This is a genomic window from Microbacterium sp. NPDC089695 (assembly GCF_044749085.1).
Lineage (GTDB): Bacteria > Actinomycetota > Actinomycetes > Actinomycetales > Microbacteriaceae > Microbacterium.
Window position 1 is genome coordinate 57,672 of the sequence record NZ_JBIVHG010000002.1, and the last position, 55,549, is coordinate 113,220.

Genomic DNA, 55,549 nt, shown 5'->3' on the forward strand with positions numbered 1-55,549 from the left:
ACCCGGTGCGCATCCGCGCCGAGCATCTTCCGGATCTCGACGCCGCTGCTGATGTCATAGGAGCCGAAGCGCGACACCCCCGCCCGCACCGCGGACTCCACAGCCCAGGCGAGTCCGTGCCCGTAGGCCTGATCCTTCACGACGAGCATGAGCTCGGACGGCGCGATGCGCTCGCGAACGGCGGCGATGTTCGCGAGGAAGCGGTCGGTGCGGATGCGCAGTACAGGACGGCTCATGCCTCCCACCCCCGCTCCGCGTGCGCGGCGGCGACCGCCAGCAGCTCGGCGTCGCCGAGGCCCGTCACCTCGCTCCACCGGGCGAGCGCGTGAGCCGCGGGGCCGCGCCCGCCGAAGTACGTCACCTCGGCGCCGACGGCGACTCGCCCGGCATCCTGCAGATCGACGACGCACACGTCCATCGCGACACGGCCGACGATCGGCCTCATCCGGCCGCCGATCTCGACGTCGGCGCGATTGCCGAGCGACCGTGCGACGCCCTGCGCGTATCCCCCGGTCACGAGCGCCATCGTCGTGGGGGCCGAGGCGCGGAACGTGTAGCCGTACGAGACCGCGTCACCCGCCTTCAACGGCTTGGTCGAGAGCACCCGACCCGTGAGACGGAGCACCGGCGCGATGCCGCCCGCGATGCCGGGGAGTCCGTAGAGGACTCGCGGGTCGATGTCGGGTTCCCCCGAGGTCACGCCCGAGATCCCGTTCCGTGCGAGCAGGTCGGCCTCGTCGGCGGAATCCACGCGCACGGCCTCGGCACCGGCGGCGACCACGGCCTCGGCGACAGGCAGCAGGCCGTGCCCCCAGGCATCACGACGGAGGTCAGCGAGACGCCCGCCTCCCGCGACCGCGGCGGCGGCGCACGCGGCGAGAGCGGAGCGCGAGATCAGCGCGCGCGGGAGGGAACTGGAAGTCGACTCACACACCCCTCCAGCCTAGCTCCGCCCTCCCAGGATGCCCGGGGGCGCCCCCGTAGACTGGACGAGACCCCGAATTTGGAGATCCATGTCACGCTTTTCCCTCGCGCCCCGCGTCCGCTATCTGATGGACCGAGCTCGGCGCATCGACGTCGGCTCCGTCATCGAACGCGCGAAAGAGGCCTCGGCCCAGCACGGCAAGCCCGTGCCGCTCGTCGTGATCGACATGCTGTGGTCGGCCGGTCGGCACAACGTCGGCTTCCAGGACTACATCGACTACGACTTCGCGATCCTGTCGAAGGCCGAGCGCGACACGTACATGACGCATCCCGTGTCGAACCAGATCTCGCAGCAGTACGACCACCCCGACTACCGCCACCTGTTCCACGACAAGGCCGAGTTCAACGTGAAGTTCGACGCTCTGCTGAAGCGCGAGTGGATGCTGATCACGGCCGACAACGCCGACGAGCTCCGCGCCTTCACCGAGCGCCAGGGAACGATCGTCGTCAAGGAGACCCACGGCCAGGCCGGCACTGGGGTGCACCGCTACCACGCGAAGGACGTCACCGACTGGGCCGCCTTCCACGCCGAGCTGCTGTCGAAGAAGCAGGTCCTCGTCGAGGAGGTCATCCGTCAGCACGCCGACCTCGCCGCCGTCTGCCCCGGCACCGTCAACACGACGCGCGTCACCGCGTTCTTCGACGGCGAGAAGACGCACATCCTCGCCATCGCCCAGAAGTTCGGCCGCGGCGCGGTGAGCGATCAGATGAGCTTCGGCGGCTTCTACACCATGCTCGACGACGACGGCCACGCCATCGGCCCCGGCTACGACTCGCACGGGCACGTGCACGTCACGCACCCCGACTCCGGCTTCACGATCGCCGACTTCCAACTGCCGCTCATGGACCAGGTCCGCGAGTTCGTCGACCAGGCGGCCCGAGTCGTCCCGCAGGTCCAGTACGTCGGCTGGGATGTCGTCGTCACGCCCGACGGCCCCGTGCTCGTCGAGGGCAACTGGGGCGCGGGCGTCTACGAGAACAAGCCGAGCGTCACCGGCATCCGCACGGGCCACAAGCCGCGCTACCAGGCCGCGATCGGCTTCTGACCCGGCGACGACGAAGGCCCGGATGCTGCGGCATCCGGGCCTTCTCGTATGTCGTGTCTGGGTCAGACCGCGCGGACGATCCCCATCGGCGTCGACTGACCGCCCTGACCGAGCGGGTTGTCGCCGAGGATCTGCACGAGCCGGCGCTCACCGGCCTTGTCGAGCGTCGATCCGAGGATGTTGCCGCCGATGTCGTTGATGTCGACCACGGCGACGTCGACATCGGAGCCCACGAGCGTCTGCACGCGGTGCGCGACCTCACGCGGATTCTTCGGGCCGAGGACGACGGCCTCGTTGTACGGCGGGATCGTGTTCTTGGTCGGACCGTCGATCGCCCGCGCCTTGTCGCCCGCGATGCGGTAGAAGTCGCCGCGGCGTCCGAACGCCTTCGTGATCACCGAGACACCGGCAGCGAACAGGATCCGCAGCGTGCCGCACTCGCGCAGCGCCATCTCCATGGTCTCCGGCATGCCGAGACCGATGCCGTACGAGGTGCGCACGACGTAGCGGGAGAGGAAGCGCGCGAGCGGACGCGGCGTGATCTCGTCGAGACGGTACGAGCGCCCCTGCGTGATCGCGACGATCTTCTCGGTCACGAACAGCAGGTCGCCCGGCTGCACGGCATCCTTCGCATACTCCGTGATGACGGAGTCGAGGTCGTCGTTCGGCATCACGACGCGCGTCTTGAGCGGGATGCGCGCGTAGCTCGTCCCATCGACCTTCGCCTCGAGCGCCTTGCCGTCGTTCGCCTGCATCACTCGAGGTAGTCCCGCAGCGACTGCGAGCGGCTCGGGTGGCGCAGCTTCGCCATGGTCTTCGACTCGATCTGACGGATCCGCTCACGGGTCACGCCGAACGTGTCGCCGATCTGGTCGAGCGTCTTGGGCTGGCCGTCGCCGAGGCCGAAGCGCATCCGGATCACGCCGGCCTCGCGCTCCGACAGCGAGTCGAGCAGCTGCTCGAGCTGGCGCTGCAGCATCGTGAAGCCGACCGCGTCCGCCGGGACGACGGCCTCGGTGTCCTCGATCAGGTCGCCGAACTCGCTGTCGCCGTCCTCGCCGAGCGGGGTGTGCAGCGAAATGGGCTCGCGACCGTACTTCTGCACCTCCACGACCTTCTCGGGGGTCATGTCGAGCTCGCGGCTCAGTTCTTCGGGCGTGGGCTCACGGCCCAGGTCCTGCAGCATCTGCCGCTGGACACGCGCGAGCTTGTTGATGACCTCGACCATGTGCACCGGGATGCGGATGGTGCGGGCCTGGTCGGCCATGGCTCGGGTGATCGCCTGACGGATCCACCAGGTGGCATAGGTCGAGAACTTGAAGCCCTTGGTGTAGTCGAACTTCTCGACCGCACGGATGAGACCGAGGTTGCCCTCCTGGATCAGGTCGAGGAACTGCATGCCTCGACCCGTGTAGCGCTTGGCGAGCGAGACGACGAGTCGCAGGTTGGCGCCGAGCAGGTGGCTCTTCGCGCGCTGTCCATCGCGGGCGACCCACTGCAGGTCGAGACCGAGCTGGCCGGCCTTCTCGGCGGCCGACATCGACGACAGCTTCTCCTCGGCGAACAGACCCGCCTCGATCCGCATGGCGAGCTCGACCTCTTCGGCCGCGTTCAGCAGCGCGACCTTTCCGATCTGCTTGAGGTAGTCCTTGACCGGGTCGGCCGTCGCACCCGTGATCTGGGTGGAGTAGACCGGCACATCCTCGTCGTCGTTCGACGAGATGACGATCGCGCCCGTGGGCAGCGGCTCGGTGAACGCCGGCTTCTTGTCGTCCTCGTCCTCGTCCGCCTCCTCGGCGGCAGCAGCGGGAGCGTCGTCTTCTTCGACGATGTCGTCCGACTTCTTCTTCTTGGCAGGGGCACGCTTGGCCGCGGCACGCTGCGCGGCGGTCTTGGGCGCGGGCTTCTCGACCTTCTCCTCCGCCGCGGTGTCGACCTCGGCAGTCTCGTCGGTCTTCTTCGTCCGGGTTTTCTTCGTCGTGGCAGGAGTCACGTTTCGCCTTTCACGGGGCCGCGGGCGGCCTCGGGACATTTCGGACACTAGTAAGACCCTTGTCAAGCCCGATCTCCGAAAAGATCGATTGACAACGGGTCAGAGTCCTAGTATCGCACACGGAAAGGGGTGCGGATGCATTCCGCACAACTTCGGGCCGGGCTCGGGGCGCTGACGTCGATCAGCCGCGGCCCGGCTTGTCCTCGTCGCCGGTCGGGCGCGATGCCAGGTAGCGCTCGAGCTCGGCGGCGAGCTCGTCGGCGCTCGGCAGATCGCGCTCGTTGAAACCGCCCTCGTCGTAGGAATCGTCTTCGGGGTCTCGGCCGGCCATGTAGGCGTCGTAACGGCGCTCGAGCCCGTGCACCATCTGCTGGAGCTCGTCGTTGCCGAGCACCTGCTCGTCGACGCGCGCGAGGTAGTCCTCACGACGCTCCTGCACCTCGTCGAGCATGAGCACCAGGCCGGTCGCGGCCATGAGTCTCTCGGCGGCGGCGATCACCGCATCCGGGTTCTCGGTCTCGGCGAGGTAGTGCGGAACGAGGAGCACGAAGCCGACGACGCGGTCGCCGCGCTCGGCGAAGCGGAACTCGAGGAGATGCCCTGCGGTCGCGGGGACCTGCGTGCGGGGGCGCCACACGGAGTGCGCGACGGTGAGCTCACGACGGTTGCCGCTCACCGTGGTGCCGATCGGACGCGTGTGCGGCACGGGCATGGCGATCGAGTGCACCCAGCTGAGCCCGGAGACCTCGAACTCGGTGGCGAGCTCGAGCACGGTGCGAGCGAACTCGTTCCACGCGAAGTCCGGCTCGTAGCCCGCGAGCAGCAAGAACTTCTGCCCCAGCGCATCGGTCGCGAGAGAGAGCTCGAGGCGTGCAGGCCGGAACTCCGTGAGGTGGTCCTGATCGAACGCGATCACGGGACGCCGGGCGCGGTAGTCGAGCAGCACGTCGTTGTCGAAGATCGCGATCGGCTGCGGCGATGTCGTCTCGCGCAGGTGTTCGATGAGCCCCGAGACCGCGTTTCCCGCGTCGGTGAACCCCGTCAGCAGCAGGACGAGGGGCAGCCCGCGCGGCACCGCTGGCGCGTTCGCGACACGTTCGTGGATGTCTCCGGAGAAGGGCATGCCTCCATGCTACGAGCCGGGAGGGACAGCAGGGCGGCACGGGTCATGCTCACAGCGAACACGCCGAGCGACGACCAGGGGCGCGCGATCCCTAGGATGGAGGCATGACGCTTCCCGCGCTCTCGCGCACCACCGATCAGTTCCCCGGAAGCGCTGCAGACGCCGCAGTGCTCGTCATCCCCGAGATCAGCGACTCGACCGAACCGCTCTCCGGCTACCCCGGACTCGCGGAGTCGCTCGCCGGCGTCGGGTACTCCGGTTCGGCCTCGGCCTTCACCCGCGTGCACGCACCGGACATCACCTCTCTGCCTTTCGCCGTCGTCGGTGTGGGCCGTACACCCGACGCCGCCGCCGTGCGCAACGCCGTCGGCACGGCCCTGCGCGCTCTCACGGGCTTCGAGACGGTGTCCGTCGCCCTCGCGCCGGGCCTCGAGGACTTCGCGGCTGCCGCGGCCGAAGGCGCGGTGCTCGGCGGCTACCGTTTCGAGGGCTACCGCTCCGACAAGGGCAAGCCCCGCGCGACCACCGTGATCCTGCACGCCGATCTCGACGAGGGGGCCGTCGCGCGGGCGAGGGCGATCGGCGACGCCGTCGCGCTCATCAAAGACCTCGTGTCCACACCGGCCGAATGGCAGAGCCCTGCACAGCTCGCCCAGAGCGCGGTCGACAGCGTGGCCGCTCTCGACGTCGCGGTCGAGGTGCTCGACGAGGACGCACTCGCCGACCAGGGCTTCGGCGGCATCCTCGGTGTCGCCCAGGGCTCGGACCGCCCACCCCGCCTCGTGCGGCTCGACTACGCGCCCGCCGAAGCGACCCGTCACATCGCGCTCGTCGGCAAGGGCATCACGTTCGACACGGGCGGGCTGTCGCTCAAGCCCGCGGCTTCGATGGTCGGCATGAAGTTCGACATGGCGGGTGCCGCGACGAGTCTCGCCGCCCTCCGGGCGATCGCGACGCTCGGTCTGCCCGTCCGCGTCACCGCGTGGCTCTGCATCACCGACAACATGCCCTCCGGCCGCGCGCTGCGCCCGGGTGACGTGCTCCGCATCCTCGACGGCACGACCGTCGAGGTGCCGAACACCGATGCGGAAGGGCGTCTCGTCATGGCCGACGGCCTGGTCGCCGCGAGCCGCGAGAACCCGGATGTGATCATCGACGTCGCGACCCTGACGGGCGCCATCGTCATGGCGCTCGGGCACCGTCACACCGGTGTCTTCGGAGACGACGACACGGTGGCGGAGCTCCTCGCGGCCGCGAAGTCCGTCGACGAGCTCGCCTGGCACATGCCGCTCCCCGACTACATGGAGGACTCGCTCGACTCCCCCATCGCCGACATGCAGAACGCGAACATGGGCGACCGCATGGGCGGCGCCTCCTACGCGGGCCTGTTCCTGCGCCGCTTCATCGGCCGCGTCTCCGACGAGGACGACGCGCCGCGCATCCCCTGGGTGCACCTCGACATCGCCGGATCCGGCGAGCACAACGGAGCCCCCTACGGCTTCACGGACAAGGGTCCAACGGGAGCGATGGTCCGATCGATCATCGCCTTCGCCGACGCATCCCACACGGAGGCATGACCAGATGACAACCCACACCTTCGACATCGTCGTCCTGGGCGGAGGCAGCGGCGGGTACGCCGCGGCACTGCGGGCCAGCGAGCTCGGCAAGAGCGTCGCCCTCATCGAGAAGGACAAGGTCGGCGGCACCTGTCTGCACCGCGGCTGCATCCCGACCAAGGCGCTGCTGCACGCGGCGGAGGTCGCGGAGCACGTCCGTGGCGCCGCGCACGTCGGTGTCACGGCGACGCTCGAGAACATCGATCCAGCCGGCGTCCGCGCGTACCGCGAGGGCATCGTGGCGAAGAAGTTCAAGGGTCTGGAAGGCCTGGTGAAGGCCCGCGGCATCACGACCGTCGCGGGCGCGGGGCGGCTCAACGCCGACCGGTCTGTGAGCGTCGGCGACGACGTCTACGTCGGAACGGACGTCGTGCTCGCGACCGGCTCGTACAGCCGCACGCTGCCGGGACTCGACATCGGCGGACGCATCCTCACCAGCGAGCAGGCGTTGTCGTTGGACGTCATCCCGGAGCGCGTGCTCATCCTCGGCGGCGGCGTCATCGGCGTCGAGTTCGCGAGCGTCTGGCGCTCGTTCGGGGCCGAGGTCACGATCATCGAGGCGCTTCCCCACCTCGTGCCGAACGAGGACATCGCGTTGAGCAAGGGACTCGAGCGGGCGTTCCGACGCCGCGGCATCCAGTACTCGCTCGGCGTGCGCTTCCAGACCGCCACGCAGGACGAGTCCTCTGTGACGGTCACGCTCGAGGACGGCAAGGAGTTCACAGGCGACTACCTGCTCGTCGCGGTGGGCCGCGGCCCGGTGACCGCCGACCTCGGCTTCGAGGAGGCGGGCGTCGCCCTCGACCGCGGCTTCGTGACGGTCGACCAGGATCTCCGCACGGGCGCGCCCGGTGTCTGGGCCGTCGGCGACATCGTCCCCGGTCTGCAGCTCGCGCACCGCGGGTTCCAGCAGGGCATCGCGGTCGCCGAGCGCATCGCCGGCCTCACGCCCGCGAACATCCCGGACTCGCAGATCCCGAAGGTGACGTACTCCAGCCCGGAGGTGGCGTCGGTCGGCATCACGGAGGAGGCAGCGGTCGCCGAGCACGGCGCCGACGCCGTGGTCGCGTACGAGTACAACCTCGCCGGCAACGGCAAGAGCGAGATCATCGGCACCGGCGGACTCGTCAAGGTCGTGCGCCTCAAGGACGGCCCCGTGGTCGGCGTGCACCTCCTCGGGGATCGCGTGGGCGAGCTCATCACCGAGGGGCAGCTCGCGGTCGCGTGGGAGGCTCACCCGGAGGACATCGCTCCGCTGATCCACGCCCATCCGACGCAGAGCGAGGCTCTCGGCGAAGCGTTCCTCGCGCTCTCCGGCAAGCCGCTGCACGCGCTCTGAATCCGTAGTACCCCCGGCCGGGGCGGGGCGGGACACCAACCCCCGCGCAGGTCACTAAGCTAGACAAGCGTCATACAACTTCCTGAAGGAGACTCCGTCATGAGCACATCCGTGGTCCTCCCCGCTCTCGGTGAGAGCGTCACAGAGGGTACGGTCACCCGCTGGCTCAAGCAGGTGGGAGACACCGTGCAGGCGGATGAGGGCCTGCTCGAGATCTCGACCGACAAGGTCGACACCGAGATCCCCTCGCCCGTCAGCGGTGTGATCGAGGAGATCCTCGTCGCCGAGGACGAGACGGTCGAGGTCGGAGCGCTCCTCGCGCGCATCGGCGACGGCAGCGGAGCCGCCCCTGCGGCCGACGCTCCCGAGGCCGCTGCCCCCGAGGCCGAGGCCGCACCCGCCGCCGAAGCCGCACCCGCCGCTGAAGCCGCACCCGCCGCTGAACCGGCTCCGGCTGCCGAGCCCGCCCCGGCTGCTGACGCAGCACCCGCTGCGGCTCCTGCGGGCGACGCGAAGGACATCGTTCTCCCCGAGCTCGGCGAGAGCGTGACCGAGGGCACCGTGACGCGCTGGCTGAAGCAGGTCGGCGACTCGGTCGAGGTCGATGAGGCACTCCTCGAGATCTCCACCGACAAGGTCGACACCGAGATCCCGTCGCCGGTCGCCGGCGTGCTGCAGGAGATCGTCGCCGCTGAGGACGAGACCGTGGCCGTCGGGGCCGTGCTCGCCCGCGTCGGATCGGGAGCGGCTCCTGCCGCCGCGCCGGCCGCTCCGGCCGCTGAACCTGCTGCTGCTCCGGCACCCGCCGCCGCACCCGCTCCCGCCGCCGCTCCGGCTCCCGCACCCGCTCCGGCACCCGCCGCTGCTCCGGCTCCCGCAGCCGCTCCGGCTCCCGCAGCGGCACCTGCCGCCGCGCCGGCGGCTGCCCCGGCCGCGCCCAAGCTGTCGCTGCCGACCGAGAGCGACAACCTGTACGTGACGCCGCTCGTCCGTCGCCTGGCCTCGCAGCAGGGCGTCGATCTCGCCACCGTCACCGGCACGGGCGTCGGGGGCCGAATCCGCAAGGAAGACGTCCTCAAGGCTGCTGAGACCGCCGCGTCCGCACCGGCGGCAGCTGCCGCGCCTGCCGCGCCGAAGCTCGAGGCCTCTCCTCTCCGCGGTACCACGCAGCCGATGTCGCGCCTGCGCAAGGTGCTCGCACAGCGCGCCGTCGAGTCCATGCAGCAGACGGCACAGCTGACGACGGTCGTCGAGGTCGATGTCACGGCGCTCGCCGAGTACCGCGACAGCGTGAAGGGCTCGTTCCTCGAGAAGACGGGCGACAAGCTGTCGTTCCTCCCGTTCTTCGCGCTGGCCGCTGCGGAGGCGCTCCAGGCCTTCCCGATCGTGAACTCCACGGTCGACGGCGACCAGATCGTCTACCCCGCGACCGAGAACCTGTCGATCGCGGTCGACACCGAGCGCGGTCTGCTGACCCCGGTCCTGCGCGACGCGGCATCGAAGAACATCGCCGAGATCGCTCACGAGATCGCCGACCTCGCGGCGCGGACGCGCGACAACAAGCTGAAGCCCGACGAGCTCGCCGGTGGCACGTTCACCCTGACGAACACGGGCTCTCGCGGCGCGCTGTTCGACACCCCGGTCGTGTTCCTGCCGCAGTCCGCCATCCTCGGCACCGGCACGGTCGTCAAGCGCCCCGGTCTCGTGAAGGTCGGCGGCACCGAGGCGATCGCCATCCGCTCCTACGTGTACCTCGCTCTGTCGTACGATCACCGCATCATCGACGGTGCCGACGCAGCACGCTTCCTCGGGGCCGTGAAGGCACGCCTCGAGTCGGCGCAGTTCGCGGCGGACCTCGGAGCCTGACCGCTCACGCAGCATCATCCCGGCTGGTCCGCGACGTCGTAGGCGTCGCGGACCAGCCATTTCTCATCCACCCGGACGAGCACCAGCATCAGCGACGAGGAACCGCTCGCCGGGTCGGCGTCGCTCGCTGACGACACGCGGACGACGGCAGCACCCCCGTAGTCGTCGACGATCTCGACCTCGGACTCGCTGACCCCCGCCTCCTCGAAGGTCTCGAGCACATGCGCGGCCCCCGACACCACGGCGTCCGCGCAGACCGCGTCGGCGGCGTCCACGCACCCCCGTAGCGCACGCACCAGACGGAGCGCAGCGGCCTGAGAGACGTCTCCCTCCTTCGTCGACTCGTCCCCCGCCCGCGCCTCGTCGGTCCCGTGCTCGGTCGTCGGCGCTCTCTCCCCACCGGCGAGAGCGTCCCCGCCCGGTGGCGCCGCATCCCCATCCGGCGCCACCGTGTTCGACGCACCGCGTCCGGATATCCCACGGTCCGAACCGCGCTGACCATGACCGGACGACTCGCCGGTGGCGTCCCCCGGCCACAGCAGTCCCCCGGCCAAGACGACCGCAGCGGCCGCGAGACCCACCGCGATCATCGGCACCCGCCTCCGACCTACCGCGCCTCTGCGCCCGACGTGTGCGGCGCCTTCACGGGCCCCGCCCGTCTCGCGTGCGGCTGAGACGGCACGCTTCTCCCGCCACCGCTCCATGACGCCTCCCCAGAGCGTCGCGATCGTCGCCGCCCAGCCGCCGTGATCGCCGCGCCGCTCCCTCGCCCCGCGTGCGCGTCCTCGCGCGAGGGAACGCGTCCGCGCCCGCGTCGGTGCGGACGACGTCCTCAGGTCCGCCCGCCGCGGCGACCCGGCACCGTGCTCGCCGTCACTCCGCGCAGCACCGGGAGTCGCACGCAGCCGTCGCATCGGGTCGACCGGTACGTCCTCGTCATCCTCGTCGGTCGCGCACGCCAACGCGCGCGGCGAGGCGAGAGCGAGCAGCTCAGCCTCCCAGTTCTCGAGCTGACGCCGCGGGATGTGCGGACGTCCACGATCGCGGCGAAGGCCCTCGGCGATCCCGTCGAGCAGTCGTCGCAGCACGCGGTCCTCGCTCCCCGCAGCGATCGACTCGATCACCGTCGCGGATGCCGCCCGCACGTCCGCACCATCCCCGAGCGCGAACATGGGGCACCCGGTGTCCGTAAGCCACCATTCGCCATCTGCCGCCTGTTCCTGTCGACCGTCTGCTCCCTCCCAGCCGTGCGCCGTCTCACCGATACCCCGCAGCATGCTCACGACCAGGGTGCTCACCTCGCCGGGCGACAGCTCCTCTCCCCGGAGACCGCGACGGCCGAGGAACGCCGTCACGCGCTCGGTGCACCACGGCAGCAGAACGTCGTGTCCGTCCCCGCGGCGCACGAGATCGATCGGCGCCGCGACGTGCCGTGCCCCCGCCAGTCGCCAGCCGCCCCATCCGGCCAACCCCTCGGCGTCGCGCATGACGGCTCGCGCCTCACCGTCGGTGACCAGCGCCCCGGGATACGGCCCCTCACCGCCGGCGAGATGACGAAGCACACGATGCGCCCCCGGCAGGAGCGCCGAGGTGCGTCGGGCGGTCGTGTCGTTCGTGGTCATGACGACCATCACAGCGCAACGGCGGGTGACGTGGGAGGGCGTCGGGCGGTTGTGAACGGATCAGCCGAGAATCCGTCGTCGTGCAGAACGAGTCGATCGGCGTCCGCCCGGCGCGAACGACGTCATGACCCTACGCGGGAGTCGGTATCCTGGGTGCATGGCAAACCGTTCGTCCGCGCCCGAGAAGCGCCCGGGGTTCTTCTCCCAGATCAAGTCGCTCTTCCGGTTCACCCGCGAGGTGTACCCGTGGCTTCCGTGGGCCCAGATCGCCCTCCTGATCGCCGGCGCGCTGATCGGTGTCATCGTCGGCTACCTCATCCCGCCGCTTCAGATCTGGAGCATCGTGCTGTGGGGCATCTCCGGCCTCATGCTCGGTCTGCTCGGATCGATGTTCCTCATGACGCGCCTGTCGACGTCTGCGATGTACCAGAAGATCGACGGCATGCCCGGTGCGACCGGTCATGTGCTCAGCACGAGCCTCGGCCGCAGCTGGCAGGCATCCGAGACGCCGGTCGGCATCAACCCGAAGACGCAGGACGCCGTCTACCGCACGATCGGTCGCGGCGGCGTCGTCGTGGTCGGCGAGGGAGCCCGCGGGCGACTCACGCGACTCGTGAACGACGAGCGCAGCAAGGCGACGCGTGTCGCGCACGGCGTACCCGTGACCGTGCTCTACGTCGGTCACGGCGATGACGACGTCGCGATCGGCGACCTCGCGAAGACCATCAAGAAGCTCCCGAAGGCGATCGACAAGGCCACGATGGCCGCCGTCATCAAGCGGGTCGACTCCGTGTCGCAGTCGATCTCGTCCCTGCCGATCCCGAAGGGCATCGACCCGACCAAGGTCCGGGCGCAGCGTCCGCGCTGATCCGCACGCCCCCGCACGACAGAAGCGCGGCCGCACCTCTCGCGAGGGCGGCCGCGCTTCGTCGCATCCGAGGTCTATTCAGACAGCGGCTGTCGCGGCAGCCGGCGCACCTTCGCCCGCCGACGACGACGCTCGGGCACCATCGAGCGCATCTCGTCGAGCTTGCCGAAGCAGAAGAGCCGGTCGTCGGCCTCGAGCACCACGTGCTTTCGCGGATTCGGGATGACCGTGACACCGCGGTGCAGGGTGAGCACCGTGATGTCCCGCTCCCAGAGGCCGGCTTCTCCGAGCGTCTTGCCGACGAGGTCGACGGCGCCGTGCACCATCAGCTCGGCCACGCCGTAGCCCGTCGACACGGTGAGACGCTGGCGCACATCGATCTCGGGGAACGCGACCTGACCGGCGATGTAGTCGATGATGGCGCCCGCGACGTCGAGCTTCGTCGCCGCTTCGATGCCCTGCAGGCCGGGCGAGGAGTTGACCTCCATGACCAGCGGGCCGTCGTCGCCTTCGAGCATGTCGACACCCGCGACACGCAGCCCCATGATCTGGGCGGAGCGCACCGCCGCGCGTTCGTAGACGGGATCGAGCTCGACCGCCTCGACGGAGCCTCCACGGTGCACGTTGGAGCGGAACTCGTCGCCTGCGGCCGATCGGCGCATCGCGGCGACGACCCGGTCGCCGACGACGAGGGCGCGGATGTCCTTGCCCCGGCTCTCCGAGATGAACTTCTGGATCAGGACGTTCTGCTTCGTCGAGTGCAGCGTCTCGATGATCGCCTCGGCGACCTTCACCTGCGGCGCGAGGATGACGCCGATGCCCTGGGTGCCCTCGAGCAGCTTGATGACCACCGGGGCCCCGCCGACGCGCTCGATCGCGGGACGGACATCGGCGCGGTTGCGCACGAACGCCGTCGGCGGCATGGCGATGTTGTGGCGGGACAGGATCTGGTTCGCGCGCAGCTTGTCTCGCGCGCTGGAGATGCCGTTCGCCGTGTTCGGCGTGTAGACGTCCATCTGCTCGAACTGGCGCACGACGGCCGTGCCGAAGTACGTGATGGAGTTGCCGATACGGGGCAGGATCGCGTCGTAGTCGCTCAGCTGACGCCCGCGGTAGTGCAGATCCGGTTCATCGGAGGTGAGGTCGATCGCGAAGCGCAGCGTATTCAGCACCTTGACCGTGTGACCGCGCTGAAGAGCGGCCGCACGAAGTCGTTGGGTGGAGTACGCCTGCGGCGCACGGGAGAGTACTGCGATCTTCACGGGGATTTCCTGCCAGGATGGTCGGGTGAGTACGTCATCCCATTCAAACACTCTTATCGGGTGGCGAGAATGGGTGAGCCTGCCCGATCTCGGTGTCGACTGGCTGAAAGCCAAGATCGACACGGGCGCCCGCACATCGTCGCTCCATGCCTTCGACATCCAGGAGTTCGAGCGCGACGGCGTGTCGTGGGTGCGATTCCGTGTGAAGCCCTGGCAGGACAGCCAGGAGGATGCGGTCGACGTCGAGTCCCCGGTGCACGATCGACGCGCCGTGCGCAGCTCCTCGGGGCACGCGCAGGAGCGCTTCGTCGTCGAGTTGCTCATCCGTCTCTACGACCGCGAGGTGCTCGCCGAGGTCACGCTGAGCAACCGCGACGAGATGGGCTTCCGGATGCTCATCGGGCGTGAGGCCCTCAAGCAGGGCTACGTCGTCGATCCGGCCCGGTCGTTCGTCGGAGGACGCGCACCCCGCGAGGCGCGACGCCGCAACCGCGGCAGGGAATGACGGTGCTCAGGCGCGGATGAGGACGAGGCCGGCCGCCTTGTCGTGCAGTCCGCGCTGATCCGTGTCCCAGATCACGGCGGGGATCACGATCACCAGCAGCAGCGTCCGCACGATCGGGCGCCAGACGCCCACCCATCCCCCGCCGAGCCGCACCACGCGCATGCCGAGGATGCGGTGCCCTGGGCTTCCGCCCGCGGTCGGGATGAACAGGATCTGCAGGAGCGCGAACACCGCCATCGGCGCGAACTGCGTGAGACCGGCCTCCGACGGGAGCGCGAACTGATCGAAGCCGAGGAAGCCCGTGGCGATGATCGTCGCCGCGACGTAGTCGATCAGCAGGGCGCCGATCCGGCGGCCGGGGCGGGCGATGCTGCCGGCCCCGGTCTGCGGCATTCCGAGTCGTTCACCGGGGTACGTGTTCACAGCATCCGTCACACATCAACCCTACCGGCGCGTAACATGCCCGAAACAAAGCGGATACCGTGGAGTAACGCCCCGGCCGTACTGTGCAGAATGGCCGTGAAGCCATCGATCCGCAATCCAGGAGCTTTTCATGTTCAAAGATTCGTCCGAGGTGCTCGCCTACATCAAGGAGAACGACGTCAAGTTCCTTGACATCCGGTTCACCGACCTCCCGGGTGTGCAGCAGCACTTCAACATCCCCGCAGCGACCGTCGACGAGGACTTCTTCACGGACGGCCAGCTGTTCGACGGCTCCTCGATCCGTGGTTTCGCCAGCATCCACGAGTCGGACATGCAGCTGATCCCGGATGTCACCACGGCCTACATCGACCCCTTCCGCGAGGCGAGCACCCTCGTGATGATCTTCGACATCTACAACCCGCGCACGGGTGAGATCTACTCGAAGGACCCGCGTCAGGTCGCCAAGAAGGCCGAGAAGTACCTCGCCTCGACCGGCATCGCCGACACCGCGTACTTCGCCCCCGAGGCAGAGTTCTACATCTTCGACGACGTCCGCTACTCGGTCACGTCGGGTGAGAGCTTCTACAAGGTCGACTCCGAGGAGGCCGCGTGGAACACCGGTCGCGAGGAGGAGGGCGGAAACCTCGCCAACAAGACCCCGTACAAGGGCGGCTACTTCCCCGTCAGCCCGGTCGACAAGACCGCTGACCTGCGCGACGACATCACGCTGAAGCTCATCGACGCCGGCTTCACTCTCGAGCGCTCGCACCACGAGGTCGGCACCGCCGGTCAGCAGGAGATCAACTACCGCTTCGACACCATGGTGCACTCGGCGGACGACATCCTGAAGTTCAAGTACATCGTCAAGAACACCGCCGAGGAGTGGGGCAAGGTCGCCACCTTCATGCCGAAGCCGCTGTACGGCGACAACGGCTCGGGCATGCACACCCACCAGTCGCTCTGGAACGACGGCAAGCCGCTGTTCTACGACGAGGCCGGCTACGGCCAGCTCAGCGACATCGCGCGCTGGTACATCGGCGGCATCCTGGCGCACGCGCCGGCGCTGCTGGCCTTCACGAACCCGACGCTGAACAGCTACCACCGTCTGGTCAAGGGCTTCGAGGCTCCGGTCAACCTGGTCTACTCGGCCGGTAACCGCTCGGCTGCGATCCGCATCCCGATCACGGGTTCCAACCCCAAGGCCAAGCGCATCGAGTTCCGCGCTCCCGACGCCTCGGGCAACCCGTACCTCGCCTTCGCCGCGCAGCTCATGGCCGGCCTCGACGGCATCAAGAACCGCATCGAGCCGCACGAGCCCGTCGACAAGGACCTCTACGAGCTTCCGCCGGAGGAGGCCAAGAACATCCCGCAGGTGCCGAACTCCCTGCTGGACTCGCTCGAGGCCCTGCGCGAGGACCACGCCTTCCTCCTCGAGGGCGGCGTGTTCACCGAGGAGCTCATCGAGACCTGGATCTCCTACAAGTACGAGAACGAGATCCTGCCGATGGCCCAGCGCCCGCACCCGTTCGAGTACGAGCTGTACTTCGGCGTCTGACCGACAGCCGACACGTGCCCCCGGAGCCTCTGCTCCGGGGGCACGTTCGCGTATGCGGCTCCGGGCTCGGCCGTAGAATCACCGTGATGCGCCGGGGACGAGCCCGGCACCGACGGGAGGATCCGGGATGTTCGGTGGCAAGAGGCGACGCACGCTCGACGCGATGATGGAACAGCTCCGCCCCGACCTGAGTCGGGAAGCACTCGGCGTCGGACCTGCTTTCCCCGGAATCGCCCCGAACCCGCTCCTGAGCCGCGCCGCACGCACACGCATCACGGAACTGCGCTCGGGGGTGCTCGCGCTCGGCGTGGTCGTCGACTGGCGCGAGGTCAATGACAACCCCCGCGTCATACTGATGCTCGACGTGGAGACGGCCGACGGCGTCTCGTTCCGCGGCATCGCCGACGAGGCCTTCACCATCACCGATCTCACGCGGCTCGCTGCGGGACAGACTCTGCCGGTGCGCTACCGCCCGGACGTCATGGATCACTACGTCGCCCTCGCCCGCGACGCCGACCCGGCGGACGTCGAGCGACTCACCGCGGCGATCGCGAGCCGCAAGCAGGCCTGACGCGCCCCGCCGGCATCCCGCCTCTTGACAGCCGTGCGCTGACGGGTCGACCATTGCTCATCATCACTGGGGGTGAGCGCGGTGGCAGACTCGGCCAGCATCGCAGACAACCGTACGACCCATGTCCTCGCGCTCATCGCGATCGCGGCGGGCATCGTGGTCACGGTCGTGTTCTCGCTGCTGAAGCTTCCCGAGACCGTCACAGCCGTGGCCGGCAGCGCGACGACAGCCATTCCCGCGGTGATCGGTCTCTCGACCGGGAGACGGCGACGGGATAGGACTGCGGATCTTGCGCGCCTGCGTCGCGGGGAACTTCGCAGACCCGTGTCACTCGCCGTGGTGCTGCTCGGAGTCGCGATCCTCGCGTGCGATTCTCTCATCGGCGTGGCCGTGGCCACTGTCGCGGGTGCCAAGGGATCGGCTGTGCTGCTGTGGACCGGGGTCGCTCTCGTGGTCGCCGCGGCGTTCGCGATGTCGGTCTACGCGAGCCACTATCTCGGGCCTCGACCGTACGCGATGGCGTCAATGGCTGTCGCCGGAATGATCGCCGCGAGAATCTTCATCCTGACCATCACGCTGATCTCCCTGGGGGCTGCGGACGCGATCCCGATCTACCTCGGGACGCTCGTCCTGCATGTGTTCACGCTCGGAGGCGTTCTGCTCGGAGTCTGGGTCGGCCGCCGCCGCCAAGCCGGGTTCGTCGCCGCGAAAGCCGACCGGCTCTCGACGGAGCTGGACGATGGCGGCACCACGGTGCACGCGCGGGCCACGGAGTCGCCGGTGCCGGGGTCAGCAAGGGCCGATCGTCCGCGACTGCGATACGCCGCACTTCGCGATGGCGTCAGGCGTCGGCCGCCCCGAGATCGAGGGCCCATTCGTTGACGGCGAGATCGGCGCCGCGGAACTGCTCCTCGAACGACCCGACAAGCTGGAAACCGTTGCGACGGCAGACTCCGTTGGATGCCGCATTGTCGACCCCCGGGAACGCGACCAGGTGCCGGCGGGCTCCGCGATGCTCTCGTGCGATGTCGATCAGCAGCGCCAGGGCCGCAGACGCCACTCCTCTGCCCTGGGCCTGCGGGAGAACGAACCACCCGGTCTCGAACGCCGGCTCACCTCGCCACTCGACCGCCCAGTAGCCGATCGCGCCGAGAGCCTGACCCTCGGCATCGTCGATCACGAGCATCCGCGCCTCGGCGGGATCGACGAGTCCCAGGTAGCGCGCGTGACGCTCGTCGACCTGCTGCGCGCTCTCGGGGCCGTTCAGATGCGCCGTCATGGCCGCACTGTTGGCGGCACGGAGCATCGGCAGGTCGTCATCGGACCAGGGTCGAAGCGTGAGCGTCTCCATCACCAGAGACTCGCACACGGCACCGACATCGCCTACCACTCGGCGCTCCCGGCCGCCAGCCCGGCGCGCCTCGCTTGACCGCACCCGGCCTCGGTGGTCAACTGAGAGGTCGGATGGATTCAGGGAGGGCATCATGCGTCGGAAGACGATCAAGGCGCGGGTGGCGGCAGCGGAGACGCAGCAGCACCAGCCGAAGACCGCGGCGGCGGCCATCGCCCGCATCAACCCATTCATGTACGGCCTCCTCGGTGCGCTCGGCGTTCTCGTCGCACTGGTGATCGGCGGGATCGTCGACCAGCTCGCGACCGTGCTGGTCTACATCGGGGTCGCGATCTTCCTCGCCCTCGGCCTCGATCCGATCGTCACCTGGATCGAGAAGAAGCTTCCTCGCGGCGCCGCCGTCGCGATCGTGGTCGCGGTCGTGCTGCTCGCCTTCGCCGGCATCCTGCTGGCGATCGTCCCGATCCTCGTCGAGCAGATCACGAACCTCATCAAGGACGGACCGAAGATGGTCCAGGACTTCATGGCCAGCGCCTGGTTCAAGGATGTGAGCGAGCAGTTCGGATCGACGTTCGACGACGCCGCGCAGGGCGTCCTGTCGTTCATCCAGGATCCGGGCAACATCCTCAACATCAGCGGCGGCGTGTTCGCGGTCGGCGCCGGGATCGCCGGCGGCTTCACCGGCGTCACGATCGTGCTGATCCTCACCCTGTACTTCATGGCGTCGCTGCGCAGCATGAAGAAGGTCGCCACGCGCTTCGTCCCCGCCTACCAGCGCGAGACCTTCGGCGGACTGCTGGAAGACGTCTCCGGGGCCGTCGGCCGCTACGTGATGGGACAGGCGAGCCTCGCCGCCATCAACGGCATCCTGAGCCTGATCATGCTCAGCATCATCGGGGCCCCGGTTCCGGCCCTGCTCGCGCTCATCGCGTTCATCGGATCGATGATCCCGCTCGTCGGCACTCTGACCGCATCGATCATCAACTCGCTGATCTGCCTGATCGTGAGTCCCGTGACGGCGCTGATCGCCTTCATCTACTACCTCGTGTACATGCAGGTGGAGGCATACGTGCTGTCGCCGCGCATCATGAACAAGGCCGTCGCTGTGCCCGGCGCACTCGTCGTGATCGCAGCGGTCGCGGGTGGCGCGCTCGGCGGCATCCTCGGCGCGCTCGTCGCGATCCCGGTCGCTGCGAGCATCATCATCATCGTGCAGAAGGTCGTCTTCCCGAAGCAGGACGGCAAGGTGGTCCCGCCCGGAGAGCTCAGCGCACGTTGAGAGCTGCCCGCTGAACCCGCACGGCGAACTCCGACACCTCGCCGACCTCTTCGCCGTCGATCTCGAACATGCGCGGCTCGGACAGCGCGACAGCGATCCGCTCGGCGGCCACGTGAGTCGTCGAGTCCGTGCTCACGGCCTTGTCGACCGCACCGAGCAGACGACGGATGCCGTTCTCCCACACGAACGAGCGCACGGTGTCGAGCCACTGCAGCGGTCCGTCGGCGCTCACCAGCAGCATGTCGAGCTGTCCGTCGTCGATCACGGCGTCCGGGAGCAGGCGGATGCCGCCCTGCACCATGCCGCAGTTGCCGATCAGCATCGTGTGTCCGCGCAGCTCCTGGCCCTCGTTGTCGTCGAGGGTCAACGTGATGTCGGTCATCTCCGTGCCCGCCACCGCACGGCCCATGGCCTCGACGTACGCGAGCCATCCGGCCTTGCTCTTGAGGTCGTCGTCGGTCTCGACGAGCATCTGCGCATCGATGCCGAAGCCCACCATCACGACGAACGCGTGCTCCTCGCCGTCGCGCTCGACCCACCCCATGTCGATCGTGCGGGTCTCGCCGTCGCGCACGCGGCGGAGCGCCGCGGGGACGTCGTTGAGCGGCACCTCGAGGTTGCGGGCGAGCAGGTTGCCGGTGCCCTTCGGAACGATGCCGAGCGCGGCATCCGTCCCCGCCAGGGCTTCGGCGACCGCACGGACGGTGCCGTCGCCGCCGACGGTCACGACCACCTCGCACCCTGCATCGACGGCCTTCTCCGCCATGCCGCGACCGGGGTCGTCCGGGCTCGTCTCCCACCACTCGATGTCGGGAGCGTCGGCGGCATCTCCGAAGACCGCCGCGACGTCGGAACGCAGCTTCTCCTCGTCGGACTTCGAGGGGTTCCAGATCACACCGAGCTTCGAGATCGTCATGAGGTCAGCCTGTTGCAAACCCGTCCGATTGGCAACTCGATCACCGTCCCGCGCGCCGCAGGGGCTCAGCCGTAGAAGAGCTGCTCGAACGCGCGACGCGCCCGACGGGTCACGCCGAGGTAGTCGTCTTCGAGCTCGCTCGCCGATCTGTCCGGGTATCCGAGCAGACGGCCGATCGCGTCGAGCTCGCGAGGGTCGGTCGGCAGCATGTCGCTCGTGCGCCCCGTGAACAACGTGATCGCCGAGCGCAGACGGCTCGACAGCAGCCACGCGGCGCGGAGCAACTCGGCTGCGTCCTCGGGGATCAGGTCGGCGGCGACCGCGGCATCGAGGGCGGTGATCGTCGACGTCGTGCGGAGCTCGGGCACCCGATGGGCATGCTGCAGCTGGATGAGCTGCACCAGCCATTCGACGTCGCTGAGCGTTCCCGGCCCGAGTTTCAGGTGGCGGCGTGGGTCCACCCCCTGCGGCAGCCTCTCCCCCTCGACCCGCGCCTTGATGCGCTTGATCTCGCGCGCGCCCTGCTCGTCGATCGACGCCGGGTAGCGGATGCTGTCGGCGAGCTCCGTGAACGCCGCGATCAGCGTCGCGCTCCCCGCGACTCCACGGGCTCGCAGAAGCGCCTGGGCCTCCCACGACAGCGACCAGCGCCGGTAGTACTCGGCGTATGCCTGCAATGTGCGCACGACGGGACCGTTGCGTCCTTCGGGCCGGAGATCGGCATCGAGATCGAGCGGCACCCGATGATCGGTGAGATGCTCACGGAGTCCGGCGACCATCTTCGTGGCGAGGCTCTGCGCCCGCTGAGGGTCGACGCCGTTCGCGTCGTAGACATAGAGGATGTCGGCGTCGGAGCCGAAACCGAGCTCCGCGCCGCCGTACCGGCCCATGCCGATCACGGCGAAGTCGAGGGCGTCGTCCTCCGCGGTCACGATCTCGCGGCGCACGGCGCGGAGCGCCGCCTGGATCGCGGCATCCGTGATCTCGGTGAGGGAGGTCGCGACCTGCTCGATCGTGAGCACGTCGAGCACTCCGCCCATCGCGGTGCGCAGCAGTTCGCGGCGGCGCAGCGCGCGTACCGCCTGCAGCGCGTCGGCGATGTCGGCGTGCCTGGTCTGGATAGCCCGCGCCTCCTCATCGAGCGCCGCCCCGCTGCGCGGGCGCAGCAGATCGCTGCTGTCGAGCCACGCGACCGATTCGGGGATCCACTCCATGAGCTCGCCGACGTAGCGCGATGACGACAGGAGTCGGGTCAGGCTCTCGGCGGCGCCGGAGGAGTCGCGCAGCATGCGCAGGAACCACGGCGTGTCGCCGAGTCTCTCGCTGATGCGACGGAACGCCAGCAGCGCGTAGTCGGGGTCGCTGCCGTCGGCGAACCACTTGACCATGACGGGCATGAGATGCCGCTGGATCGTCGCCTTGCGGCTCAGCCCCGTGGTGAGCGCGCCGATGTGACGGAGAGCACCTGCGGGGTCACGGAAACCGATGGCCATGAGCCGGTCGTGCGCCTGGGCCGTCGACAGCGTGCGTTCGTCTTCGGGGAGCGCCGCCACGGCGCTGAGCAGCGGCCGATAGAACAACCGGGTGTGGATGTCGCGCACCTCGCGTCGCACCCCCTCCCAGCGCGCCCAGATGGCCTCTGCGGAGTCGGCGAGACCAGAGCCGCGGGCGAGCACCCGGAGCCCTGCCGGAGTGCGCGGCATCAGGTGCGTGCGACTCAACTCGCGCAGCTGCAGACGGTGCTCCATGAGTCGGAGGATCCGGTAGTCGTCCGCGAAGGTGCCGGCCTCCGCACGCCCGATGTACCCGCCCGCGACGAGCGCGTCGATGCTCTCGAGCGTACCCCGGGTACGGAGCCGTTCGTCCGTGAGCCCGTGCACGAGCTGGAGCAGCTGCACCGTGAACTCGATGTCGCGGAGCCCGCCGGCGCCGAGCTTGAGCTGATACGGGGCGTCTTCGGGGTCGATGTACTCCATGACCCGTTCGCGCATGCGCTGCACGCTGTCGACGAAGTTCTCGCGCGCAGCGCTCGAGAAGACCTTGGGCTGCAGAGCCGCGATGTACTCGGCGCCCAGGTCGGGATCGCCGGCGAGCGGCCGTGCCTTCAACAGGGCCTGGAACTCCCAGCTCTTCGCCCACCGGTCGTAGTACGCGACGTGCGACGCGAGGGAGCGCACGAGGGCGCCCTGCTTGCCCTCGGGTCGCAGTGCCGCATCGACCTCCCACAGCGGCGGTTCGACCTCGATCCCGCTGAGCCCGCGCATGGTCTCGCGCGCGAGGCGTGTGGCGATGTCGATCGCCTTCGCCTCGGACACGGCGTCCTCGTCGACGGTGCCCCCGACGAAGATCACGTCGACGTCGCTCACGTAGTTGAGTTCGCGCGCGCCCGACTTGCCCATGCCGATGATTGCCAACCGCGTCGCGGCGACCTGGTGCTCGTCCAGAGTGTCGGAGAGCCGACGTCGCGCCACGGCGAGCGAGGCTTCGAGCGCTGCACCCGCGATGTCGGCGAGGGCCGCGGCGACATCGCCGACGATCATGACCGGGTTGTGCGCACTCAGATCGAATGCCGCGATCGCCGCGAGCTCGCGGCGGTAGGCGACGCGCAGCGCGACGATCGATGCGTCGTCGCCGGCCGCCGCGACGCCATCGTGTGCGTCGACCGCTGCGAGCAGACGGTCGCGCAGTTGACCGGGCGTCGGCAGTTCGTCCAGCTCGACACCGAGCACCGGGAGCTCTTCGGGGTGCCGCAGGAAATAGTCTGCGAAACCGTCGGACGCCCCGAACACCCTCCACACTCGCGCTCGCGCCGACGCGTCGCGGATCAGCGCCGCGAGCGGCGCCGGGTCACGTCGGGCGACGCGCAGCATCCCTTCGACCGCCGCGTCGGGATCGGCCGCGACCGCCCCGGCCACGAGCGTGGAGCGATCCACGCCGACGAGCTCGGCGAGTTCGGCTAGCTCAGCGGACGCCGCGCTCAGCTCGGTGAAGCCGAGCCTGGCCAGCGCGGAGAGGGAGACGGAGTCGTCCGAACGGGCCATGCGCGACGCTCAGAGCAGCTCGAGGTTGTTCTTCAGCTCCAGCGGCGTGACCTGGCCGCGGTAGGCCTCCCACTCCTTGCGCTTGTTGAGCAGCACGTAGTTGAAGACCGACTCGCCCAGGGTCTCGGCGACGAGCTCCGACCCCTCCATGTACTCGAGCGCGTGGTCGAGGCTCGCGGGCAGAGCCGCGTAGCCCAGCGCACGGCGCTCGGCGTCGCTGAGCGACCACACGTTGTCCTCGGCCTCGGGCGGGAGTTCGTACTCCTCCTCGATGCCCTTGAGGCCGGCGGCGAGCATGAGCGCGTACGCGAGGTACGGGTTCGCCGCCGAATCCAGGGCACGGTACTCGACCCGCGACGAACCGCCCTTGTTCGGCTTGTACATGGGCACCCGCACGAGAGCGGAGCGGTTGTTGTGCCCCCAGGTCACGAAGCTCGGAGCCTCGTCGCCGCCCCACAGGCGCTTGTAGGAGTTGACGAACTGGTTCGTGACCGCCGCCATCTCGTTCGCATGCTTGAGCAGCCCGGCGATGAAGTGGCGGCCCGTCTTCGACAGCTGGTACTTCGCGCCCTCCTCGTAGAACGCGTTGCGCTCGCCCTCGAACAGCGACATGTGCGTGTGCATCCCGCTACCAGGGTGCCCGCTCAGCGGCTTGGGCATGAACGTCGCATAGACGCCCTGCTCGATCGCCACCTCCTTGATCACGGTGCGGAACGTCATGACGTTGTCGGCCATGGTGAGAGCGTCGGCGTAGCGCAGATCGATCTCGTTCTGGCCGGGGCCGCCCTCGTGGTGGCTGAATTCGACGGAGATGCCGAGGTCTTCCAGCATCCGCACCGAGCGGCGGCGGAAGTCGTGCGCCGTGCCGCCGGGGACGTTGTCGAAGTAGCCGGCCGAGTCGACCGGCACCGGGCCGTCGGGTCCGAACGACGAGGACTTGAGCAGATAGAACTCGATCTCGGGATGCGTGTAGAACGTGAACCCGGCATCCGCCGCCTTCGCGAGAGTGCGCTTGAGAACGTGCCGGGGATCGGACACGGCGGGACGGCCGTCGGGGGTCGTGATGTCGCAGAACATGCGGGCGGTGGGGTCGATCTCGCCACGCCACGGCAGGGTCTGGAACGTGGTGGGGTCCGGCTGCGCGAGCAGGTCGGACTCGTAGCTGCGCGTGAGTCCCTCGATCGCCGAGCCGTCGAAGCCGATGCCCTCGGCGAAGGCCCCCTCGACCTCGGCGGGCGCGATCGCGACCGACTTCAGGGTGCCGATCACGTCGGTGAACCACAGCCGCACGAACTTGACGCCGCGCTCCTCGATCGTCCGGAGGACGAAATCCCTCTGCTTGTCCACGTTTACTCGGAGTCCTTCGCGATGCCGGCGTCCCAGCCGTCCTCGGCGGCGTCCTCGTCCGCCCAGGCGCGTGCGCGCTCCTGCAGCTTCTCGGGCGCGTGAGCGGCCTCGGCCTCGGTGTCGAAGGGCCCGACGCGATCCGCCGACGGCGAGATCATCCCGAACTCGACCTGCTTGGTATTCACGTTGTACCAGTACTTCTCGTCGCCGTTCGACATGGCCGACCCCCTTCATCACGTGGTGTCATCGATCCTATCGGCGAGAAGCTCGGTCGCTAAGCTATCGAGCATGGCAAAAGCGATCGGCGTCGACATCGGCGGCACGGGAATCAAGGCAGGCATCGTCGACCTCGAGCACGGCACCATGGCCTCCGACCGGGTGCGCGTACCCACTCCGGAGGGCGCCTCTCCGCAGGACGTCCTGCAGGCGGTGCAGACCGTCCTGAAGACGCTCGACGTGCACGAGTCCACGCTGCCGCTGGGCGTCGCGTTCCCGGCGATCGTGAAGCGCGGGAAGACCCTCTCGGCCGCCAACGTGTCGAAGGAGTGGATCGGGTTCGACGCCGAGCGCTTCTTCCGCGACGGACTGGGTCGCAACATCGTGTTCGTGAACGACGCGGATGCCGCGGGCGTGGCCGAGGCCCGTCACGGCGCCGCCCGGGATGTGCTCGGCTTCACGCTGCTCACGACGCTCGGCACGGGCATCGGCTCGGCGTTCCTCTACGACGGCGTCCTCCTGCCCAACACCGAGCTCGGCCACCTCAACTTCCGCGAGTACGAGTCGGTCGAGACGTACGCGGCGACGTCGGCGCGCGAGCGCGAGAACCTGAGCTGGTCCGAGTGGGCCGAGCGCCTGCAGGAGTTCTACTCGCACATCGAGTTCCTGTTCAGCCCCGACCTGTTCGTCGTGGGCGGCGGCGTGTCGAAGAATGCGGGCGACTTCCTCCCGCTCCTCGACCTCAAGACGCCGATCGTCCCGGCGATCCACCGCAACAACTCGGGCATCATCGGCGCTGCGTCGCTCGCCGGCGACTGACAGCCACCGCACCGCACCCGTCTCCGAGGGCCCCGTCGATCCGACGGGGCCCTCCGTGTACATCTTGTGATAATTCCCTGTTGCTTTTCACGTGAGATCGTGTCAATCTAACAGTCAATATCACACGAGCCACCGTCGGCTCGAGTGCTCGACTACGGGAGCAATGATGCGCGCAGTTGTATTCACGTCAGAGGGCGAACTCGCTCTCGAGGATCGTCCGATGCCGGAGCCCGGCTACAAGGAGATCCTCATCCGCACCGCAGCGGTGGGCATCTGCGGCACCGACACCCACGTCTTCGACGGGGAGTTCGAAGGCACCGTCTTCCCGCTCGTCCCCGGACACGAGGCGACCGGCACGATCGTCGCGCTCGGCGAAGACGTCAACGCGGGAGTGTTCGACTTCCAGGTCGGAGACCACGTCGCGATCAATCCCAGCACCACGTGCGGCGAGTGCGAGTTCTGTCTCAACGGGCACGCGAACCTCTGCCGGTTCTGGAACGGTCTCGGCGTCGTCGCCTCCGACGGAGCTTCTCAGGAGTACTTCACCGCGCCGGCGTCCAACGTCTATCGGTTGAAGCCGGACACCGACCTCTACGAGGCCGCGCTGATCGAGCCGCTCGCGTGCGCGATCCGCGGATGGGATGTGCTCCCCCGCCGTCTCGGAGACCACGTGCTCGTGTACGGCGCCGGGACCATGGGGCTCCTCATGGCGCAACTCGCGGGCCGCGCAGGAGCCGCCAGCGTCACGATCGTCGACCTCAACGAGGCGCGACTGGAGACCGCCGCCGAGTGCGGCATCCCGCTGCGCTACACCTCGGCCGACCACGCATCCCGCGAGAAGTGGGACGTCGTGATCGACTGCACCGGCAACATCCGCGCGATCGAGGATGCGCTCACCCGGGTCAAGCCCGCCGGCTTCTTCCAGGACTTCGGCGTCGCCCCCGCGGACCGCACCGCGCAGTTCTCCCCGTTCCGCGTCTACCGCGACGAGATCTCGATCGTCGGCACCATGGCCGTGCTCAACTCCTTCGGCCGGGCCGTGGAGATGTTCGAGGCCGGCGCGATCAACGCGACCGCGATGATCAGCCACTCCTTCACGATGGACGACTACTCCGAGGCACTGGAGATGTTCCGCAAGGGCGAGGGACGCAAGCTGCAGATCCGTCCGCACGACACCGAGTCGCGGGTGCTGCGGTGACGTCGGCCGTCGGAGCCCGCCGCGCGATCTGGATCGGGGTGGGCGTGCTCGTCGCGCTCGGCCTCGTGCTCGGCACCAAGGTCGTCCCCAGCGACGACCCGCTCGTGCAGGGCACTGTGGCCTTCGATCCGGCCACGTTCGGCGCCGAGAACTTCCCGACCGTGCAGGACGGCGTGAGCGAGCGCGCGGTCGACGCGGCCACCCTGGCCGAGGCCATCGCCGCCGACCCCGAGGCAGCGGCGGCCGAATACGCCGTCCAGAGCTCTGGCGGCCCCGTGTACAGCGTCTCGTTCACCGGCGTGGTCGGCGAAGGAGCATCCGGGATCTACGAGGTGGCCGTCGAGGGCGTGCCGGCAGACCTTCTCATCCGAGTGCAGACCGGCCCCGCGATCAACGGCACCGAGCTGCGCGACGCCACCGGCGACATCACGTTCGGGCAGTTCACGAACCAGATCGAGTACCAGAACGCCGCCGCGGCGCTGAACGACGAGCTCAAGAACCAGGTGCTCGCCGACATCGACACCGCCGCGCTGACCGGCACGACCATCGAGGTCACCGGCGCGTTCACCCTGGTCAACCCGACCGGTTGGCTCGTCACCCCCGTGGAGTTGACCGTCCGATGAGCGAGACGCAGAACATCGACGACGTCGTGCTCGAAGCCCGCGACATCGTGAAGACCTACGGGGGCACGCGGGCACTGAAGGGCGTGAACTTCGCGATCCGCAAGGGCACGGTGACGACGCTGTTCGGAGAGAACGGCGCCGGCAAGTCGACGCTCATGAAGATCCTGTCCGGGGTCGAGCAGCCCACGTCCGGGGAGATCGTGCTCGACGGGGTCCCCGTCGCGTTCGGTTCGACGAACGACGCCCGAGACCGCGGGATCTCGATCATCCACCAGGAGCTGAGTCTCGCGCCCAACCTCTCTGTGCGCGACAACATCTTCATGGGGCGGGAGATCAGCGGTCCGTTCGGCGTCGACTACGCCGAGGAGACCCGCCAGGCCCGCGCGCTCCTCGACGACCTCGAGCTGCCGATCGATCCGGCCACTCTGGTCGCCGACCTCCGCGTCGGACAGCAGCAGATCATCGAGATCGCCCGAGCGCTCTCCGTGAACTCGCGGATCCTGATCATGGACGAGCCGACGTCGGCGCTCGCGGCGGCCGAGGTCGAGGTGCTCTTCGGAGTCATCCGCGACCTGCTCGCCCGCGGCGTCGCGATCGTCTACATCTCGCACCATCTGGAAGAGGCTCTGGAGGTCACGGACCACGCCGTGGTGCTGCGGGACGGCGTCATGACGGCTCGCGGAGAGCGGGGCGAGATCGACGTGGAGTGGATCGTGCGCCACATGGTCGGCGACGGCTTCGACCTGGGCTCCCCGCCCGAGGGCTACGAGTTCGGAGACGTCGCGCTCCGCGTGCAGGACCTCGTGGTCGTCGACCCCGAGAATCCCGAGCGGTCGATCGTGTCGGGGCTGAGCCTCGACGTCCACGCCGGCGAGATCGTGTGCATCTACGGGCTGATGGGAGCGGGTCGCACCGAGCTGCTCGAGGCCGTGGCGGGCAAGGGACCGGTGGCGTCGGGCGACATCCTCCTCGACGGGCGCTCGGTGCTGTCGGACTCGATCGCCGAACGCATCGCCGCCGGCATCGGCCTCGTGCCCGAGGATCGCCAGCGCGACGGCCTCGTGCAGACCTTCGACGTCGGCACCAACCTGACGCTCGCGAGCATCGATCGCTCGTTGCGCCGCGGGGTGCTCTCACGACGCATCGAGAAGACGCGCGCCACGTCGCTCATCTCGGCGGTCACGGTCAAGACACCGGGTCCCGACCTCGCGATCGGTGCGCTCTCCGGCGGCAACCAGCAGAAGGTCGTGATCGGAAAGATCATCGCGACCGACCCCCGTGTGATGCTGCTCGACGAGCCGAGTCGCGGCATCGACGTCGGCGCGAAGGGCGAGGTGTTCCGACTGCTCGCCGATCGCGCGCGGCAGGGCCTCGCGGTCGTGTACTCGACCTCCGAGGTCGGCGAATGCCTGAGCATCGCCCACCGCATCATCGTGATGCGCCGGGGCCGGATCTCCGCGGAGTTCGGACCCGACGCCACCAAAGACATGATCATGGCCGCCTCCGGCGAAGCCGTGGCGGCCTGATCCCAGGAAGGGTTCGACAATGACGACGACCACAACCACCACGATCCTCGAGAACCGGAAGAGGTTCTCGATCGCGAAGCTGCTGCTCGAAGGGCGCGCCTTCCTCGCACTGATCCTCATCATCGTGGTGTTCTCGATCCTCTCCCCCAACTACCTCACGACCGAGAACGTGCTGATCATGGCCTCGCACGTGGCCGTGTACGCCCTGCTCGGCATGGGGATGCTGCTCGTGATCCTCAACGGCGGCATCGATCTGTCGGTCGGATCGACGCTCGGCTTCTCGGCCGTGATCGCCGGCTTCCTGCTCCAGGGCGTGCCGATCAACCTGTTCGGCGTGATGCTGTTCCCGAGCGTGCCCGTCGTGGTGCTGCTGTCCTGCGGCGTCGGCGCTCTGGTCGGACTCGTGAACGGCGTGCTGGTCTCGAAGTTCAAGGTCGCACCGTTCGTCGCGACGCTCGGCATGCTCTACGTCGTCCGCGGACTCGCCCTGCTCATGACGAACGGTCTCACGATCAACGATCTCGCCGGAGACCCCGCCCTCGGCAACAGCGGATTCGACTGGCTCGGATTCAACCGCATCCTCGGTGTGCCGATCGGCGTGATCATCATGGGCGTCGTGGCGCTGATCCTCGGATTCACGCTCGGTCGCACGCGGTTCGGACGCTGGCTGTACGCGTCGGGCGGCAACGAGCGGGCCGCCGAGCTCTCGGGCGTCCCGGTGCGGGCGGTCAAGATCTGGGTGTACGTCGTGTCGGGCGTGTGCGCCTCGATCGCCGGCCTCATCCTCGCCTCCACGCTCACGAGTGCCAGCCCCACCGCCGGCAACACCTACGAGCTCACGGCGATCGCGGCCGTCGTCATCGGCGGCGCGGCGCTCACGGGCGGTCGCGGGAGCATCCGCGGCACCCTGCTCGGCGCCTTCGTGATCGGCTTCCTCGCCGACGGCCTCGTGATCGTCGGCGTCTCGGCCTACTGGCAGATGGTCTTCATGGGCGCCGTGATCGTGGTGGCCGTGCTCCTCAACACGCTTCAGTACGGACGGCGGCGGAAAGCCCCTGCCTCGTCCACCCCTGCCGCTCCGGCGGCGACGTCCCGGACGTCCGATCAGGACACCACGGCACCCGCCGTCCCGTCCTGAGCTCACGTCCAACGGCCTCGGACCGTCTCCGATCCCCTCTCGGCATCGATGAACGCTGCCGAACACCCTGGAAGGACATACATCTCATGATGCGCAGAAAGGCTCTCGTCGCGCTGGCGGCGGCAGGTGCACTCGTCTTCGGCCTCACCGCGTGCGCCGGCGGCTCGGGTTCCGCGTCCGGCGGAGACGGCGGCGGCGACGGCGGCGGCCTCATCACGATCATCGTCAACGACCCGGCCAACCCGTACTGGAAGACCGAGGGCGACGTGGCCGAGGCGACGGCGAAGGAGCTCGGGTACGAGGCCGTGGTGGGCGCCCACAAGGGCGACACCAACACCGAGAACACCCTGATCGACACGGCGATCTCGAACAAGTCGGTCGCGATCATCCTCGATCCCGCGAACGCCGACGGCTCGATCGCCGCCGTGAAGAAGGCGAACGCGGCGAACATCCCCGTGTTCCTCGTGAACGCGGAGATCAACGAGGCGGGGCTCGCGAAGGCGCAGCTCGTGTCGAACAACGCCCAGGGCGCTGCGATCGGTGCCCAGGAGTGGGTCACCCAGATGCAGGAGGCCGGCAACTACATCGAGCTGTTCGGTGCGCCGTCCGACAACAACGCCCAGACCCGCTCGAACGGCTTCTCCACCGTGATCAGCCAGTACCCCGACCTGGTCGAGGTCGGCGAGGAGGTCGCGAACTGGGACCGCACGGAGGGACGCAACAAGACGCAGGCTCTCATGCAGGCCAACCCCGACATCAACGGCGTCATCGCCGGAAACGACGAGATGGCGCTCGGTGCGATCGCCGCGCTGAAGGAGGCCGGCAAGCTCGACGGCGTCATCGTGGGCGGCTTCGACGGCAACCCGGATGCGATCGACGCCGTCACCTCGGGCGAGCTCGCCTACACCGTGCTGCAGCCGGTCGCGGTGTTCTCGAAGACCGCGGTCGAGCTCGCAGACGAGTTCATCCGCACCGGCGAGGCCCCCGAGACCGAGAAGCAGTCCTTCGACTGCATCCTCATCACGAAGGACAACGTCGACAAGATGACCGGCCCGTTCACCTACGAGGGCTGACCGCACGACGGACTCGACGGCTCGTCGAGGTGCCGCGGGACGGATGCGACCGCCTCGCTCCCGCGGCACCGACGACGACCACCGACAGGAAGAGATCATGAACCACCTCCTCACCGACTCGGCCACGTTCGCCGACGAGTCCGCGGCGGGCTTCGTCGCCGTGCACCCCGCCCTCGTGCGGCGCGTGCCCGGCGGCGTCGCCCGACGAACCGCCACACCTCCCGGACAGGTCGCGGTCGTCATCGGCGGCGGCTCCGGCCACTACCCGGCCTTCGCAGGTCTCGTCGGACACGGCCTGGCACACGCGGCGGCCATGGGCAACATCTTCGCCTCGCCGAGCAGCCAGCAGGTGCACGCGGTCGCGACCTCGGTGGCGACGGATGCCGGGGTGCTCCTCAGCTACGGGAACTACGCGGGCGACGTCCTGAACTTCGACGCCGCCCAGCAGCGTCTGCGCGACGAGGGCATCCCGTGCCGCACCGTCGCCGTCACGGACGACATCTACAGCGCCCCACCGACGCGGCGTGACCAGCGACGCGGGATCGCCGGCGACCTCGTCGTCTTCCGCGCCGCGGCCTGGGCCGCCGAGCAGGGACGCGCACTCGACGACGTGCACGCGCTCGCGACCCGCGCGAACGATCGCACCCGCTCTCTCGGCGTCGCCTTCTCGGGATGCACGCTGCCGGGTGCCGATGCTCCGCTCTTCTCGGTGCCAGAGGGGCAGATGGCCGTCGGGATGGGCATCCACGGCGAGCCGGGGATCGACATGCGTCCCATGCCGACCGCCGACGACCTGGGCGCCATGCTCGTCGCCGCTCTCCTCGACGAGGTGCCCGACGACGTCGCGACGGTGCAGGGCGCACGGGTCGGCCTGATCCTCAACGGCCTCGGATCGGTGAAGCACGAGGAGCTCTTCGTCGTCTACGTCGCGGTCGCCAGGGAGCTCGAGTCCCGTGGCGTCACGATCGTCGAGCCCGAGGTCGGCGAGTACGCGACCAGCTTCGAGATGGCGGGCGTCTCCCTCACCCTCGTGTGGCTCGACGACGAGATCGAGGCGGCGTGGACGTCGCCGGCGTACTCGCCCGCCTATCGCAAAGGCCGCGTCGACGTCGGCGCCGACGAGCTCGCCGTCGCGGACGACGACGTCGCAGACCACGCCTCGGTCGGGGTCGCATCGGAGGAGTCGCTCGCGGCGGCACCCGGAGTCGCCCGAGTGATCGCCGCCATCCGCGATGCGATCGACCGGGAGGTCGACGAGCTCGGGCGCCTCGACGCGATCGCCGGAGACGGCGATCACGGCATCGGGATGCAGCGCGGTGCGCGAGCCGCCGCGGACGCCGCCGATGCGGCCGTCGCGGCCGGCGCGGGGGCAGGCTCCGTCCTCACGAGCGCCGGTGACGCGTGGGCCGACCGGGCCGGGGGCACCTCCGGCGCGCTCTGGGGCGCAGGCCTGCGGGCAGCAGGCACCGCGATCGGCGACGACATCGCCCCGACCGCGGCGTCGATCGCCGCCGGCGTCGACGCCGCGCGCGCCGTCGTGCAGCGCATGGGCGGGGCGGAGATCGGCGACAAGACGCTGGTCGACGCTCTCGTGCCGTTCGCCGACACGCTCACCGCGCGGGTCGCCGACGGCATCGGGTTGACGACGGCCTGGGTCGCGGCGGCGGCCAGCGCGAGGTCGGCCGCTGATGCGACTGCCGACCTGCTGCCGAGGAAGGGGCGTGCGCGCCCGCACATGGAAAAGAGCCTCGGCACCCCGGACCCCGGAGCCTTCTCCCTCGCACTCACGATGACCGCCGTCGGCGATGTCATCGATTCCGCTCGATCGAAGGAGCAGTCATGACCCGTCAGTGGCGAATCGTCGTCGGTGCGGACGACGCGGGCTACGAGTACAAGGAGATCCTCCTCGCCGACCTGCGCGCGGATCCCCGCGTGGTCTCGGTCGTCGACGTGGGCGTCGACGCCACGGGCCACACACCCTATCCGCGCGTGGCGATCGCCGCCGCGGAGCAGGTCAGGGCCGGCGCGGCCGACCGCGCACTGCTCGTGTGCGGCACCGGGCTCGGCGTGGCGATCGCCGCCAACAAGGTCCCCGGCATCCGCGCGGTCACCGCCCACGACAGCTTCAGCGTCGAGCGCAGCGTGCTCAGCAACAACGCCCAGGTGCTCACGTTCGGGCAGCGCGTGGTCGGGATCGAGCTCGCGCGGCGCCTCGCCCGCGAATGGCTCGACTACGTGTTCGACGAGGAGTCGGCGTCGGCGCGCAAGGTCGCCGACATCGACGAGTACGAGCAGACCGGCAGCTGTGACTGACCCCGGGTCGGCCGTGCGCGACGCGCCGCGACATCGCATCCTCGGGGTGAGCCTGAAGCTGTACCTCGACGTCGAACGGACCCGAGTCTGGGCCGAAGCCGTGGCCGACATCGCTCGACACAGCATCGCGATCCGTTCCGGCGCCGTGCGACTGTTCGTGCTGCCGTCGCTGCCGTCGCTCGCCACTGTCCAGCAGGCACTCATCGGCACGCCCGTCGACGTCGGCGCCCAGGACCTGCACGGCGACGACCGCGGAGCGTTCACGGGCGCGGTCAGCGGTGCCGATCTGAAGGCGATCGGATGCCGGTATGTCGAGGTCGGGCACGCGGAGCGCAAGAACCTGTTCGGCGAGACGACCCCGGTGGTGCACGCCAAACTGCGCGCCGCGCTGCGGAACGACCTGATCCCGGTGTTCTGTGTGGGCGAACGCGTCGAGGTCGGCCCGGATGCCGCCGCCGCATCCTGCGTGCGCCAGCTGGAGGACGCCCTCGCAGCCGTCGCCGAGGAGCTGCCCGGACGCGAGCTCGTGGTCGCGTACGAGCCCGAATGGGCGATCGGCGCCCGGCGTCCGGCCCCGTCGGAGCACGTGCGCGTCGTGACCGCGTCACTGCGCGCTCGACTCGGCGCGGAGCGGAGCCTGCGCGCATCCTCCGTGATCTACGGGGGCAGCGCCGGACACGGCACGCTCACGGCGCTCGGCGACGGCGTCGACGGCCTGTTCCTCGGCCGTTTCGCCCACGATCCACGCGCGCTCTCCCGTATCATCGAAGAGACCGCGGCGGCATCCCGGTCACGGGTCTGAGTCCTGGGAGGCGACGCTGATGAGTCTCGACGGCGACGACACCGCAGGCGACGGCCTCAGGCAGAGCCGCCAGTCGGCGCGACAGCGCGCGATCACCGAGGCCGTGATGGCCGAGGGATCGATCCGCATCGAGCAGCTCGCCGAACGGTTCGACATCAGCGTCATGACGGTGCACCGCGACCTCGACGAGCTCGAGGGCCGGGGACTGCTGCGCAAGAGCCGGGGTGTGGCCACCGCGATGTCGACGTCTCTCGTCGAGTCGAGCGACGTGTACCGCTCGAACAGACAGTCTCCCGAGAAGGAGATGATCGCCCTCGCCGCCCTCGACTTCATCGAGCCCGGTCAGGCGGTCATGCTCGACGACTCGACGACCACCATGCACCTCGTGCCGCACCTGCGCGCGAAGAGGCCGCTCACGGTCATCACCCACACCCTAACGATCATGGAGGAGCTCCGGGGTGCGAACGGCATCACGATGCTCGGCGTGGGCGGCCAGTACTACAACTGGTGCAGCTCGTTCATGGGACGCATCACGACGACCGCCATCAGCGCGATGCACGCGGACCTGGCGATCATGTCGACCGCAGCGATCACCGATGACATCGCCTACCACCAGACGCTCGAGACCATCGATGTGAAGCGCGCCATGTTCGACGCCGCGAGCCGCCGGGTGCTCCTCGCCGATCACACCAAGTTCGAGCAACGGGCGCTGCACGCGCTTCTCCCGCTGACCGATTTCGACGCCGTGATCGTCGACGCGAGGACGGACCGCGCGCACGTCGAGCGTCTGCGGAACAAGGGCGTCGAGGTCGTCATCGCGAAACGCGGGGCTGCGTCGCGCTGACCGTTCTCATGCCCGCTGAGGGCGGCGGACGCGGAACCAGAGGGTGAGCTCCGCGAGAGCGCGGGCCGCGGTCTCGCGATCGGCCCCGGCATCGAGGTCGGCGAACGAGTCACGGTAACCCGCCGGAGCGAGCCCGGGGTCGCCGCGGAAAGCCCGGTAACCCATGGACCAGTCCGCGAACCGACGGTGCGCGATCGTCTCTTCCAGGAGGATCCGCATGTCGTGGTGCCTGCTGTCGTGGCGGATGCGCTCCGCGAGCGCACGGACGACGGCCGGCGTCCCCTCCAGGACCTGGATGAACCGGCCCGACCGATGCAGCAGCATCCCGGTGATGTCGCGTTCGCCGTTCAGGCGGCGGCACTCCGTCAGCAGATGCTCGAGCGCGGTCTCGCGGAGGGGATGGGAGGCCGTGCTCGTGTAGACCAGGGAGAGCAGCTCGCCCCGCTCGGTCATCGGATCAGGCCTTCGAGATCACCGGTGGGCGACCCGTCGTCATCGCGGTCTCGCTCAGACGATGCCGAGACGGCTCCGGTCGCATCGGCGAGCCCCGGGAAGTCGCCGATCACCGCGGAGCGGGCGTCGAAGGCCCGATAGGCGCCGTCGGGCTGCCGGTCGACGTAGCCGAGGAAGTCGCCGTCACGACTGCCCACGTGGAAACCCTCCTCGACGCACGCCCACAGGACGCGAGTGTCAGGGCGGTCGTCGTGCTCCAAGGGGTCCTCCGGTCCGGCAAGTCAGGGGTTCCGGTCCCCCGGACCCGATTCCGGGGGACCGGACAGTCGGGAGAGGGCCGAGAGGCCACTCGTCGCTACCGCGCAGGTCGCACGGACCCGAGAGAATCCACGTGCACTGACGGCCGACTGACGAAGGGCGGCACGAGAGCGGCCCGTTGTGCTCTCAGCCTAGGTCGGCGACCGGATCGGCGCCTCCCGTTGACGGGCGAGCGCGAACACTGGTAAGCGATCGCCGACGAACATGCGTGGCTTCACGCCGCATCGGACGTACGATTCTCAGACGCAGAGCCCTACCGCGCCCGAGGGGGATCGGACTCGTCGACACCCACGTTACTAGTCGGGCTAGCGAAGGGTTCGGTTGACCCTCGTCAAGGCCCCCGCCCCGTTTTCCGAAATGAGGGATGCTGGTGAGAGGCTTGCCGTACCCACGCAGCAATCCCCCGCATTGCACCCATCGCGGTGTCGTGGCCACAGAGGGGAACCGGCGTGGGGCGACTCATCTACGAAGGCAATCAAAAGGTCGAGATCGAAGACCGTGCTCTCACTCACCTGCAGCTCGTGATCACATCGAAGCTGCGTCGCGGCGAGCCGTTCGCCTTCTCCTGGAAAGACGATATGAGTACGGGCGGCGGCCGGAGCACGGTGTGGATCAACGCCCACAGCGCTCTCGCCTTCAAGTACCACGGAAGCCGGCAGCCCGAGCTGAACCGCGCATGGATCGAAGCGCTCACCCAGACGGCGAACACTCCGTCCGGTCTCTACCTCGTGCCCGAACCGGCGCCGCACCGGGATGGCGACACCACCCGTAAGGGATCGTCGTCCTGACCGTCATCCGACGTTCTCGCCAAAGGGTGCGAATGGGCCGACCTGTACGCCGGGTTCTGTTCCGGGGTTCTTCGCCCCTTCGACGGCCATCTCTCTCGGCGACACGTTGCCGTGGCACTCTAGCGATCTACCCGAGGACTCGGCGAGCCGCGTCATCATCCTCTGTCTGATCTTGCTCCGGACGAGGTTTACCTGGCGGGCCATGTCACCATGGCCCCCGGTGGTCTCTTACACCACCCTTTCACCCTTACCCCTTGCGGGGCGGTCTGCTCTCTGTGGCACTTTCTCGCGGATTGCTCCGGGTGGGCGTTACCCACCGTCCTGCCCTGTGGAGCCCGGACGTTCCTCGGTGCGGTCTCCCGCAACGCGGCCGTCCAGTCGACCCATTCGCCCCACCAGTCTACGGGGCGCTACTTCTCCGCCGATTCCGCGATGCGCAGATCCAGGGGCACGTCGATCGGGAAGTCGCCGAACAGACGCCGGGTCGCGACCGCCGCGGCTTCGCGCACGGCGTCGGCCGCTGCCTCCGCCTGCTCGGCCGGGGCGTGCAGCACGACCTCGTCGTGCAGGAAGAACGAGAGGTGGGCGCGTGCCGCGAACGGACCGGATGCCGGGGCCGGATGCGAGGACTCGGGCAACTGCTGCAGCCGATGGCGGATCTCGGCCAACCAGATGAGCGACCATTCCGCCGCCGTCCCCTGCACCACGAAGTTGCGCGTGAACCGCCCCCAGTCGCGGGCGCGCCGTCGTGCGACCGCGACCTCGGCGGGGTCGGCGTCGGCATCCGTCGCGCGCGCCTGCATACGCTCCCACTCCATCGACGGCCGCGGCGAGGAGCGGCCGAGCCACGTCGACACGACGCCGCCGTCCTCCCCCACGCGTGCGGCGCCGTCGACGAGTGCCATGGCGCGCGGATACACCGAGCGCAGCCGCGGCACGAGACGACCGCTGTCGCCTGTCGTCGCACCGTACATGGCACCGAGCACCGCGTACTTCGCCTCCTCGCGCGTCGCGACCGCCCCCGAGGCGACGACGCCGGCGTACAGATCGGCGCCCTGAGCGGCCCTCGCCATCGCGCGGTCGCCGGCCATCGCCGCGAGCATGCGCGGCTCGAGCTGCGCGACATCCGCGACGATCAGCCGCCATCCGTCGTCTGCGCGCACGGCCGCGCGCAGGTTCCGCGGGATCTGCAGGGCGCCGCCACCCGCCGACGCCCAGCGCCCGGTGACCACGCCGCCGGGGATGTACACGGGTCGGAAACGCCCGTCGCGCACCCATTCGGCGAGCCACGCCCATCCGTTGGCGCTGAGCAGCCGCGCGAGCTTCTTGTACGCGACGAGGGGACCGATGACGGCGTGATCGTGCTGGGCGAGCTCCCAGCGCCCCGTCGACTCGACCTGCACCCCGACCCGGTGCAACGCGCGGAGCAGCTTGGGCTGGCTGTCGAGATTGAGCCCGGGATCGCCGAGGATCGAGCGCACGCGCTCCGCCTCCGCGACCATGCGGCTCGGCATCCCGCCCGCGACCGGCCGCACACCCAGGATCTCCGTGAGGATCGCGTCGTGCATCGCGGCGTCCCACGGGAGCCCCGCCGCACGCATCTCCTCTGCGACCAGTCCTCCCGCCGACTCCGCGGATGCGAGCAGACCGAGACGTCCGTCCACGCCGTCGTCGATCACGCGGCGCTGCAGGCGGAACTGCTCGAGCATCTCCTCGATCGCGTCGGCGTCGTCGTCGCGATCCAGCGCATCGAACGCATCGAACAGCGAGGGCGCCGCGTCGACGACCTCGGTGCGCACCCAGTCGGCCGAGGGCGCGAGCGGCCGGGCGACGGCATCCGTGTCGCGGAGGATCGCGTGGCAGAGCACCAGGTCGTGGGAACGACCCAGACGCGCACCCGCCGCGAGGACGCGCGGATACACCTCGCGCGCGCTGCGGATGATCCAGCGCGGTGCGCTCTGCCGTTCGCGGTCGGCGATCCAGTCGGCGAGACCCTCGTCGGTGATCCGTTCGCGTCCGGCCTCCTCCCCCGCGGGGTCGAGGTCGACGGCCGTCCAGTCTCCCGAACGGCCCGGCACCAGCGCGATCCACCGCTCAGGGGTGCGCCGCGAGCTCACCGTCGGCGCGCTCGCGGCGCGGAGGTCACAGTCCGGATTCCTCGGTGCGGACCAGGATGCAGCCGCACTCGGGGCACGACACGACGGCGTCCTCCGCGGAGCGGCGGATCTCGGCGATGTCGGTGCCGGGCAGCACGATGCGGCATCCCTCGCAGGTGCCGCGCGTGAGCAGGGCGGCGCCCGCGCTGTTGGCGGCGCGGCGGGTGTACTCCGCGAGCAGCGGTGCGGGAACGGTCGCGGTGACCGCATCGCGATCACGAGCGAGCTGCGCGCCGAGCTCGGTGGCGGCCGCGACATCGGCCTTGGCCTGCGCCGTGAGCGCCGACCCCTCGGAGGTGGTCGTGTCGAGGAGAGCCTGCTGCGCGGCCACCGCGGAGTCGGCGTCCTCCATGCGGCCCATGACGTCGAGCTGCGCGTCTTCGAGGTCGCTCTGGCGGCGCGTGAGACTCGCGATCTCGTGCTCGAGAGCCTGCGCCTCCTTGGGATTCGTGGCGGCCGCGAGGCGATCGGCGTCGCGCGCACGGCGCTGCTCGACCAGCACGACGTCGGACTCGAGCCGTGTCAGCTCGGTGCGCACATCATCGCGAGTGCCGGTGAGGGCGGTGAGTTCGCGCAACTGCTCCTGACGGATCGCTACGAGCTCCGTGATGCGGGCGCCCTGCGCGGGCTTGGTGCGCGCACGTTCCGCCTGCGCGATGCGGCGGTCCAGGTCGGCGACGTCGAGAAGGATGCGCTGGTGTTCCGGGCTGGCGTTCACGCTCTCAAATCTACTCGCTCACGCGACATCGCCGTCGACGTACAGCCACCGGCGGTCCTCCCGCACGAACCGGCTGCGCTCCCGGAGCACTCCGCGCTCACCGTTCTGCTCCCACGCGGCGGCGAACTCCACCACGCCGTCGCGGTCGAACGGGCCGCCCGCGACCCGATCGACGATCACCAGTCGGCGCCACCGCATGTCGGCGTCGAGATCGAGGGATGCCGGGCGCGTCGTCGGATGCCAGGAGGCGAGCAGGTGCTCGATGTTCCCGAGCGAGAACGCGGTGTAGCGCGAGCGCATGAGTCGTTCGGCGGTCGGGGCGGGAGCTCCGTCGAGCACAGGGCCGCAGCAGCCGGCGAACACGTCGCCCGACCCGCACGGGCACCGGAGCGCATCCTGCCCTGTCCTGTCATCCGGCGCCATGCCCACCGCTCCCGTCATCGCTCCAGCGTACGCTGGCCGCATGACCGCACTCCCCCGCTTCACCGCCCACAACGGCTTCGCGCTCCCGGCTCTCGGACTCGGCACCTACGCGCTGAACGGCGACGCCGGAGCCGATGCCGTGGCCTCCGCGATCGGCGCCGGGTACCGCCTGCTCGACACCGCGTTCAACTACGAGAACGAGGGATCCGTCGGGCGCGGCGTCCGCGCCTCCGACGTCGACCACGCCGAGATCATCGTCACGACCAAGCTCCCCGGTCGCCACCATCCGCGGACGAAGGCGACGACGAGCATCGAGGAGAGCCGCTCGCGCCTCGGCCTCGATGTGACCGACCTGCACCTGATCCACTGGCCGAACCCGAGTCAGGACGAGTACGTGCAGGCCTGGGAGGCCCTCGTCGACGCGCAGCGACGCGGCGTCGTGCGCCAGATCGGCGTGTCGAACTTCCTGCCGGAGCACCTCGAGCGCATCGAACGCGAGACCGGTGTGCGTCCGGTCGTGAACCAGATCGAGGTGCACCCGTACTTCCCGCAGAGCGAGCAGCTCGCGTATCACCGCGAGCACGGCATCCTCACCGAGGCGTGGAGCCCGCTCGGGCGCGCCAGGGAGCTGCTCGACGAGCCGGTCATCGGCGAGATCGCAGCGGCACACGGCATCACCCCCGCGCAGACCGTGCTCGCCTGGCATGTGGCGCGTGAGACGGTCGCGATCCCGAAGGCATCATCGCTCGAGCACCAGGTCGCGAACCTCGCCGCGGGTGCCGTGACGCTCGCGGAGGCGGACGTCGAGGCCATCACCGCTCTCGGGCGCGAGGACGGCCGCCTGTTCGGCGCCGATCCCCGCACGCACGAGGAGTCCTGAACCCGAGTCGGGATGCGGCGCTCAGACGCGCTGCGTCCCGAGGACCCGGAGCAGTTCGAGCTTGCTCGCCGCGTCACTGCCGGGAGCGGCGGTGAGCACGATGAGCGCCTGGGATTCGTCCTCCGTGAGCAGCGCCTGACAGTCGACCTCGATCTCGCCCACCGCCGGGTGCACCAGCACCTTGCGGTCGTCGAAGCGACGACGCACCTCGTGCACCTTCCACAGCTCGGCGAACTCGGCCGAGCACGCCGTCAGCTCGCGCACGATGTCCCCTGCCCTCGACCGCTCCCCCAGCACTCCGTACGCCGCGCGCAGCGAGGCGACGAGCACGCGACTGCGCTGATCGTGATCGCGCTCAGGATACAGGTGGCGCTCGGATGCCGGATCCGCGAACCACCGGTGGATGCCGCTGCGCTCGAGTCCCTCGAATCCGCTCACGTCGCCGAGCAGCGCCGTGGCGGCGTCGTTCTGGATCAGCACCTCGTCGAGGATCGACACGATGAACGCGGGGGTGTCGTCGAGGCGATCGAGGACGCGGAGCATCCCGGGATGGACGTAGTCGCTGAACGCGGTGCGGTCGGGCGCGCTGTGTCCGCTGACGCGGTGCAGGTAGTCGCGCTCATCGGGAGTCAGTCGCAGGGCACGGGCGAGCGACGAGAGGATCTGCACGCTCGGTTGCGGTCCGCGGCGCTGCTCCAACCGGGCGTAGTAATCGGTCGACATCGCGGCGAGCTGCGCGACCTCCTCGCGACGGAGCCCGGGTGTGCGCCGACGCGCACCGGCGCCGAGCCCGACGTCGGCGGGGCGCAACTGCTGCCGTCTGCTCACGAGGAACTCCGCCAGTGCGTCTCTGTCCACCTCAGAAGTATCCCCCGCACGCGCCGCACTCATCCAGGGATCGCGGATCCCTGGATGAGCGCTCCCTGGAGGGCCGACGCGACGCGGTCGAGAGTGGAGCCATGGACATCAGCGGAAACACCATCTTCATCCCCGGCGCCACGAGCGGCATCGGAATGGCTCTCGCCCTGCGCTTCGCCGAGCGCGGCAACACCGTGATCGTCGGAGGGCGGCGCACCGAGCTGCTGGAGCGGATCGCGGCCGAGCACCCGGGCATCCACACGGTGCGGATCGACACGGCCGACGCCGACAGCATCCGGTCTGCGGCGCAGGAGGTGATCGCCGCGCACCCCGATCTGAACGTCCTCGTCGCGATGGCGGGCATCATGCGCGCCGAGGACTGGACCACGCCCTCCGGCTTCCTGGAGACCGCCGAGGCCACCGTGACCACGAACCTGCTCGGCCCGATCCGACTCATCGCCGCGTTCATCGAGCACCTGCAGGCCCGGGATGACGCCACGATCATGACGGTGTCGTCGGGTCTCGCGTTCACGCCGCTGCGCGCGACCCCGACCTACAACGCCACGAAGGCCGCGATCCACATGCTGAGCGAGTCGCTACGCCTGCAGCTCGCCGGGACCTCGGTCGCGGTGCAGGAGCTCGAGCCGCCGGCCGTGCGCACGGCTCTCATGCCCGGCCACGAGTCGAGCGAACACGCCATGCCCCTCGACGAGTTCGTCTCCGAAGTGATCGACCTCATCGAGACGCAGCCGGAGGCGACCGAGATCCAGGTCGAGCGGGTGAAGTTCCTGCGCTACGGGGAAGCCCGCGGCGACTATCCGCAGGTCGTCGCCGCCCTCAACGCCGGCGACCCGCACAACCGCTGACCGGAGCTGACGCAGCGGTCGGCGCCGGCGCATCAGAGCGCCGCGTCGACCGCCTGCTGCACGGTGGCGTGGGTGAACGTGAACCCGGTATCGCGCAGCACGTCCGGCCGCACGTCGGCATCCGGCAGCAGCAGCGACCGGGCCGCGTCCCCGAGCGCGAGGCGCAGCGCCCATGCCGGAGCGGGAAGCCAGAACGGCCGGCCGAGGCGCGCGGCGACGGCTCGGCCGAGATCGGATGCCGTCGCGGGCGCGGGACCGGTCAGGTTGACCGGGCCGTCGAGGCGGTGGTCGATCACGTGGCGGATGGCGCGCACCTCGTCGTCGAGCGAGATCCAGGGCCACACCTGGGTTCCGGAGCCGATGGGGCCGGCGAGCCCGAACCGCGCGAGCTGGATCAGCGGTTTCAGCACTCCCTGCCGGTGCACGACCGGTGCCGTGCGCAGCAGCGCGACACGGGCGTGGTCTCCCGCGCGCAGCGCCTCGTCCTCCCAGCGGACGCAGAGCCGCGCGAGGAAGGTGTCGCCTGCCGGAGCGGCTTCGGTGAGCGTCTCTCCCGGCGCCGAACCGTAGTACCCCACGGCGGAGGCCGAGACGAACGCCGGAGCATCGGCGCCCAGCGTCCTGACGGCGGTGGCGATCGTGCGCGTCGTGACGATCCGCGATTCGACGAGGGTCCGGCGGTACCCGCGCGTCCACGGCAGGCGCCCCACGCTCGCGCCGCCCAGCGAGACCACGGCATCCGCACCCTCCAGCACCGTCGGATCGAGCTGCCTCTCCCCCGGGTGCCACTGCACCTCATCGGCCGTCGTCGGGGGTCGGCGGACGAGCCTCGTGACGTCCACGCCGTCGGCCCGCGCGGAGGCGACCAACGCCGTGCCGATGAGTCCGGATGCGCCGCTGATCACCAGTCGCCGTGCCATGTCCACTCCGATCGCGCGTCCGTCCGGGGTCGTTCCCCTGCCGCGAGTCTGCCACGCGTCGACCTCATCGCGGCGAGTTCGTTCAGACGCCTTACGCCGGCACCGAACCAACCGATATGTAGGTCGGGGCAAAATCCGATATATGGGTCGGCGTAGGAAGAGGACGAGGATCTGTGACGACAACGTACATCGAGACAGGCGGTCACGTACGGGTCTACGACGACGCCGTGCGCACGCATGAGGTGTTCCCGCTGGGGACCTACCGGGTGCACTTCACGTCGAAGGAGGGGTTCAGCCTCATCAAGGTCGACGACCTCTCGGTCGGGACCGAACGCGTGTACGGCGGTCTCGAGCGCAAGGTGGGCAAGATCTTCCGCTCCTACGCGCTCACCGACCGCAGTCTGGGCGTCATGCTGTCGGGCGACAAGGGCATCGGCAAGACCCTCTTCCTGCGCATGGTCGCGGAAGAGGCGCGCGAGCAGGCGCTGCCCGTCGTGATCGTCTCGGAAGACAACGACGGGATCGTGGAGTTCCTCGACAGCCTCGACGAGTGCCTGATCGTGTTCGACGAGTTCGAGAAGACGTTCCCCGTCTCACGCCGCGGCGGCGTCGACGGTGCGAATCGCCAGAACCAGTTCCTCTCGCTGTTCGACGGCCTCTCGTCGGTCAAGCGCATCTACTGCCTCACGGTCAACGACATCAACGACGTGAGCGCCTACATCGTCAACCGGCCAGGGCGCTTCCACTACCACATGCGGTTCGAGTACCCGGGCCCCGACGAGGTGCGGCAGTACCTGGTGGATCAGGCGCCGAACGCGGATCCGGACGAGATCGAGAACGTCGCACTGTTCTCGCGCAAGGCACGACTGAACTACGACCACCTCCGCGCTATCGCCTTCGAGCTCGCCCAGCCCGACGCGCTGTTCGCGGAGATCGTCGAGGACCTCAACATCAAGGCGATCGAGCCGAGCGTCTACCGGATCGAGGCACGGTTCCCCGACGGCAAGGTCTGGGCGGAAGAGGCGGAGATGAACCTCTTCGAGCGGGGTGACGCGAGCCGCACCTACGAGCTGCGCAACGCGACGCGATCGATCTTCGTGTCGTTCCGTCCGAGAGACCTGCTGTTCGAGACCGACGGCACCATCGTCGTGCCCGTCGAACGCCTCGACCTCATCGACGACGACGACGAGGAACCGGACGTCTACCCGACGAGCGTGAGCCTGACGATGGTCGGTCAGGCGAGCTACGGGTTCGGACTCTGATCGCGCCCGCCGTGCCCTGAGCGCACGGTGGGCGCAGCGTTCACACGCCGATGGTCTGACGCAGGAACGCCCTCGCGTAGCGGTGACCGCTCGCGCTCGCCAGACGGTCGAAGTACGCGTCGAGGGCCGCGGCCGACGAGGTCGACGTGCGCGGGACCGTGCTCTCGGCGTAGTGCCGATCGAGGGCATCGCGCAGCATCCGCACCGCCTCCGCCCGGTGCTGGGAGATCGCCGCGTGCGAGACCCCGAGCTCATCGGCGAGCTCCTTGACGGTGCGCTCCTCGAAGTAGATCGCTCGGACGATGTCCCTCTTGCGTTCGGGCAGAGCCTCGACCGCGTGGTGCAGGAGCTCTTCGCGCTCGGCGGCGATCGCCATCTCCTCGGGGAGGTAGCCGGTCCAGACGAGGTCGTGCGGGTCGAGCAGATCGAGGCTCGCCACGGTCCGCTCGGCATCGGCCAGTCGCTCCCGGACGGCGCCGACGTCGAGGCCCATCGCATCCGCGATCTCTCGGATCGTGGGAGTGCGTCCGAGCGCCCCCGCCAGCGCATCCCGCACCCGCTTCGCCTCCTTGGCGCGAGTCCGCACGTCACGGGGCGCCCAGTCCATCGAGCGCAGCTCGTCCATCAGCGCCCAGTGGACCCGTTCGCGCGCATACGCGCCGAAGGGCACGCCGAGGCTCGCGTCGAACTTCTCGGCGGCGCGGACGAGCGCGAACGCCCCCGCCGAAGCGAGGTCATCGCGCGAGACGTGCGTCAGGCGTGCGGCGAAGGACGCCGTCGCCGCACCCACGATGTGCAGGTGCTCGACCACGAGCTGGTTGCGCGCGCGCATCGGCATAGGGTTCGGCCTCTTTCACTGTCAGTGCAAGCCCCCCAGCGACCCACAGCACACGTCATCCTGCGATGACCGGAACGTCGTCCGTGTACATGCTAGGGCCGCCGAGGCCGCCTCAGTGCACCGAGAGGCGAAACCCTCGGAAATTCTCGTTTACGTTTAGATCACGATTGTCAGTCGTTAACCTTGACACGCTTGTTGACCTCGCGCGTCGCAGAGAACTTCAGCACCGTGTAGTCGTCGACCTCGCCGGTGCCCTCGTCCTTCGAGAACTGCACCCGGTGCCCCTTGTGGGTCTGCGGATAGAACTTCCCGAAGTTGGTGAGAGTCACCGTGTTGCCACGGCTCACCAGATCGACCAGTTCGTCGATCATCGCGTTGTACGCGGTCTGCGCGGCGCCGACCGAGATCCCACCCCGTCGCGCGAACCGCTGCACGAACTCCCTCTTGCTCACCCGATTCGTATCGAGCGTCTTGGATGTGCTCATTTTTCCGTCCAATGGAAAATCGCTCGTCACCGAGCGTCTTGCGCTGTACCCCACCAGCGGCATCCGCGACGCGCCCGCAGGATCCCATCCCCTGCGCCTACGCCGGAATCTGCCAGTACCCCAGCCTGTGCCCTTCAGAGGATACTCTTTCTTCCTTGGTATATGCGGTGAATATCGGATTCCTCTGATTACCGATCTCCGCGGTCGCTCGGCGGGAGGTCAGCCGTCCAGACGCACCCGGATCGGATACGACTCGTCATCGAGGATGACCTGAGCCGCACGAGCGGTCTCGGGGTGCAGCACGATCGGCGCGCGCAGGTTGACGTACACACCGTCGTCCGCCGGATTCGCGACCACGAGCACGCGCAGCGCGGTGTCCTCGTCCGCACCGAGATCCGCGCGGACCCCCGCCGGCACCTGCGGGTCGTAGCCGTAGTCGTTGAAGTCCGGGTCGAGCAGGAAGAGACGCACGTCCGCGTCCTCGGCGCGCAGCGCGTAGAGACCCGCTGCGCCGGAGATCGGCTCGAGCGAGAATGCGGTGTACGGACTCAGTCCCGGCATCGGGAAGGCGAACTCGACGGCGGTGCCGGACACATCGGCCGTGACGGTGGTCATCGCAGGAACTCCATGAGATTGGTCTGCAGCGACCGTGCCGTCACCTGCAGAGCGGACTGGAAGACGAGCTCTGCCGACTGCAGACGCACGAGCACCTCGAGGCTGTCGACGTTCTCGACCTCGACGCGGCGGGCCTCGAGATCCGTCGAGACGGAGAGGTTCTGCGACATCCCGCGCTCGATCTGCACCTGACGCGCACCCGTCGCACCGCGGGCCGAGATGACCTCCTTGAGGCGGTCGTCGATGTCGCCGAGGCGGGCGCCGACGTTCGCGCCGCTGCGGAGCTCGGCGGCGATGTCGTTCAGCAGAGCGAAGGCGCTGTCGGCCCCAGCGCCGAACGCCTGGGCGCCGTCGAAGTCGACGCGCACCGTCTCGTTGTCGCTGATGCGCCGCTGCACGCCGTCGCCTGCGGCGCCGTTGAAGGCGAACGTGCCCGTTTCGAAGGCGACGGCCGCATCACTCGTGCCGGCGAACACGCTGCGTCCGAGCACCGTGGTGTTGGCGCGCGCGAGCAGCTCGGCGCTGATCGTCTCGAGCTCCTGCGCGATCGACTCGCGGGCGGTCGGGCTCAAGGCGCCGGAGTTCGCCCCCTGCGCCGTGAGATCGCGGGCGCGGTTCAGCAGGTCGGTGCTCGCGCCGAGCGCGGTGTCGACGGTCGTGACCCACGCCAGGCCGTCGCTGAGGTTGCGGGCGTACTGCGCCGTCCTCGACTGGTCGCCGTGCACGCCGAGCGTCGTCGCCGCGGCGGCCGGATCCTCGCTGGGCGTGCGGAACGCCCGCTGCGACGTCGCCTGGTGCTGCAGTCGTTCACGATCGACCAGTGTGGCCTGCATCGTGCGCAGCGACTGTTGAGTCATGGTGCTGCTGGTCACGCGCCCGATCATGTGTCCTCCGAGGGTCAGCGGCCGACCAGGCCGGTGCGGTTGATGAGCAGATCCAGCGCCTCGTCGACCGCTGTGAGCACACGTGCGGCCGCCTGATACGCGGTCTGATACGTGAGCAGGTTCACGGTCTCCTCGTCGCCGTCGACCGAGGCGTTCGACTGCTGAGCGGTGACCGCCGCCACGGCGCCCATGTCGGCGATGTCGGCGCGCTGGCGATCGCCGGCGACGGTCACCGCGAATCCGGTGACGAAGCTCAACCAGACCTTGCTCGGTCCGGTGCCAGAGGCGCCCAGGGTGCTGATGCGATCCGCGATCGTGGTGTCCTTCGCGCCGGCACCCGGCGCGGCGAGGGCGAGATCGGCGAGCCCCGTCGGGATCACGCGGAGCCCGAGCGCGGCGGGACCTGCGGGGTCGAGAGCGAAGAAGTTGCCGCCCGCGGCGCCCGTCGAGGTCTGCCCCGTACGATGCACGTCGTTCACCGCGGTCGCGAGTGCCGTCGCGGTCTCGTTGTACGCCGCCGCGACGCTCGCCAGCGTGCCGCCGTCGGATGCGGGGGCGAGCGTGCTGATCGTGCCGCCGATCGTGCCGCCGGTGACGGCGACCGCGACGGTCGGCCGATCGGCCCACGCGACCGTGATGCGACCGCCGTCGGCGATCTCCCGCGGCCCGCTCGCGACGAGTGCGCGGGCTGTGTCTCCGGACACGAGCGCGTTCCCGTCGACGCGGAGCGTGAGCGTGCCGTCGGCCTCGACGATGCCCGTGGCGCCCACCGATGCGGAGAGCTGCTGAGCGAGCACCCCGCGCTGATCGATCAGCTCGTTCGCGGTGCGACCCGACAGCAGCGCGTCGCGGATCTGACCGTTGAGCGTGGCCACCTGACCGGCCACCGCGTTCACATCGGCGATCTGGCGATCCACCTGTCCACGCAGGTCGGTCCACTGCCCGGCGACGGTCTGATAGCCCGCGGCGACCTGGCCGATCAGCACCTGCGCGTTGGTCAGCACGACCTGGGCCGCCGCGGCATCCGGCGTGTTCGCGAGGTCGGACCATCCGGCCCAGAAGCGGTTGAGGTTCGCAGCGAGCCCGTCGGCGGTGGGCTCGGCCATGGCCTTCTCGGCCTGCCCGGCAGCGGTCGCACGCGCGACCCAGAACCCCGAGGCGCCGAGTGCGTCGCGCACCCGCGCATCGAGCAGGTTGTCGCCGAGGCGCGCGACGCCCGTCACATCGACGCCCGATCCGAGCGCGAACTTCGTGGGCCACAGGCCCGACTGCCCCGGTGCTGCCGCCGGCGTCTGCTCGAGCCGCTGGCGGGTGTATCCCGCGGTCGTCTGGTTCGCGATGTTCTGACCCGTGACGGTCATGCCCGCGCGAGCGGCGGCCAGTGCGGATTCGGCGAGCCGGAGTCCGGCGAAGGAGGACATCGACGTCACACCCTCGTGTCGAGGAGTCGGGCGTCGGCGTCGCGCACGACGTCACCCGAGGGGTCGTACTCCCCCGTCGGCACGCCGAGACCCGCGATGGTCTCCTGCGTGACGCGGATAGCCGTGCGCAGCCGCTGCTCGTTGACCTTCTTCATCTCGCCGATCTCTTCGGCGAGGGTCATCATGGCGTCGAGGTGCCCCGATATGACCTCTCGCCAGGCGTCGGTCGGCGCGGCGTCGATGAGCTCGCGCAGGGTCGTGGCCTCGGGGACGCCCCACTCATCGGCCACCGCGACCACGAGCGTGTCGCGAGACAGCGAGACGGTCGGCATGGCGGCGAGGACGCGGTCGACCTCGTTGGCCGCGTGGTGGATCCACCGGTTGCGCCCGGTCGCGAGGAGCATCTGCTGCTCGTCGAGCTTGAAGAGCAGCACTTCGAGCAGATCGCGCTCTCGCATCAGCTGCATGCTCAGGTCGTGAGCGGCCACGGTGGTCACCTCGTCAGATCAGTGGTCGTGACGGGTCCCCGCCCGTCACATTCACGACTATCGCGACAACGGCATCCGGGGTAACTCGGGTTGCAAGGGGAGAACTCCCCATTGACACCCTCAGGGAGTCGTGCTGATGCGGGCGAGCGCGCCGAGCAGCGCGGTCTCCGCGGCATCGTCGGAAGAGGACTGGACGGCGTCCTGGTTGGCGTCGCTCACGGCGAGCACGATCTCGGCGCGGTTGATGCGCTTGTCGCGCGGCGCGTCGATCCCGACGCGCACTCCCCCGGGCGTGACCGCGAGGATCGTCACCGTGATGTCGTCGCCGATGAGGATGCTCTCGTTCGCGCGCCTCGTGAGTACCAGCATGCCGTCCGCCTTCCATGGCTCGGCGCACCGTCGCGCGCCCGTTCACCAAACTAGCGCACGTTCCGCTCGTAAATGAGAGGAAGAGCTTCAGATCTTCCTGGCCGCCGCGAGTACGTCCGGCCGCAAGAGAACGCTCGCGCCCAGTATCTCCATACCGATCACGTGACCCTCCGCGTCGAGGTCCAGGATGATCTCTCCTCTACCCCCGGGCGGATAGATCTCGGGGATCTGAGCGACCGCTTCGCCGTCCTCGACATCACGCCCCAGAGCGAGATAGGCCGCATCCACTTCAGGGTCATACCGGATATTCATCGCCCTCCACTGCTTCCTCCGCCGCCGGCTCGGGTGACGGTGATGATGGTTCCGGTCTTGTCGTTGACGACGACTCGAATGCCGCCCGCTTCGAAAACCGAAGTTCCCTTCGTATCGCCCTTGGTTCTGCGACCTTCCTGCAGCGCAATCTTCACGAGGTTCTCCGTGATGTTTCGTTCCGCAATCTGCTTCAGCGCGTGCTTCGACCACTGTGCCACAAGCTTCAGCACTGGGATCCAGTACGGGTCCGCCACGACTGGATACGTGGCACCCCGGTGCTGAACTACCTGAACGAGCAGAGTTCCCCTGACCTCGTAATGGGTCGGCACATCTGCCCCGCGGCATCCGTCGCCCACGGCGCCGGCATGTATGCGATCGGGGCTCCGTCAGCACGCTCAACGAACACGCCGCCGCCCTCATCAAGGATCGGCTTCGTGCCTTCCGGGAGAGTCAGTTCATACTCGTACGAAAGCGGTGCATCGGGCGTTTCAATCACCGTCAGCACTTGAAGGGCACCGCCTGCCCTCGGTAGGGGCACGGTGCTGGAGCCATCCCCATTCACGTACCCGACGAGGCCATCTTCTGCGACGACGACGTGTTGCTGTTCATCGCTCTCCGGGAGACCGAGCGTCATCGGGCCTTCTGCGGTGAGCAATTCGATACCTTCGGAGGGGTTCACGGGAACCTGGACGGGTTCTGATACATCGTCGGCCAGAACTGCAGTGTCCATTACCTCAGGTGCGATCGCGTTGACGATACTCCCCGGATGTGTCTGCTCAGGCTCATCAGGCTGATGAAGACCGATCACTGCAGACGTGATGACTGATGCCGTCAGCACACCCGCGCTGCATGATGGGGCCTGCCATTCGATGTATTCGATGTGCGATATGAGTACTCGAGAATCGTCCCCCGAACGTTCTGGTATGGCGATATACGTGCGTCCAGCGTCAACATCTTCGAATGAATGCGTCGCCCCTCGGCCAGTTCGGCGGTGCCGCGGTCAGGTCGAGATCGGAAGAGCGGAAGGCGCGAGGCGCACCACTCCGACGACGTCCGTCGCGAAGCCGCCGGCCCCGGCCTCGTCGTACGACAGCACCGGGAGCCCGCGCACCTGGGCGGCGACCATCCGTCGCACGGCCGGCCGCAGCGACGGCGCGCACACGAGCACCGGGTCGGGACCGGAGGGATCGATCTCGGTCGCCGTGCGCCGGATGCTGTCGATCAGCTGCATGGTCGCCTCCGGGGCGAGCACGATCTGCGCCTGCCCGTCGACCACGCGCATGCCCTCGAGCATCTGCTGCTCGAGCATCGGCTCGAACATGACGACCCGGAGGCGTCCGTCCTGAGCGAAACGGGCCGCGATCGCCGGACCGAGCGCCGTGCGCGCCGCCTCGATGAGGCCCGGGGTGTCGGTGGCGGTCTTGGCGCGCAGCGCGAGTGCCTCGTAGATGCGGGCGAGGTCGTTGATCGCCACCCGTTCGGCGAGCAGCCCGGCGAGAACGCGCTGGATCGCGGCGAGCGAGAGCATCGCAGGGGTGAGCTCCTCGACGGTCGCCGGGCTCGACTGCTTGAGGTGCTCGGTGAGCTGACGGACGTCCTCCAGCGACAGCAGCCGGTCGGCCTGACTCTGCACGACGTCGGAGAGGTGGGTGATGATGACGCTCGCACGGTCGATCACGGTGGCGCCCGCCATGTCGGCGGCGTGCGACATCTCGGTCGGCACCCACTTGCCCTCGAGGCCGAACACCGGATCGGTCACGGCCGTGCCCGGAAGCTGTTCCAGTCCCCCGCCGATCGCGAGCACGTGGCCCCGCGGCACGGTCCCTCGCCCGACCTCGACCCCGGCGATCAGCAGGGCGTAGGTCTGCGCAGGGAGGTCGATGTTGTCGCGGGTGCGGACGGGCGGCATGAGGATGCCGATGTCGAGCGCGAGCTTGCGCCGCAGCGACTTCACCCGCGTCAGGAGATCGCCCTGACCTCCGGCCGCGAGGTCGACGATGTCGGGCGACAGCGAGATCTCCAGCGCATGCACCCGCATCCGGTCCATGAGCTCCTCCGGCCCCTCCGCCGCCGCATCCGCCGCCTCGAGCTGCTGCGCATCGGCGACGAGAGCGGCCTCGCGGTTCTCGTTCGCCCGCACGCGGGAGGCCGCGAACAGCAGCACCGCGCCGATCGCCAGGAACACGAGGAGCGGCATCCCGGGGATGAAACCCATCGCGCACGCGGCGAGCCCGGTGATCAGCAACGCGTTGCGCGACTGCAGGAGCTGGCGCCCGGCGGCCTGCCCCATCTCGGCCTCGACGTTCTCGCGCGTCACGATCATGCCGGTGGAGACCGCCATCAGCAGAGCCGGGATCTGCGTGACGAGGCCGTCGCCGATCGTGAGGATGCTGTACGTCTCGAGCGCATCCCCCATCTCCATGCCGTGCTGCGCCATGCCGATGATGATGCCGCCGACGAAGTTGATGATCACGATCACGATGCCGGCGATCGCGTCGCCCTTGACGAACTTCGATGCGCCGTCCATCGCGCCGTAGAAGTCCGCCTCGGCAGCCACCTCCGCCCGGCGCGCCCGCGCCTCCGCCTCCGTGATGAGCCCGGCGTTCAGGTCGGCGTCGATGGCCATCTGCTTGCCGGGCATGGCGTCGAGCGTGAAGCGGGCGCCGACCTCGGCGACGCGCTCGGCACCCTTGGTGACCACGACGAACTGGATCACCGTGAGGATGAGGAAGATCACGGCGCCGATCACGAGAGAGCCCGCGATCGTGATCTGGCCGAAGGCCTGGATCACCTGCCCGGCGTGCGCCTCACTGAGCACCAGTCGGGTGGAGGCCACGTTGAGCCCCAGGCGGAACAGCGTCGCCACGAGCAGGAGGCTCGGGAAGACCGAGAACTCCAGCGGCTTCTTCACGAACATGGCCGTGAGCAGGATCAGCAGTGCGAACGAGATGTTCACGACGATGAGCACGTCGAGCAGCGGCGTCGGGATGGGCACGATGAGAAGCAGGATGATGCCGACGACGCCGACGGGGACGGCTCCCTTGGACAGCAGCTGACCGATCATGGATTCTCTCGTTCTCTCGTACGTGTACGGGTGCGACCCGGTCAGAGGCCGCGGTCCCTGGTGCTCGCGAAGGGCATGGTGTGGGTGCCGCGCGCCGAGCCCCGGCGCTTCAGGTGCTCGATGAAGGCGAGCACCTGGGCGACCGCGGTGAACAGCTCCTCGGGGATCTCCCGCCCGAGGTCGCACGCGGCGTGGAGAGCACGTGCGAGGGGCACGTCGCGCACCAGGGGCACGCCGGCCTCCTCGGCCTTCTCACGGATCTTCTGCGCCACGACGCCCGCGCCCTTCGCTACCACGCGCGGCGCGGCGGACCCGGGGACGTACCGCAGCGCGACGGCGACGTGCGTCGGGTTCACGAGCACGACATCGCTGTCGCCGACCGCCGCGATCATCCGGTTGCGGCTGAGGGCGATCTGACGGGACCGGCGCTGGGACCGCACGAGCGGGTCGCCCTCGGTCTTCTTGTGCTCGTCCTTCGCCTCCTTCTTCGTCATGTGCGTGTGCTTGCGGTTGCGGCGCATGACGACCGCGACGTCGATCGCGGCGAGCAGGATGCCGACCACGACGGCGACCTGGAGGAGAGCGACCGCTCCCCCGGCCGCCTGTTCGAGCAGCCAGGTGATGTTGTGGCTGCCGCTCGACATGAGCACCGGTACGAGGCCCGAGATCACGATCCACAGCGCGAGCCCGATCGCGACCGTCTTCAACAGCGCCTTCGCACCCTCCCACAGCGCCTGCTGGCCGAACACCCGACGGAGGCCCGAGACCACGTTGAACTGCTCCGCGCGCATCGGCACGCCGCGCAGATGGATGCCGCCCTGAGCGACCGCGGTCGCCGTGGTCGCGAGCAGCACGACCACGAGCATCGGCAGCAGAATGCCGCCGAGCGAGCCGATCGCGGCGTCGAGCGCATCGAGGGCTGCCGCGTCGGTCGGGTTCTCGGCGACCTGAGCGACCCGGAGGAAGAGCTCGGTCGTGACCTGTGTGCCCGAGGCGACAGCGGGCACCATCATCACCGCCGCGGCCGCGATGCACACCCACGCGGTGAAGTCCTGGCTCCGGCCGATCTGCCCCTTGCGACGCGCCTCCTTGAGGCGCTGCTCGGTGGCCTTCTCGGTGCGTTCCCCGCTGTCCGGCGTGCTCATCGCATTACCCCCAGCACGGTGCGCACAGCGTCGTCGACGATCGCGCCGACCACGCCCGGCAGAGCCGCGTACACGAAGCCGACGAGCACGAGCGTGAGGGCGATCTTGACCGGGAAGCCCATCGCGAACGCGTTCAGGGCGGGGGCCACACGTGTCACGAGCCCGAGGCCGACGTCGGCGAGGAACAGGACGATGAGCAGCGGGCCCGCGATCTGCACCGCGCTGAGCATCATCTGCCCCGCCGCGCCGACGAGCGCCTCGGCCGGAGACGCGAGATCGATCGCCCCGGTCACCGACACGGCATCGAACGAGCGGAACAGGCCGCCGAGCACGAGCTGATAGCCGTCGGACGCGAACAGCAGCAGGATCGCCGTCATCTGGAACAGCCTGGTGAACTGCGCGCCGTTGATCGCCATGCCCGGATCGAAGGCCTGCGCCATCTGGAATCCGCCGAACGTGTCGACGAGGTGCCCGGCGCCCTGGATCGCGCTGAACAGGATCATGACGAGGAAGCCGAGCAGAGCACCCGTCAGCGTCTGCGCAACGAGCGCGAGCAGGAATCCACCCGTGTCGAGGCGCTCGTAGCCGTCGGTCACGACCGGCGACACCGCGAGGGCGAGGCCGACCCCCAGCATCGCCTTGATGCGCATCGGGATCGTCCCGTGGCTGAACGGCGGTGCGATCACGAGGAACGCCGTGATGCGTACGCACGCGAGGGCGGTCGCCTCGAGCCAGATGAAGTCGATCGGGATGTTCATCATCCGCCGTTCAGGAGCCCGGGGATTCGCGCGAACATCTCGTTCGAGAACGCGATCATCTCGGCGATCATCCAGTGACCGCTCACGAGGAGGGCGATGCCGACCGCGACGAGCTTGGGGACGAACGAGATCGTCATCTCCTGCACCTGCGTGATCGACTGCAGGAGCGAGATCGCGAAGCCGACCACGAGCGCCGTGATGAGCAGAGGGGCGCACAGCTTCGCCCCCAGGATCAGCGCCGCCTGCCCGATGTCGATGACAGCCTCGGG

58 protein-coding genes and 1 other RNA gene (2 of these 59 only partly in view) are annotated in these 55,549 nt (G+C 69.1%); 24 read left to right on the forward strand and 35 right to left on the reverse strand.

The window, feature by feature from the left end; all coding sequences use genetic code 11:
- A protein-coding gene (locus tag ACIPYT_RS13340; RefSeq protein ID WP_401075045.1) for an alanine racemase crosses the window boundary here: on the reverse strand, positions 1-236 show its beginning. 817 nt of this gene lie to the left of the window's left edge; only the first 236 of its 1,053 coding nucleotides appear in the window; its start codon is at positions 234-236; its stop codon lies off the left edge, out of view.
- Complete coding sequence (locus ACIPYT_RS13345) at positions 233-934, reverse strand: alanine racemase (protein WP_401075048.1); 702 nt, start codon at positions 932-934, stop codon at positions 233-235. The genes ACIPYT_RS13340 and ACIPYT_RS13345 overlap by 4 nt, the downstream gene beginning before the upstream one ends.
- A gap of 79 nt (positions 935-1,013) precedes the next feature.
- Between ACIPYT_RS13345 and ACIPYT_RS13350 the strand changes: the two genes are divergently transcribed.
- The gene (locus ACIPYT_RS13350) at positions 1,014-2,030 is read left to right on the forward strand and encodes a sugar-transfer associated ATP-grasp domain-containing protein (RefSeq protein ID WP_401075051.1); all 1,017 of its coding nucleotides are present in this window, start codon (positions 1,014-1,016) and stop codon (positions 2,028-2,030) included.
- Positions 2,031-2,092: 62 nt separating this feature from the next.
- On the opposite strand, the gene ACIPYT_RS13355 is transcribed toward ACIPYT_RS13350, so the two are convergent.
- The 3 genes from ACIPYT_RS13355 to ACIPYT_RS13365 all read right to left on the reverse strand — a co-directional run bounded on the left by ACIPYT_RS13355 (position 2,093) and on the right by ACIPYT_RS13365 (position 5,146).
- A complete protein-coding gene (locus ACIPYT_RS13355; protein ID WP_401075054.1) occupies positions 2,093-2,785 on the reverse strand; it encodes a coenzyme F420-0:L-glutamate ligase in 693 nt (230 codons plus the stop codon).
- Positions 2,785-4,023 (reverse strand): RNA polymerase sigma factor, encoded by a 1,239-nt coding sequence (locus tag ACIPYT_RS13360; protein WP_401075057.1) that lies wholly within the window; start codon positions 4,021-4,023, stop codon positions 2,785-2,787. The genes ACIPYT_RS13355 and ACIPYT_RS13360 overlap by 1 nt, the downstream gene beginning before the upstream one ends.
- Positions 4,024-4,204: 181 nt before the next feature.
- Positions 4,205-5,146, reverse strand: a complete 942-nt coding sequence (locus tag ACIPYT_RS13365) for a proteasome assembly chaperone family protein (protein WP_401075059.1) — start codon at positions 5,144-5,146, stop codon at positions 4,205-4,207.
- Positions 5,147-5,250: 104 nt separating this feature from the next.
- On the opposite strand from ACIPYT_RS13365, the gene ACIPYT_RS13370 reads away from it, so the two are divergent.
- From ACIPYT_RS13370 to sucB, 3 genes are all read left to right on the forward strand, one after another.
- Complete coding sequence (locus ACIPYT_RS13370; protein WP_401075062.1) at positions 5,251-6,723, forward strand: leucyl aminopeptidase; 1,473 nt, start codon at positions 5,251-5,253, stop codon at positions 6,721-6,723.
- 4 nt (positions 6,724-6,727) lie between these two features.
- A complete protein-coding gene (gene lpdA, locus ACIPYT_RS13375) occupies positions 6,728-8,101 on the forward strand; it encodes a dihydrolipoyl dehydrogenase (protein ID WP_401075065.1) in 1,374 nt (457 codons plus the stop codon).
- A 99-nt stretch (positions 8,102-8,200) separates the two neighbouring features.
- The gene (gene sucB / locus ACIPYT_RS13380; protein ID WP_401075067.1) at positions 8,201-9,967 is read left to right on the forward strand and encodes a 2-oxoglutarate dehydrogenase, E2 component, dihydrolipoamide succinyltransferase; all 1,767 of its coding nucleotides are present in this window, start codon (positions 8,201-8,203) and stop codon (positions 9,965-9,967) included.
- 14 nt (positions 9,968-9,981) lie between these two features.
- On the opposite strand, the gene ACIPYT_RS13385 is transcribed toward sucB, so the two are convergent.
- The gene (locus ACIPYT_RS13385; protein ID WP_401075070.1) at positions 9,982-11,589 is read right to left on the reverse strand and encodes a hypothetical protein; all 1,608 of its coding nucleotides are present in this window, start codon (positions 11,587-11,589) and stop codon (positions 9,982-9,984) included.
- A 157-nt stretch (positions 11,590-11,746) separates the two neighbouring features.
- Here ACIPYT_RS13385 and ACIPYT_RS13390 point away from each other — a divergent pair, with 157 nt between their 5' ends.
- Positions 11,747-12,457 carry a DUF4191 family protein gene (locus ACIPYT_RS13390; RefSeq protein WP_401075073.1) on the forward strand — a complete coding sequence of 237 codons (711 nt, stop codon included), beginning with the start codon at positions 11,747-11,749 and terminating at the stop codon, positions 12,455-12,457.
- Positions 12,458-12,531: 74 nt separating this feature from the next.
- Here ACIPYT_RS13390 and ACIPYT_RS13395 read toward each other — a convergent pair whose 3' ends face one another.
- Positions 12,532-13,719 (reverse strand): RimK family alpha-L-glutamate ligase, encoded by a 1,188-nt coding sequence (locus ACIPYT_RS13395; RefSeq protein ID WP_401075076.1) that lies wholly within the window; start codon positions 13,717-13,719, stop codon positions 12,532-12,534.
- A gap of 25 nt (positions 13,720-13,744) precedes the next feature.
- Here ACIPYT_RS13395 and ACIPYT_RS13400 point away from each other — a divergent pair, with 25 nt between their 5' ends.
- Positions 13,745-14,224: an ATP-dependent zinc protease gene (locus ACIPYT_RS13400; RefSeq protein ID WP_401075079.1), complete on the forward strand. Its 480-nt coding sequence runs from the start codon at positions 13,745-13,747 to the stop codon at positions 14,222-14,224.
- 6 nt (positions 14,225-14,230) lie between these two features.
- On the opposite strand, the gene ACIPYT_RS13405 is transcribed toward ACIPYT_RS13400, so the two are convergent.
- Positions 14,231-14,617: an RDD family protein gene (locus ACIPYT_RS13405; protein ID WP_401075662.1), complete on the reverse strand. Its 387-nt coding sequence runs from the start codon at positions 14,615-14,617 to the stop codon at positions 14,231-14,233.
- A 160-nt stretch (positions 14,618-14,777) separates the two neighbouring features.
- Between ACIPYT_RS13405 and glnA (ACIPYT_RS13410) the strand changes: the two genes are divergently transcribed.
- The 3 genes from glnA (ACIPYT_RS13410) (at position 14,778) to ACIPYT_RS13420 (ending at position 17,655) form a co-directional block, all read left to right on the forward strand.
- Positions 14,778-16,202: a type I glutamate--ammonia ligase gene (glnA, locus tag ACIPYT_RS13410; RefSeq protein ID WP_050720853.1), complete on the forward strand. Its 1,425-nt coding sequence runs from the start codon at positions 14,778-14,780 to the stop codon at positions 16,200-16,202.
- 127 nt (positions 16,203-16,329) lie between these two features.
- The gene (locus ACIPYT_RS13415; protein ID WP_401075083.1) at positions 16,330-16,773 is read left to right on the forward strand and encodes a hypothetical protein; all 444 of its coding nucleotides are present in this window, start codon (positions 16,330-16,332) and stop codon (positions 16,771-16,773) included.
- Between the two features lie 81 nt (positions 16,774-16,854).
- Positions 16,855-17,655, forward strand: coding sequence for a hypothetical protein (locus ACIPYT_RS13420; RefSeq protein WP_401075086.1), 801 nt, complete (start codon positions 16,855-16,857; stop codon positions 17,653-17,655).
- On the opposite strand, the gene ACIPYT_RS13425 is transcribed toward ACIPYT_RS13420, so the two are convergent.
- Positions 17,615-18,124 (reverse strand): GNAT family N-acetyltransferase, encoded by a 510-nt coding sequence (locus ACIPYT_RS13425; RefSeq protein WP_401075089.1) that lies wholly within the window; start codon positions 18,122-18,124, stop codon positions 17,615-17,617. The genes ACIPYT_RS13420 and ACIPYT_RS13425 overlap by 41 nt on opposite strands.
- A gap of 133 nt (positions 18,125-18,257) precedes the next feature.
- On the opposite strand from ACIPYT_RS13425, the gene ACIPYT_RS13430 reads away from it, so the two are divergent.
- The gene (locus tag ACIPYT_RS13430) at positions 18,258-19,403 is read left to right on the forward strand and encodes an AI-2E family transporter (RefSeq protein ID WP_401075092.1); all 1,146 of its coding nucleotides are present in this window, start codon (positions 18,258-18,260) and stop codon (positions 19,401-19,403) included.
- Here ACIPYT_RS13430 and ACIPYT_RS13435 read toward each other — a convergent pair.
- The 4 genes from ACIPYT_RS13435 to ACIPYT_RS13450 form a co-directional block, all read right to left on the reverse strand.
- Positions 19,390-20,319, reverse strand: coding sequence for a diacylglycerol/lipid kinase family protein (locus tag ACIPYT_RS13435; protein ID WP_401075095.1), 930 nt, complete (start codon positions 20,317-20,319; stop codon positions 19,390-19,392). The genes ACIPYT_RS13430 and ACIPYT_RS13435 overlap by 14 nt on opposite strands.
- A gap of 65 nt (positions 20,320-20,384) precedes the next feature.
- A complete protein-coding gene (locus tag ACIPYT_RS13440; RefSeq protein ID WP_401075098.1) occupies positions 20,385-23,360 on the reverse strand; it encodes a bifunctional [glutamine synthetase] adenylyltransferase/[glutamine synthetase]-adenylyl-L-tyrosine phosphorylase in 2,976 nt (991 codons plus the stop codon).
- 9 nt (positions 23,361-23,369) lie between these two features.
- Positions 23,370-24,707: a type I glutamate--ammonia ligase gene (glnA, locus tag ACIPYT_RS13445; protein ID WP_401075102.1), complete on the reverse strand. Its 1,338-nt coding sequence runs from the start codon at positions 24,705-24,707 to the stop codon at positions 23,370-23,372.
- 2 nt (positions 24,708-24,709) lie between these two features.
- Complete coding sequence (locus ACIPYT_RS13450; RefSeq protein ID WP_401075105.1) at positions 24,710-24,925, reverse strand: SPOR domain-containing protein; 216 nt, start codon at positions 24,923-24,925, stop codon at positions 24,710-24,712.
- A gap of 70 nt (positions 24,926-24,995) precedes the next feature.
- Between ACIPYT_RS13450 and ppgK the strand changes: the two genes are divergently transcribed.
- The 10 genes from ppgK to ACIPYT_RS13500 all read left to right on the forward strand — a co-directional run bounded on the left by ppgK (position 24,996) and on the right by ACIPYT_RS13500 (position 35,259).
- Complete coding sequence (ppgK, locus tag ACIPYT_RS13455; RefSeq protein ID WP_401075107.1) at positions 24,996-25,742, forward strand: polyphosphate--glucose phosphotransferase; 747 nt, start codon at positions 24,996-24,998, stop codon at positions 25,740-25,742.
- 220 nt (positions 25,743-25,962) lie between these two features.
- Positions 25,963-26,940: an alcohol dehydrogenase catalytic domain-containing protein gene (locus ACIPYT_RS13460; RefSeq protein ID WP_401075110.1), complete on the forward strand. Its 978-nt coding sequence runs from the start codon at positions 25,963-25,965 to the stop codon at positions 26,938-26,940.
- Positions 26,937-27,563: a DUF2291 family protein gene (locus tag ACIPYT_RS13465; RefSeq protein WP_401075113.1), complete on the forward strand. Its 627-nt coding sequence runs from the start codon at positions 26,937-26,939 to the stop codon at positions 27,561-27,563. Before ACIPYT_RS13460 ends, ACIPYT_RS13465 begins: the two co-directional genes overlap by 4 nt.
- Positions 27,560-29,089 (forward strand): sugar ABC transporter ATP-binding protein, encoded by a 1,530-nt coding sequence (locus ACIPYT_RS13470; RefSeq protein WP_401075116.1) that lies wholly within the window; start codon positions 27,560-27,562, stop codon positions 29,087-29,089. The genes ACIPYT_RS13465 and ACIPYT_RS13470 overlap by 4 nt, the downstream gene beginning before the upstream one ends.
- 19 nt (positions 29,090-29,108) lie before the next feature.
- A complete protein-coding gene (locus ACIPYT_RS13475; protein ID WP_401075119.1) occupies positions 29,109-30,227 on the forward strand; it encodes an ABC transporter permease in 1,119 nt (372 codons plus the stop codon).
- A gap of 86 nt (positions 30,228-30,313) precedes the next feature.
- Entirely contained in the window at positions 30,314-31,300 is a 987-nt protein-coding gene (locus tag ACIPYT_RS13480; protein ID WP_401075122.1) for a D-ribose ABC transporter substrate-binding protein, read from the forward strand.
- Positions 31,301-31,397: 97 nt separating this feature from the next.
- Positions 31,398-33,143, forward strand: a complete 1,746-nt coding sequence (locus ACIPYT_RS13485; protein WP_401075125.1) for a dihydroxyacetone kinase family protein — start codon at positions 31,398-31,400, stop codon at positions 33,141-33,143.
- Positions 33,140-33,613, forward strand: coding sequence for a ribose-5-phosphate isomerase (locus ACIPYT_RS13490; protein ID WP_401075127.1), 474 nt, complete (start codon positions 33,140-33,142; stop codon positions 33,611-33,613). Before ACIPYT_RS13485 ends, ACIPYT_RS13490 begins: the two co-directional genes overlap by 4 nt.
- Positions 33,606-34,415, forward strand: coding sequence for a triose-phosphate isomerase family protein (locus ACIPYT_RS13495; RefSeq protein ID WP_401075130.1), 810 nt, complete (start codon positions 33,606-33,608; stop codon positions 34,413-34,415). The genes ACIPYT_RS13490 and ACIPYT_RS13495 overlap by 8 nt, the downstream gene beginning before the upstream one ends.
- A 19-nt stretch (positions 34,416-34,434) precedes the next feature.
- On the forward strand, positions 34,435-35,259 hold the full coding sequence (locus ACIPYT_RS13500; protein WP_401075133.1) for a DeoR/GlpR family DNA-binding transcription regulator: 825 nt from the start codon (positions 34,435-34,437) through the stop codon (positions 35,257-35,259).
- 6 nt (positions 35,260-35,265) lie between these two features.
- On the opposite strand, the gene ACIPYT_RS13505 is transcribed toward ACIPYT_RS13500, so the two are convergent.
- Together ACIPYT_RS13505 and ACIPYT_RS13510 are read right to left on the reverse strand one after the other, a co-directional pair.
- The gene (locus ACIPYT_RS13505) at positions 35,266-35,712 is read right to left on the reverse strand and encodes a BLUF domain-containing protein (protein WP_401075135.1); all 447 of its coding nucleotides are present in this window, start codon (positions 35,710-35,712) and stop codon (positions 35,266-35,268) included.
- A complete protein-coding gene (locus tag ACIPYT_RS13510) occupies positions 35,709-35,909 on the reverse strand; it encodes a hypothetical protein (protein WP_401075139.1) in 201 nt (66 codons plus the stop codon). Before ACIPYT_RS13510 ends, ACIPYT_RS13505 begins: the two co-directional genes overlap by 4 nt.
- A gap of 570 nt (positions 35,910-36,479) precedes the next feature.
- On the opposite strand from ACIPYT_RS13510, the gene ACIPYT_RS13515 reads away from it, so the two are divergent.
- Positions 36,480-36,818, forward strand: coding sequence for an ATP-dependent DNA ligase (locus ACIPYT_RS13515; RefSeq protein ID WP_401075142.1), 339 nt, complete (start codon positions 36,480-36,482; stop codon positions 36,816-36,818).
- A gap of 29 nt (positions 36,819-36,847) precedes the next feature.
- On the opposite strand, the gene rnpB is transcribed toward ACIPYT_RS13515, so the two are convergent.
- From rnpB to ACIPYT_RS13535, 4 genes are all read right to left on the reverse strand, one after another.
- An RNA gene (gene rnpB, locus ACIPYT_RS13520) (RNase P RNA component class A) lies at positions 36,848-37,204 on the reverse strand.
- Positions 37,205-37,228: 24 nt separating this feature from the next.
- The gene (locus tag ACIPYT_RS13525) at positions 37,229-38,896 is read right to left on the reverse strand and encodes a bifunctional 3'-5' exonuclease/DNA polymerase (protein ID WP_401075145.1); all 1,668 of its coding nucleotides are present in this window, start codon (positions 38,894-38,896) and stop codon (positions 37,229-37,231) included.
- A gap of 64 nt (positions 38,897-38,960) precedes the next feature.
- Positions 38,961-39,692 carry a zinc ribbon domain-containing protein gene (locus ACIPYT_RS13530; protein WP_401075148.1) on the reverse strand — a complete coding sequence of 244 codons (732 nt, stop codon included), beginning with the start codon at positions 39,690-39,692 and terminating at the stop codon, positions 38,961-38,963.
- An 18-nt stretch (positions 39,693-39,710) separates the two neighbouring features.
- Positions 39,711-40,133, reverse strand: a complete 423-nt coding sequence (locus tag ACIPYT_RS13535) for a YchJ family protein (protein WP_401075151.1) — start codon at positions 40,131-40,133, stop codon at positions 39,711-39,713.
- A gap of 22 nt (positions 40,134-40,155) precedes the next feature.
- On the opposite strand from ACIPYT_RS13535, the gene ACIPYT_RS13540 reads away from it, so the two are divergent.
- Positions 40,156-40,995, forward strand: coding sequence for an aldo/keto reductase (locus ACIPYT_RS13540; protein ID WP_401075153.1), 840 nt, complete (start codon positions 40,156-40,158; stop codon positions 40,993-40,995).
- A 21-nt stretch (positions 40,996-41,016) separates the two neighbouring features.
- Here the strand turns inward: ACIPYT_RS13540 and ACIPYT_RS13545 are convergent, their stop codons facing one another.
- Positions 41,017-41,853: a helix-turn-helix transcriptional regulator gene (locus tag ACIPYT_RS13545; RefSeq protein WP_401075156.1), complete on the reverse strand. Its 837-nt coding sequence runs from the start codon at positions 41,851-41,853 to the stop codon at positions 41,017-41,019.
- Between the two features lie 101 nt (positions 41,854-41,954).
- Between ACIPYT_RS13545 and ACIPYT_RS13550 the strand changes: the two genes are divergently transcribed.
- The gene (locus ACIPYT_RS13550) at positions 41,955-42,719 is read left to right on the forward strand and encodes an SDR family oxidoreductase (RefSeq protein ID WP_401075157.1); all 765 of its coding nucleotides are present in this window, start codon (positions 41,955-41,957) and stop codon (positions 42,717-42,719) included.
- Between the two features lie 32 nt (positions 42,720-42,751).
- Here ACIPYT_RS13550 and ACIPYT_RS13555 read toward each other — a convergent pair whose 3' ends face one another.
- A complete protein-coding gene (locus ACIPYT_RS13555; protein WP_401075159.1) occupies positions 42,752-43,639 on the reverse strand; it encodes a TIGR01777 family oxidoreductase in 888 nt (295 codons plus the stop codon).
- Positions 43,640-43,812: 173 nt separating this feature from the next.
- On the opposite strand from ACIPYT_RS13555, the gene ACIPYT_RS13560 reads away from it, so the two are divergent.
- Positions 43,813-44,901: an AAA family ATPase gene (locus ACIPYT_RS13560; protein WP_401075162.1), complete on the forward strand. Its 1,089-nt coding sequence runs from the start codon at positions 43,813-43,815 to the stop codon at positions 44,899-44,901.
- Between the two features lie 40 nt (positions 44,902-44,941).
- Here the strand turns inward: ACIPYT_RS13560 and ACIPYT_RS13565 are convergent, their stop codons facing one another.
- The 14 genes from ACIPYT_RS13565 to fliQ all read right to left on the reverse strand — a co-directional run.
- Positions 44,942-45,733 (reverse strand): sigma-70 family RNA polymerase sigma factor, encoded by a 792-nt coding sequence (locus tag ACIPYT_RS13565; RefSeq protein ID WP_401075165.1) that lies wholly within the window; start codon positions 45,731-45,733, stop codon positions 44,942-44,944.
- Positions 45,734-45,909: 176 nt separating this feature from the next.
- Complete coding sequence (locus tag ACIPYT_RS13570; RefSeq protein WP_401075168.1) at positions 45,910-46,224, reverse strand: HU family DNA-binding protein; 315 nt, start codon at positions 46,222-46,224, stop codon at positions 45,910-45,912.
- Between the two features lie 219 nt (positions 46,225-46,443).
- Positions 46,444-46,839 (reverse strand): flagellar assembly protein FliW, encoded by a 396-nt coding sequence (locus ACIPYT_RS13575; protein ID WP_401075169.1) that lies wholly within the window; start codon positions 46,837-46,839, stop codon positions 46,444-46,446.
- Positions 46,836-47,711, reverse strand: a complete 876-nt coding sequence (locus ACIPYT_RS13580; protein ID WP_401075171.1) for a flagellin — start codon at positions 47,709-47,711, stop codon at positions 46,836-46,838. Before ACIPYT_RS13580 ends, ACIPYT_RS13575 begins: the two co-directional genes overlap by 4 nt.
- A gap of 26 nt (positions 47,712-47,737) precedes the next feature.
- A complete protein-coding gene (gene flgK, locus ACIPYT_RS13585) occupies positions 47,738-49,144 on the reverse strand; it encodes a flagellar hook-associated protein FlgK (RefSeq protein WP_401075174.1) in 1,407 nt (468 codons plus the stop codon).
- 5 nt (positions 49,145-49,149) lie between these two features.
- Positions 49,150-49,632, reverse strand: coding sequence for a flagellar export chaperone FlgN (flgN, locus tag ACIPYT_RS13590; protein ID WP_401075177.1), 483 nt, complete (start codon positions 49,630-49,632; stop codon positions 49,150-49,152).
- 120 nt (positions 49,633-49,752) lie between these two features.
- Entirely contained in the window at positions 49,753-50,001 is a 249-nt protein-coding gene (gene csrA, locus ACIPYT_RS13595) for a carbon storage regulator CsrA (protein WP_401075180.1), read from the reverse strand.
- A gap of 87 nt (positions 50,002-50,088) precedes the next feature.
- Complete coding sequence (locus tag ACIPYT_RS13600; RefSeq protein ID WP_401075183.1) at positions 50,089-50,313, reverse strand: DUF2283 domain-containing protein; 225 nt, start codon at positions 50,311-50,313, stop codon at positions 50,089-50,091.
- Positions 50,310-50,567 (reverse strand): DUF4258 domain-containing protein, encoded by a 258-nt coding sequence (locus tag ACIPYT_RS13605; RefSeq protein ID WP_401075185.1) that lies wholly within the window; start codon positions 50,565-50,567, stop codon positions 50,310-50,312. Before ACIPYT_RS13605 ends, ACIPYT_RS13600 begins: the two co-directional genes overlap by 4 nt.
- Before the next feature lie 29 nt (positions 50,568-50,596).
- Entirely contained in the window at positions 50,597-51,151 is a 555-nt protein-coding gene (locus ACIPYT_RS13610; protein ID WP_401075188.1) for a hypothetical protein, read from the reverse strand.
- 162 nt (positions 51,152-51,313) lie between these two features.
- A complete protein-coding gene (locus ACIPYT_RS13615; RefSeq protein ID WP_401075190.1) occupies positions 51,314-53,377 on the reverse strand; it encodes a flagellar biosynthesis protein FlhA in 2,064 nt (687 codons plus the stop codon).
- Between the two features lie 41 nt (positions 53,378-53,418).
- Positions 53,419-54,522 carry a flagellar biosynthesis protein FlhB gene (locus tag ACIPYT_RS13620; RefSeq protein ID WP_401075193.1) on the reverse strand — a complete coding sequence of 368 codons (1,104 nt, stop codon included), beginning with the start codon at positions 54,520-54,522 and terminating at the stop codon, positions 53,419-53,421.
- Positions 54,519-55,280: a flagellar biosynthetic protein FliR gene (locus ACIPYT_RS13625; RefSeq protein WP_401075196.1), complete on the reverse strand. Its 762-nt coding sequence runs from the start codon at positions 55,278-55,280 to the stop codon at positions 54,519-54,521. The genes ACIPYT_RS13620 and ACIPYT_RS13625 overlap by 4 nt, the downstream gene beginning before the upstream one ends.
- Positions 55,280-55,549, reverse strand: partial view of a flagellar biosynthesis protein FliQ gene (gene fliQ / locus ACIPYT_RS13630; protein ID WP_401075199.1) — the 3' portion only. 6 nt of this gene lie beyond the right edge of the window; the window shows 270 of its 276 coding nt (coding positions 7-276); its start codon lies off the right edge, out of view; the stop codon is at positions 55,280-55,282. The genes ACIPYT_RS13625 and fliQ overlap by 1 nt, the downstream gene beginning before the upstream one ends.

Coding starts and splice junctions, on each gene's coding strand:
- ACIPYT_RS13350 (WP_401075051.1), top strand. CDS start 1,014: ATGTCACGCTTTTCCCTCGCGCCCCGCGTCCGCTATCTGATGGACCGA.
- ACIPYT_RS13355 (WP_401075054.1), bottom strand. CDS start 2,785: ATGCAGGCGAACGACGGCAAGGCGCTCGAGGCGAAGGTCGATGGGACG.
- ACIPYT_RS13365 (WP_401075059.1), bottom strand. CDS start 5,146: ATGCCCTTCTCCGGAGACATCCACGAACGTGTCGCGAACGCGCCAGCG.
- ACIPYT_RS13370 (WP_401075062.1), top strand. CDS start 5,251: ATGACGCTTCCCGCGCTCTCGCGCACCACCGATCAGTTCCCCGGAAGC.
- lpdA (WP_401075065.1), top strand. CDS start 6,728: ATGACAACCCACACCTTCGACATCGTCGTCCTGGGCGGAGGCAGCGGC.
- sucB (WP_401075067.1), top strand. CDS start 8,201: ATGAGCACATCCGTGGTCCTCCCCGCTCTCGGTGAGAGCGTCACAGAG.
- ACIPYT_RS13385 (WP_401075070.1), bottom strand. CDS start 11,589: ATGACCACGAACGACACGACCGCCCGACGCACCTCGGCGCTCCTGCCG.
- ACIPYT_RS13390 (WP_401075073.1), top strand. CDS start 11,747: ATGGCAAACCGTTCGTCCGCGCCCGAGAAGCGCCCGGGGTTCTTCTCC.
- ACIPYT_RS13405 (WP_401075662.1), bottom strand. CDS start 14,617: ATGCCGCAGACCGGGGCCGGCAGCATCGCCCGCCCCGGCCGCCGGATC.
- glnA (WP_050720853.1), top strand. CDS start 14,778: ATGTTCAAAGATTCGTCCGAGGTGCTCGCCTACATCAAGGAGAACGAC.
- ACIPYT_RS13415 (WP_401075083.1), top strand. CDS start 16,330: ATGTTCGGTGGCAAGAGGCGACGCACGCTCGACGCGATGATGGAACAG.
- ACIPYT_RS13425 (WP_401075089.1), bottom strand. CDS start 18,124: ATGGAGACGCTCACGCTTCGACCCTGGTCCGATGACGACCTGCCGATG.
- ACIPYT_RS13430 (WP_401075092.1), top strand. CDS start 18,258: ATGCGTCGGAAGACGATCAAGGCGCGGGTGGCGGCAGCGGAGACGCAG.
- ACIPYT_RS13435 (WP_401075095.1), bottom strand. CDS start 20,319: ATGACGATCTCGAAGCTCGGTGTGATCTGGAACCCCTCGAAGTCCGAC.
- ACIPYT_RS13440 (WP_401075098.1), bottom strand. CDS start 23,360: ATGGCCCGTTCGGACGACTCCGTCTCCCTCTCCGCGCTGGCCAGGCTC.
- ACIPYT_RS13450 (WP_401075105.1), bottom strand. CDS start 24,925: ATGTCGAACGGCGACGAGAAGTACTGGTACAACGTGAATACCAAGCAG.
- ppgK (WP_401075107.1), top strand. CDS start 24,996: ATGGCAAAAGCGATCGGCGTCGACATCGGCGGCACGGGAATCAAGGCA.
- ACIPYT_RS13460 (WP_401075110.1), top strand. CDS start 25,963: ATGCCGGAGCCCGGCTACAAGGAGATCCTCATCCGCACCGCAGCGGTG.
- ACIPYT_RS13470 (WP_401075116.1), top strand. CDS start 27,560: ATGAGCGAGACGCAGAACATCGACGACGTCGTGCTCGAAGCCCGCGAC.
- ACIPYT_RS13475 (WP_401075119.1), top strand. CDS start 29,109: ATGACGACGACCACAACCACCACGATCCTCGAGAACCGGAAGAGGTTC.
- ACIPYT_RS13480 (WP_401075122.1), top strand. CDS start 30,314: ATGATGCGCAGAAAGGCTCTCGTCGCGCTGGCGGCGGCAGGTGCACTC.
- ACIPYT_RS13485 (WP_401075125.1), top strand. CDS start 31,398: ATGAACCACCTCCTCACCGACTCGGCCACGTTCGCCGACGAGTCCGCG.
- ACIPYT_RS13490 (WP_401075127.1), top strand. CDS start 33,140: ATGACCCGTCAGTGGCGAATCGTCGTCGGTGCGGACGACGCGGGCTAC.
- ACIPYT_RS13500 (WP_401075133.1), top strand. CDS start 34,435: ATGAGTCTCGACGGCGACGACACCGCAGGCGACGGCCTCAGGCAGAGC.
- ACIPYT_RS13505 (WP_401075135.1), bottom strand. CDS start 35,712: ATGACCGAGCGGGGCGAGCTGCTCTCCCTGGTCTACACGAGCACGGCC.
- ACIPYT_RS13535 (WP_401075151.1), bottom strand. CDS start 40,133: ATGACGGGAGCGGTGGGCATGGCGCCGGATGACAGGACAGGGCAGGAT.
- ACIPYT_RS13540 (WP_401075153.1), top strand. CDS start 40,156: ATGACCGCACTCCCCCGCTTCACCGCCCACAACGGCTTCGCGCTCCCG.
- ACIPYT_RS13550 (WP_401075157.1), top strand. CDS start 41,955: ATGGACATCAGCGGAAACACCATCTTCATCCCCGGCGCCACGAGCGGC.
- ACIPYT_RS13555 (WP_401075159.1), bottom strand. CDS start 43,639: ATGGCACGGCGACTGGTGATCAGCGGCGCATCCGGACTCATCGGCACG.
- ACIPYT_RS13565 (WP_401075165.1), bottom strand. CDS start 45,733: ATGCGCGCGCGCAACCAGCTCGTGGTCGAGCACCTGCACATCGTGGGT.
- ACIPYT_RS13570 (WP_401075168.1), bottom strand. CDS start 46,224: ATGAGCACATCCAAGACGCTCGATACGAATCGGGTGAGCAAGAGGGAG.
- ACIPYT_RS13575 (WP_401075169.1), bottom strand. CDS start 46,839: ATGACCACCGTCACGGCCGATGTGTCCGGCACCGCCGTCGAGTTCGCC.
- flgK (WP_401075174.1), bottom strand. CDS start 49,144: ATGTCCTCCTTCGCCGGACTCCGGCTCGCCGAATCCGCACTGGCCGCC.
- csrA (WP_401075180.1), bottom strand. CDS start 50,001: ATGCTGGTACTCACGAGGCGCGCGAACGAGAGCATCCTCATCGGCGAC.
- ACIPYT_RS13600 (WP_401075183.1), bottom strand. CDS start 50,313: ATGAATATCCGGTATGACCCTGAAGTGGATGCGGCCTATCTCGCTCTG.
- ACIPYT_RS13615 (WP_401075190.1), bottom strand. CDS start 53,377: ATGATCGGTCAGCTGCTGTCCAAGGGAGCCGTCCCCGTCGGCGTCGTC.
- ACIPYT_RS13620 (WP_401075193.1), bottom strand. CDS start 54,522: ATGAGCACGCCGGACAGCGGGGAACGCACCGAGAAGGCCACCGAGCAG.
- ACIPYT_RS13625 (WP_401075196.1), bottom strand. CDS start 55,280: ATGAACATCCCGATCGACTTCATCTGGCTCGAGGCGACCGCCCTCGCG.